The sequence below is a fragment of the Serratia montpellierensis genome, from assembly GCF_020858655.1.
Classification (GTDB): domain Bacteria; phylum Pseudomonadota; class Gammaproteobacteria; order Enterobacterales; family Enterobacteriaceae; genus Serratia; species Serratia montpellierensis.
Genome location: NZ_VOSN01000013.1, coordinates 887,710 through 944,983, shown reverse-complemented (window position 1 = coordinate 944,983; position 57,274 = coordinate 887,710). Strand labels below are relative to the sequence as shown.

Here is a 57,274-nt window from a genome sequence, read left to right as displayed (position 1 = left end):
TGCGATCCCGGACCGGTTGCTGGATGAGGTGCTGGCACAGCGCTAGTGCCACGGTTGAATAGCGTGAGTTCGTTGGAGGAGCTTGGGGATGCCGGGCAGAGGAAAATATGTGGCGATCATGGCGGGATTGTTTATTTCGCTCTGTGTGGTCGCCTTCGCATCACTGTTTGCCGGCCGCTATGCCTTGTCGGCCCATGATGTGGTGCAGATTTTATGGCGGGGGAACATGCCGGGGGAAAACCAGGCCCGCTATTCGGTGATTTTTAACCTGCGCGCGCCGCGGGTGGTGGCGGTGATGCTGGTGGGCGGCGGGTTGGCGGTCGCCGGCGCGACCTTTCAGGCGGTGCTGAAAAACGCGTTGGCCAGCCCGGACGTGCTGGGCACCTCTTCCGCCTCCGCCTTTGGCGCGGCGCTGGGCATTCTCTTGAGTTTGCCCTTTGCCCTGAGTTCCCTGCTGTCGTTTCTTTTCGGCGTGGTGAGTTTGTTGCTGGTGCTGGGCATTTGCCGCCTCAAACGCCGGCAGGATGCGCTCACCACGATTTTGTCCGGCATGATTATCGCGTCGCTGTTTATCGCGTTTGTCTCGGTCATAAAATATGTCGCCGATCCGCAGGATACCTTGCCGGCGATCGTCTTTTGGCTGATGGGCAGCTTCGCTTCGGTAGCGAAAGCGCAGGTTTATTGGCTTATCCCGCTGTTTGCGGCGTGTTACCTGACTATCTACCGGCTCAGGTGGAACATGAACATTCTCTCGCTGGGGGACGACGAGGCGCGCATCGCCGGGCTGAATCCGCCCCGGCTGAAGATCCTGTTGCTGATCGCCGCCTCCCTGCTGGTTTCCGCCTCGGTGAGCTTAGCCGGCGTGGTGGGGTGGGTCGGGCTGGTGATCCCGCATTTGGTGCGCAGCGTGTTGGGGTATAACCACGGCCGCCTGATCCCGGCTTCGGCGCTGAGCGGGGCGCTGTTTTTGCTGGCGATCGACAATATCGCCAGAGGTGCCACCTATGCTGAAATCCCGATCGGCATCCTGACCGCGCTGATCGGCGCGCCGCTTTTCGCTCTCCTTTTCATTATGAGCAGCAAACATGATCACAGTTAACCAGCTGACCCTGGGTTTCAAGGGGCGAGAACCCCTTCTCGACAACGTCAGTTTTCATCTGGCGCGGGGCGAGATCCTCAGCGTGCTCGGGCCGAACGGCGCCGGTAAAACCACGTTGCTGAGACACATCGCGGGCCTGTGCCGGCCCCTGTCTGGCGGGTGCAAGATCGGCCTGGTCGACAATCGGCCCGCCCGGTTGGCTTATGTGCCGCAGGCGAAAACGCCGCATTTCGCTTATGGGGTACTCGATTTTGTCACTTTCGGCTGTGCTCGCCAGGCGGGATGGTTCGCCAGGCCGCGGCGGCAAGATGTCGCCAGGGCGCAGGCGGTGTTGCATGCGCTGGAGATCGCGCCGCTGGCACAGAAAAATATCAACCAGATCAGCGGTGGAGAACTGCAGATGTGTTATTTCGCCAAGGCCCTGGCGGCGGATCCCGACGTCATGATCCTCGACGAACCGGAATCGAATCTGGATTTTTACAATCAGGCTAAAATGATCGAGATGCTTTGGCACCTCGCGAAAGAGCGGCAGATGACGATCGTGCTGAATACGCATTTTCTGCACTACGCCGATCGCATCTCTGACAAGTGCCTGCTGATGAACCAGCGGCAGTGCATGTTTGGCGATAAAAATGCACTGCTGCAAGAGGACATCCTGGAGCGTTATTTCCAGGTGCCGGTGAGAAAGTGCCGGTATGAATATGCCGGCGTCAGCGAAGAAACGTTCATTGTCGCGCTACGGCATCATGCTTGAGTGCCGACGTCGCGAGGGTGATTGAGGGATATCCCTCATTGCGGCCCCGCCGGCGGTTATTTAAGCTGAAAGGGCAATGTAACGGTGAATATGGAGATAATCATGACTGATTCAGTGTCCAACGATCGTAATCCCACCCCGGATGTGGCGGAAGACAACGCGTTCTTCCCATCGCCTTACTCCCTCAGCCAGTACACCTCGTCCAAAACCGACTTCACGGGCGCCAGCTACCCGAACGCCTATCGCGGCGGCAAGTGGAAGGTGCTGATGATCGCCTCGCAGGAGCGCTACCTGCTGATGCAAAACGGCAAGTTCTTCTCTACCGGCAACCACCCGGTCGAGATGCTGTTGCCGATGTATCACCTGGATCTGGCCGGTTTCGAGATCGACATCGCCACGCCGTCCGGCGATCCGGTGAAGCTGGAGATGTGGGCGTTCCCGCATGAAGATGAAGCAGTCAAGGCCACCTACGAGAAGTACCGCAGCCAGCTCAAGCAGCCGAAAAAGCTGACGGAAGTGGTGAAGGATCTGGATGGCGGCAACTACCTCGGCGTTTTCATTCCCGGCGGCCACGGCGTGCTCAATGATATCCCGTTCAGCGAAGAGGTGAAAAAGACCCTGCACTGGGCGCATGACAACGATCGCTATGTGATTTCGCTGTGCCACGGGCCGGCCGGTTTGCTGGCGGCGGGCATTAGCGAGAACAAAGAGGATTTCCTCTATCGCGGCTATGAGATGTGCGTGTTCCCGGACTCGCTCGATACCGGCGCCAACATCGACATCGGCTATATCCCCGGCCCGATGCCTTGGCTGGTGGGCGAACGCCTGCGCGAGCGGGGCGTTAAGATCGTCAACGCCGACATCACCGGCAAGGTGCATAAAGATCGGCGCTTGCTGACCGGCGACAGCCCGCTGGCTTCCAACAACCTCGGCAAACTGGCGGCAGAGACGCTGCTGGCCGACGTCGCCACGCGATGAGCGACGAGATCGCGCAGCGCGCTTTCCAGACGGCGCTGGCGATGGACCACGAGCGAACCCTGTCCGCCATTCAGGGGCGGGTTCGCGCCTTCGCCGCGCCGTTCGGTTTCGATCGCTTTGTGCTGTTTTCCGCTTCCGCCACGGCGGAGGCGGGGATCGAGCATATCTACTGGGTCGAGGGCGATTGGTTCGGCGACGGCGAGGCGGTCGATGCGTTGACCTACGTGCGGCACTGCCCGGTGACCCGGCACATGCTGCGGGCCAGCGAGCCGTTCTTCTGGACTAAAACCCGGGCGCAGCAGGGCGAGCGCTACCGGATTGTGCGCACGCCGCGCGGCGCCGGCCTGCACGGCGTGCAGATCCCGGTATTTGGCCCGGCCGGTTTGGAGGGGGCCGTCAGCCTGGGGGGCGAGCGCATCGATGCCTCGCCGCCGGTGCGGCTGGCGCTGTCGCTGGTGGGCACGGCGGCCTTTCTGGCGGCGCGGCGGTTGTTTGAACCGGCGGCTGGCGAGGGAGAGGGCCGGCTGTCGGCGCGCGAGCGCGAGGTGCTGAGCTGGACCGCCATCGGCCGGCGGCAGGCGGATATCGCTGCGATGCTCGGCCTGTCTGAACGCACGGTGGAAAACCACCTACGCCGCATTCGCCAACGCCTCGGCGCCGCCACCACCGCGCAGGCGATCAGCGTGGCGATCCGCCTGGGGGAGATCGCCCCCGAGAGCCATTAGCCCGCCGCCATTTGCCGCAGCAGCCACTCGCGCAGCGCAATGATATCGGGGCGCTGCGCAGTTTCTTCGGTGGCCACCAGATAGTAGTTGGCGCCGGGTAACGCCATCTCGAACGGCGCGGCCAGCACGTCGCGCTGCAACAAATCGCGCGCCAGCAGCCGGCTGGCGATCACCACCCCCTGGCCCGCCACCGCCGCCTGCAGCGCATGGGTTTCGTCGCTGAAGGTCAGCCCGGCTTCCACGTTCAACCCTTCCGGCCCGTAGCGCCGTCGCCAGTTTTCCCAGGTCGGCGCGTCGGCGGGAACCTGCCGATGTTCCACGTGAAACAGTGTTACCCGCTGCAAATCTTCGATGCGCTCCAGCGTCAGCGCCGGGCTGGCCACCACGATAAAACGATCCTCATGCAGCAAGGTGCAGTGCAGATCGCTTTCCGGCGTTTCGCGGTAGCGAATGGCGACGTCCACGGTGCGCTGGCTGAGATCGACGCGCTCGACGCTGGTGTGCAGGCGCAGATCGATGGTGGGAAACTCCGCCTTGAAATCCGCCAGGCGCGGTACCAGCCAGTGGGTGAGAAAATTGGAGGTGGTGGTGACGGTCAGCGCCGGCGGCTGCTGGGCGCGGGTGATTTGGGCGACGGACTGCTCCAGTGCGGCGAAGGCGCGCTGGGTGCCGGCATACAGGATCTCGCCGGTCTCGGTCAGGCTGACGCCCTGCGCGCTGCGCTCGCACACCCGGCATTCCAGCACCGATTCCAGCAGCTTGATCTGATGGCTGACCGCCGTTGCGCTGACGCCCAGCTCTTCGGCGGCCAGTTTGAAGCTGCGGCAGCCAGCCACGGCGTGGAAGGCGCGCAGCGCGCCCAGCGGCGGCAAACGGGGTTTTCTCATGGCTGAGTTATTCTCATCTAAGGCTGAAAACTATGAGTTTGTCTGACCGATTATACAAGAGATAGGCTACTGACATGTGAACAGGGAAATGAATTTATTTCATCATTTCCATCATGTCGGGAGTGAACGATGAGCCTTTATATCAACAACGGTGCCCTGGGCGCCATGGAACACACGGGAACGGCGGCGAGCGCCCTGGCGCTCAGCGTGCCGGTCGCGGCGGGCGCTTTGCTGCTGGGGGCGGAGAGCCTGCTGGGCATCGGCGCAACGCTGATGCTGCTAACGGCATTGGCGCTGGCGTTTCTCGGCGGCGCCGCGCTGGCCCGCCGGCAGCCGCTGCGGAACCGGCCTGCGCTGGCTATGCTCCGCTACGGTTTTTTGCTGGCGGCGGCGGGGTGGCTATTGACGCTGCTGATGCTGTTCGGCGGCCATGATTGGCCGGCCTTGCTGGCGGGCATTGCCCTCGGCGGTCTGGGCCAAGGCGTCGCCTACCGCACGGCAGTGGGAGAGAAAGCGGCGTTCGCCGTGGCGTGCAGGCTGACGACGGTGGTGACTAGCGTGGCCGTAGTGGTTGCCGTTTCGCTGGTGCAAACCTATGCCGCGCCGGGGATAAAGGGAGCCTGTTTCGCGCTGGCGCTGCTGGTCGATTTGGCGTTGCTGGGGGCGTTGATGGCGCGGATTGCGGAGCGGGACAGGGAGTGAGCCGTCGCGCTGAAGATAAACAGCCCGCCCGGGGGAACGGGCGGGCTTCGCTTAGGCGGCCGCCAGCTCTTGCGGCGTAACGGTTTGCAAGCCGACGAGCTGAATGGCCGGCTGCTCCAGCGTGATGCCGAAGTCGCCTTGATCCCAATTGTAGATATTGACGATGTGCTGATTGAGCGCGCTTTCGCCTTGCATGAATATCGACAGATCCTGCGTATGGGTTTGCGCGTTGTAGTTCAGCGAGAAGCTGCTGTTTGAGCCTTCGGCGCCGAAGGCCAGCAGGTGGTTATCGATAGACAGGGAAGAGGCCTGTAAAAAGCCCAGTTCGAAGCTGTCGTCGATGTAGATATTGTGGGTCTGCTTCACGGGAATATTCAGCAGGCTGTTGGGGAAGGGAACATCGTTGGACAGCATGCTCAGGTTTACGCCGAGATAATCCTGCGGCGCGCTCCCACCCGGCGCAGTGGTATAGCCGTGCTCGAAGCGAATCTCGCTGGAGCCTTTGCCCAGGTTAACCTCCAGGCCGTTGGCCGGCGTCAGCACCCGATCGTTAAAGGTGACGTTATCCTTAAAGTCCGTCAGCTTCACCGCCTCAATGTTGTACAGCCCGTCCTTAAAGCCGTACAGCCCGATGCCGTTTTTCTCGATCACTCCGCGCCCGCCGTAGCTGCCCTGGGCGTCAAACTTCAGGTTTACCCCGTGCGACAGGCTGGAATAATCGACCGTATCATGGCCGCTGCCGCCGTCGATGACCGTCCAGCCGTAGTTGCCGGCGTTGTTTTGCCAGCCGCGCGGCACGCTGATGGTGTCGTCGCCGCTGCCGGTGTTAACGGCGATATTGCCGAACGCCAGCGTGAAATCATCGTCATGCAGCGTACCGACGCGGTACAGATTCGGCGTGGACAGCACGTCGGCAATGTCGTTGAAAATCGCCGAGCCGATATCCAGCTTGCCGGGAATGAGGCTGCCGCCGCCGGTCACGCTGCTGCCGTAGGATTCGGTGTAGAAATCACGCGCCGCTTCGGCGGCGAGGCGGATGGTCTCGTGGCCAATGCCGAGGGTGGTCAAATAGGTGGGCACTTCGCCTGCCAGCAGCGTTTCAACCACGTAACTGAGGTTTTTCATCTGCATGGAGACCTGCGCCGCCGCAATCAAATCGTAGGTGCCGCTTTCGACCTTAAAAGGCGAGGTGTCGTTGGTGGCCACCCATTCGGTAAAGAACGAGGTGTCGCCTAAATAAGAGAACAGCGTGGTGCCGGCCCAGGGGGAATAGTTGGGGGCGCCGGTCGAGGAAGCATCGGTGAACACCTCGGACGCCGCCGCGCCGGCGTCAATCAGGCCGACCTCGTGAATGTCCGGCACTTTGGCGCTGGTGGGCGGGGCATCCGGCAGCGGCGCGTTGGGATCGCTGCTCAGATCGACGCCAAACAGCGTCTTGGCGAAGTTCTTGGCGATGTTGTCGGAGGCATTTTGAATGCGCGTTTCCCAGTCATCGGGAACATGCCCGGTGCGCAGCTCATACTGCAGCTTGGTTTGGTCGCGAATGTAATGGGCAAACGCCCCCTGATTCGAGTTCACGCCATAGGCGCCTTTGATCCAGGTATAGACCGCGATATCCACACCCTGAACAGGTTGGTTGGCATGGTTGGGATCGGTGAGCGCATTGACGGAGGCGGCATACACGGCCGGCCAGTCGCCGGCTTTGGCGGCCTCCCAAATCGCTTGCAGTTTTTCTCGGTCGGTAATGACGTAAGCCATATAAACACTCCTTGTTGCTGAGAGATTGCTGTGAAATTCAACATGATGAATGGAGGCGCGCGATGGAATAAACCGAAACCCGTACAGCCAGAAACGCGCATGCCGCGAGCCGCAGCGAACGATGGGCGGCAGGCGCCCATAGCGAAAGGATAGACGCAACTTACCGAGCGCGAACAATTCGCTTATCGATTGTTTTTGCAGGATTATTGCTGCAAATCGGCGGGTTCGCCCGCGTATTGGCGCCAGGGAGGGATTTCCGTCAGCTGGGTTAGGAATCTTCTTAGGTAAAAGAGTGAGTTTCGCTGGTAGGGGTTGGCCAAGCGTTGGCGTTATGGCGGTGATTGTGGTTGCCGCGTTGCGGATTCACACCGACGGCAACGCCGGGGGGCGCTGCTGGAGTGTGGAATGGGGTGGGGAAATGCTGGCGTGGGGACTCTGGCGGTCGGGTTTGTGCCAAGAGCAGACATTGCCAACGTTATGACCCGTTAGGATATCTTCGATTACATCAAAGAGCCCTATAGCCGAAACCTGCACCATAGCCATCTCTGTAGAATTCGTCCTAGGGGCTTTTAACAGACCTAGTTGTATGGATCGGAAGGAAATATTAAAGCTCAAGGCGTCAGTCCAACTATAGGGCCGAATCGTCTATCGGAGCGGGGTCAGTCCAGTGCTGTCCTGTTTGCTTACCACAAAAAAGAGTGCTGCTTGTACCTGCTAACTAATGGTATGAGGAGTGAGGGGGGCGGGTAGAACCAAAAGCGCTTACTACGTGTGGCGCTCTCCTGGAAGAGGAGACGTCGAAGTGATAACGCTAACAACAGTCTTACTGGTGATGCAGATAATGCTAGCTGGTCTGCAGATTATCGTTGCCATCAAGCAACTGACCGGACGCCTGTAAGGGATGAAGGAACTTGATTAAAGGCTGGGGGGTTACCTCCCCTGCCTTTTTTCGTTTCTGCGCAAGTTAGCTCTGTTATTATAATCCTTACTCACACTGTAAGGACATAGTTCAAATGACTGAATGGCTTAATGCACATTTTGGTGCAGACGCAGCTACTTATCTTGGCTTATTAGTCGGCGTACTGGCACTGTTTGGTATTGGGGGCGGTGTTACATATAGAATCAGACAGCAAAACAACATCAAACAGAAGGCAAAGAAAACCGAGGGTGATGTGAACCAGGCCGGACGGGATATTAATCAGACCACCAACGTTTACCACACATCCAATGAATCTGCTGAGGACCCTGTAAAAAAAAACAAGATGAACATGATCTGAAGATCATCGACCAGATTCTTGAATTGCTGCCTTATGAGGATACTACTCAATGGGTTGAGCAGAGCTACCTGAGCGGTATACGGCAAGATGTTTGCTTAAACATTGAAAAAGCTGAAAAATTTAGCGGTGAAAAGTATCGGTTATTCAATACTGAAGTGAATGGTGCGAAGGACGCTTTTTTGGACGCTATGACCGCATACGTAGATAGTACGCTACCGTTTATGAGTGTTGATTACCCGAACAGAAAGCCAGTGATGCTAAGCCTTCCCCATGACTGGAAGAGTAAGAGTGTTGAATCGGAGGCAAACTTCCGCTTTCATCAGCAAAATGTGCGTGAAACATCGGGGGTGATGATTGCGCGTTATGAGGATTTTGTCAGGACATTTAAGGCTCATGGATTCATAAGCGATAAACTGTAAAGGCGCAGTGGGTCAGCGAACACCGCAACGACAGAACCGCGTAAGCGGTAAAATCAGCTTGTTAACTGGCGAGTTTATAGCCGTCCCTCCGGGGGCGGCTTTTTTATGACTATAATGGACAGAATCACCTGAACGTCCAGGTGAGTTTTCCTGACAGCACGTCAAGGAATGTTCGCTTTGTGCCAGGAGCGGACGTCTAGTTCGCTGAACCACAAAAAGTCGTTTCTAGTTATATTACTGGCTCATTAGTATCTTTATGCGATAATATTTCATACAACCAAAATTATGATGAAGGGAGTTCAAATGGCAATTACGGTCTATTCTCGTACATTCAAAAAGGAATTGGACATGGTTCAATTGTTAAACCATTACTCATCAGATAACGCACTCAATTTCAGTGATTTCAAGGAATTTGTTGCCTTTGATGCAGAGTGCCCAATTTGCAATGTAAGCGGTGCGATTGTTGTTTCAGAAGGTTATTCGAAAAGAACAAATAAGATAGTCAGCCAATCTCATTTTTCGTTTAGAACAAAAGACGGAACTGATGCACACAAAGTATTTTGCGATCATTACAATGGTGATGATAAGAAAATAGATTCATCAAGGGATGGTTTTATAAAATTTTGCACCTCAGGTTCAGAGATTACAAGTATAATTCGCGAGCTTGTATGTAGAGGTATTGAACATGATGAGTTCAATCAGGAAGATATTCGAAACATGCGACAATGGTTTACAGAATTACGCCAGTCAGGCACTTTTTCTGTTAACTATAGCCCTCACATGATCAATCTAATAAGGGCCAGCATGTATTCCCGTAAGGGAGAAAGTAAATATATTGTAGATGAAGAGAGGAAAAATAAATCTTGGTTTGATATAAACGATGAAGTGTATCGTTCGTTAAGATTCAAATATCCATCATTGATGATCGACATGACCAATGAAAATAATTCTGTTTTCTATAATCTTGTGAATAGTACCACATTTACTAAACAAGCACATCGATTAGTAGCACGAGATCGAGGTTATCAGGTTTATGATAGAAGGTTGCTTAAAGAAAAATATGAAGCAACGATAAGGGTTGCGCAAAAAATAACCAGGCATCACGAATTTCTTTTTAGGAAAATCAGGGGTATATCCGCTGTTAAAAAAAACAACCCCCTTTTGGCTGTATCTGCCTTGCTTCTTTTTGTCTCGGACTGGAATGAAACAACTGCAATCAACAAATTCATCAAATTGTGTGGTGTAGGGAAATCTAAAAATAATGATGAGGGGAATGTAATTGGCTTAAATCCCTTTATTCATTACGATGTCTGGAATGTTATTCATCAACTTAAGGATTTAATGGTTACACTTCCAGACTTCTCAAATCTTGATGAAGAATTTGACAGAGAAAAATCCAGATTAATTGAACTTTATAAGCTCTAACATAAACTAGCAGGCTGCGTATACAGCCTGCTAATTTTCATAGTAAAGACTTCATGCTTCAGTCTCGAGTTGGAGCTATCCGGCACAGATCACCCAGGCAATTCAACCGAAATTTTTCATGGGGGGTAGAGAAGTTTTGTCTCGAAGATTTGCTTTACAGCATACTAATCATTGAACCTCTGTTGAACCATAAGAAACTGGCAAGCACAATCCGTTGCTTGGGCATTGAATTCGACGATGCGTCGGATAGCTCTGACTCGAACAAAACATAAGGTTTTTAGGGCTGCAACAGCACCTCTGTGTCGTAGGCGGAAGTTAACAAACATTAAAATCTCTAAATCTGTAGGGATCAGACTCCTTCTATAAAAGGATACTGTGCATATCCTTAGTTGTATATAGGTGTGTTTAGAGTATTAGGATGCTAGTTTTGAAAATTAATTTTTTAAACATATTGAATTTTTTAATAATTGGGAATAGTGTATAGCTTTGTCATGGCGGATTTTTTCTCTTCAAGTATTTATTTGAACACTACTTCTAGCTCCTGCAAGGTTACAATATCGTGTAATTTTTTTCACAAAGACATAGATTATAATTTTTACTTAAAGGAAATTCAATGTCAAAAAATCTCCCGGTTTTATTAAGCTCGCCATCAACAACTAATTTTCCTGCAACAGTTAATACTGAAATAGAATTCCTTTCGCAAGCTAGAAAGTTGTTAGATTCTGGCTTCCCTGATCATGCTCTTTTAGATATATGGAATGCATCCATTCATAATCTTAGGCGGCGAATTGAGGCTTATGGTTTAGACTTATTCCTTTCCGCAATAAAGGATGATAGTGGTCGTAAAAAATATGATAAAGATGGTGAAACAATAAACGAGAGATGGTCAGGTGTAGATGATTTAGTGCTAATAAGTGGAGCAACCAAATTAGGGGTTCTGCATAAGAAAGCTGGAAAATCACTAGAAATGATCAATTGGATGAGAAACCATGCCTCTCCAGCCCATGCAAGTGATAGTAAAGTAGAGTCTGAGGATGTGTTTGCTTTGGCTCTTATGCTCCAGAAGAATTTATTCGAATCTGATATGCCAGACCCTGGACATTCGCCATCTGGATTATTTGAACCCATAAAAAAATCTGAACTATCAATTGAGAGCATAGACTTACTTAAAGATCAAATAAGAGCATTTAAGCAAGCTGATATAAGAATAACATTTGGATTTTTATTGGATTTAATAACTAAGGGGGAAAATCCTGCTTATGTTAATGCTAGCAAGTTGTTTGAACAAACATGGGAAAGATCTAATGATGATCTTAAAAAAACAGCGGGGGAAAGATATCACTCATTTATGCTGGAGCCCGAATCGGATACAAGTGAGGATAAAGGAGCAAAAATAAGAATTTTAGAGACTTTAGTAAAAGTTAATGGTGTGAAATTTATACCTGATGCTGCTAGGGCAAGTTTATACAGACATGCGGTTAAACAGCTAGCTAAAGCTAAGGATACATCTTACGGCTGGAATGATGAAGAAAGAGCAGCCAAGGCACTTATACAATTTGGACCTCATGTTCCATCTATTGCTTTTGAAGATGTATATCAAGAAATACTTACTGTTTGGGTGGGTAATTACTGGGGAAGATCTGATGCACATTTAGTACTTCAACCATTTTTAGATGTGTTAAATAGTAATCAATTGATGGCTCTCTCACGGTTGTTCGTGGAGAATGAAAGAGCAAATTCAGAACTGGTGTCACCAAGGCCCAAAAGAAGAGCAATAGAATTACTTGAGATAATAAAAAATAATCTAACAATTCAAGCAAGCATTGATGAAATTGATAGGATCATTTCTGAAATTGATAAAATGTAATTTATTTGCAATTAAGCCATGCTTTTTAGGTGGCTTATTTTTTTAAATCTACTACTTATATTGATATTAGCAATGTAATTGCTAAAGTATTCCTAGCCCACTATTCATCTAAATATGGTTGTCGAAAGGCCCGCTTCTCGCTCATTGAGGTCCTTTATATTTGGGGCTTAGCCCTTCATCGTCATAGGAATCATAGGCATCTACCCACATCCTCACCAGTGTTCAGTGGATGTTAAAACGTGCAGATGTTAACTGATAACCTTCGTAGTAGTGAAGGTGAATGCCCCACATTTTGGTTTCGTAAAACCATAAAAAACTTGCCCACTAAAATAAAACATGCTAAGTGGTTGACATTGGTCTTAATTAGGTCTAAATTAAGACCACCTTCGGGTAACCCCATGCGGATGGGGTCACAATGTGATGATTAAACTAAAAGCGGCTTAAGTGCCGATGATTTGTTGACCACTTAGCGTCAGCACGGAGTTAAATGATACTCAAATGAAATGAGTTGCTTCGTTAAATAGAGGTTTATTAAGAGGAAAGACTATGAGAGTCGAAACCATTAGTTATCTGAAAAAGCACGCCGCGGTGCTTGATCTTGCAGAGCCATTATTGGTCACACAAAACGGTGTGCCCGCTTATGTTGTTGAGTCGTATGAAGAGCGCTTGAAAAGAGATAATGCAATCGCATTGCTGAAACTCTTAACTATCTCTGAAAAGGACAAAAGCGAGGGACGCACGTATAGTCGTGACCAGTTAATGGCAAGTCTTTAATACTTGCTATGACTGGAGGGCACATGCCTAAAAGCAACACAAAAAAAGGTGTTATTTACACCGAAACGTTCAAACTCACTGCTCGCAATCTTTTGAATTTTCTTTCGACCAGTGTTGAAGAGCCAAAAGAAGTACTTAATAAACAACTCGATGAGTTTGAAAAGAAAGTTGATGTTTTCCCTGAGAGCTGTCAGTTTTCACCTGACTTGCTTGAATTAGGCTGTGACCGTTATCGTGAATGTATTACCAGGGATGGTTATCGCATCCTTTACTCCTACGATACAGAACAGGAGGAACTAACTGCCCATGTCATTCTTGGCAAGCGACAGTCAGTCCTTCAGTGTCTTTTCGAGAGACTAATCGCTTTGTAAAAGCAGATGAATGAAGCCACTTTAGTGGCTTTAATTTTATCTGCGATTTTTTACCAGCCGATTGTTAACTTGAGTAGACCTTCTATCGGGTGATTCGTCATGCCGCTCCACATTGGTAGACGGCATTTCGCTCATAAGGGACAACCATACTCAAATCTCCCACATTGCAGGAGATTTGGGTATGAACACGTCACCGTGGAACAAAGACCGTATCATAGGCCAAAAAAGACCACTTCAGATATCTCATATCTGGGGGATCCGAATCCGGCTTGAACTGGAAGGTAAAACGCGCGATTTAGCTCTATTCAATATGGCCTTGGACAGTAAGCTACGAGGCTGTGATCTGGTCAAACTCAAAGTATCTGATGTTGCATATGGTAGCTCTGTTTCAAGCAGAGCTACGGTGTTGCAACAGAAAACCGGTAGCCCTGTGCAGTTTGAGATAACCAAAGGGACAAGAGAAGCTGTTGCTGCATTGATAAAGCTTGGCAATTTGCATAGTAAAGACTTCTTGTTTCGATCTAGGGTCGGAACTAACCAGCACATTTCAACCCGCCAATACAACCGAATCTTTCATGGGTGGATAGAAAAGCTTGGTCTCGAAGATTCACTTTACAGCACACATTCCATGAGAAGAACAAAACCTTACCTGATCTACAAGAAAACCAAGAATCTCAGGGTGATCCAACTTCTGTTGGGTCATAAGAAACTGGAAAGCACAGTCCGTTATCTGGGCATTGAAGTCGATGATGCGTTAGAGATCTCTGAATCGATTGAAGTCTAAGGTTGTCAGGGCTGCAACAGCAGCCCTGTGCCAAAAGCGGACTGTTCAGCAACATATTGCTGAAAGAATCTAACATGAATAGAGACAATCTAGGTTCGTTAACAGATTAACAAAGACCGGCAGAGACCTACCCGGTCCCGGCCAGCAAAGGTTAAATAGCTAATCTTCATCCTCTGGGTTAGGTTCGATAACGACAGAGAATTTCCCATCCTCACGTTCCTTGAAATCTCTGATGATGCGTACTGCTTGCAGATGCTGAAGAATTGATATCACGCGCTCCCTGTTTGCAACAGCAATTGTCGCTCGGGTTCGATTAAGGAATATATTTTTCAATTCATCTTCACCTAAATGATGACAAAGCCCGGCCAGTTGATGTTTATTGAGACCTGTCACAATAAATCGCGTAAACAGCATGCCCTTGAATTCTTCATTACTAGTGCTGTTAAACACCTGCAGCAGGACATCATTTGGGAAATTAAGGTCAGCGATATCAGACACAATGAAATAATCAATAAATAGCGACACCAGGTCCGCTCTTTCTTGCACAGTAAAGGGTGCGTAAGTCATGACTTTTGTGAACATGGCTTTAAAGAAGCGCGCATCTTTTTCTTTTCTTAGATAGAACTCGGGCTGCTCCAAAAATTCACTTTTATACTGACTAAACCAATAGACGAAGGCATCACTGATTTTCTCATCCAGATCCGCGTATTGAGCCGCAATTTTTTCATACACATCCGCGTCGAGAGGCAGTTTCAACATAGCTATCAATGTGCAGAAATTACGGGCGCTGAGGTGCTCATCAATTTCCCGCATGTTAATCTCAATCGGTGCAACCAGGTTCTGATAAGTCCACTCGTCTAGGTCATCATTACAGATAATTTTCATGTACAGCAGGTCATAGCGGTCGCCATCATAGACTTCTAGGGGGGACTGACCTAATGCAGCCACATGCTTTGTCACATACGCCGTCAGTATTGCCATGTTGCAGTCTTCACAGATATAGTCTATTAGCGCGCCCCATCCCGGCACGACGCGGTCATAACGGTAAAACAGGTCGTGATAGGAGATCGTTAGCTGGTCTTCGGTAAATTCTTCTTTAGCCGATATCCCGGACAGATCAGCAAACGAGAAGGTCATTTTTCTGACGATATCGCCTTTGGAACCATCGCTTAGGGAGGTGCGGGTCAGGACGTAGCGGATACATTCGGCATCCTCAGCAGAGGAGATAAACACATCCCTTACGAATGTATCGATGTTTTGACTGAAGTAATCAGAAACCGCATTGAGTTTATGCTCATAGGCGAGCGTCCAAGGTTTCCTTTCCGCCTCTTCAGGCGTTATGTTTTCAATAAGACACGAAACGGCAATGCCAACATTGTGCCGAGTTAACTGATAAAGACTGTTTTGTGCAATAAATTGCAGGCAATACCGCTCCGTTAGCGTCATTGGTTCGAACAGCTCGTCATAACATGCCTCCGCCTGTTGTACGTGACGCATGAACTCTTCCTGATTCTCCTCGGTGAGCTGAGAGATGATACGGCAGCCCAGCGAATGAATAAGCTGGCGGTATTGCGATTTATCTAGCGCATGTTCAGGCGATACGCAGGCTATCATACTTATAGCAATATCATTGGTGAATTTTTCACCAGGCTGGCCTGCGAGAACGGCAACCATTCTGTCAAGATAACCATTTTTTTGCAGTGCAGTAACGATTAACTTATCGAAGGTCTCGGGTTTGCCAAATCTGCTATAAAGCTCAGAAAAAACAGCAAGGATATGTTCATCAGACTTGCTGAATAGCGAAGTGATCATACCAGCCAGATGTTCATCCTCGTTATCAATCAGATGTGTCACCAGTTGATGATGAAGCGCTCCATCGGCATAAATACGGTTATGTTCAACCAGTTCGCTGGTGACTCTGTTCTCATCATCGATAAAATATTCACCGTTTGAGGTTGCGTAGCTCAGATCCTGACCAACGGCTTTCAGGAAGTCGTTATCATTTACGGTCATCGATCCTTCATGGAAAATAGAGCGGTAGGCCATGAAGTCTTGCATCACCAGACCATCAGACAGCAGCAGATACAAGGCGTCTAACCCGCCATTGCGCATATCGGTACGCAAAGCATGGAGCTGCTGCTCAGAGACGAAGTCATGACCCTCCATCGCCTCAAGATACCCCTGAGCAATATCTTCAAATTTTTCACGCCCGATGATTAGCGTGAGTTCTCGCAGCGAAAGGGCATTTTTTAATTTTATTGACTCTTTAAGTTTCTTTATTTTTATCTGCAGCTCACTAAAAGCCGAGTTTTTATCTTTACCCATTTTTGTTTTTCGTTTCAGGTATTCTTCTTTTAGTTGTTCTCTTAATGCCCTATCAAAAAGTGAGAGTGAATATCTCTGATGACTAACAAAGTAGCCTATATATAAATTTTCCTTTTGCGATAAAAATTCTAAAAAACCATTTTCATCATCAATTAAAGCCAAAGTTGTTAGGGGGTAAAAATTACTATATCCATTCCCCGTACCAAAATGAATGCCATCCCAGAGTATTTTTGGAATATATCGACAAACTATTTCCTCTCTAATGCCCCTATGATCATACATAGGTTCATGATTAAGATGTTCTATTTCGGACTGTAAAAGATCCAGTTTTGTTTCCAGAGAATCGAAATGATTACGGTGAAATTTGCGAGTGCGATAGTCGCGAATAAATGAATATAAAACCCCTGTTCTCTTATCGGTAAGAAAATAGTCTAAGGCGTAGATATTTTTATAAAAAACCAGCGACAACAGTTTGATTTTATCATTTCCGTTATCAACGATATTGCTGAATACATGGTATTCATTGACCAAATTTTGCAGGCTGCGCATATCATTTATATATGCCGAAATGTCTTTCAGATATTTATCATTATGCGTATCGAACGACATTTTCCTCTTTAATAGAGTAAACGCATTTCTGCTATCCATAAATGGAATAACGGGAAGAATGAAATCAAAGAATTTAGTTCTGGCATCAGCACCAAGGAACAGGTCGTCTCTTACCGCATAAACAAACCTGACTGGATTGCCATCAACAATATTGTTATTAACTATTTTGTTAATTTCACGCAACTTAACGAAAATCTCAGGCGTTCCTAGCCTGTCAAGATCTTCAAAGATAACCACTTTATATTCCAACTTGGTAAAAAAATACACAATCTCGTCAAGGCAGTTATTCAGTAAAGATGGCGTCTCTTGGTCGCTTGCTTCAACATCCCCGCTTAAAAGGGCGATCTTGCTCAACTTAAGTTTCTTATCAAAAATACCGATTCGTGATGCACTGGCAGTTATAAAGTATAGCGCCGTAAAAGCCAGCAAAACTAATATAATGCTTTTTATAATATAGTGTTCATTAAATACCTCGGCCCAGGTTAGTGGAAGGCTTAGAAACTCTGCAATTGTTTTAAAATAGATAATAAATGCGGCAGCCGCGATGGGCGCAATGACTTTAAGTAAGGCCCGATAGGTTCCTCTGACATAGTGGGGGCCTCTATCGATTATTCTGTCTATCCTTGAGTCGGGAAGTTTCTCTCTATTCTCTTTATAAAGAATTTGTTGCAGGATACTGAATTCAACCTCCTGATGAGTTGGGCTGACGGTTGTTTCATTTTCCGTCATATCGAATCCGGCAAGTGATACATTGATGTACTTATCATCGCAGTGATATTTCATAAATGATGAAATAACCGTACTTTTCCCTGCTCCGTAGCTACCTGTAATGGCAATGTTTCTCACATCTTTCTGCAACAAAGCGTATTTCAGGGCAATGAAATACTCTCGCATACTGGCATCATTGATAGTTTTCGGCGCTAAGGTGTCATAGCGGTCATCTAACTCTCCTTCCGTCAGACTCAGCCCCAGCTCTGCACGCTGTAGCTGATCTTTTGCCTGGCGCTTAACCAGCCATGCTTCCGTCTTCCTGCACAGACCTATTGCCCAGCTCAACACGCTCATTCAGCGACTCCATTTTGCCAATACCCGATTACGATAAGAGTAAATTCCAACTGTGTTTAGTGACGCCCAGAATAATCCTGATGGTTATATCGTAGCGTTTTAACACGATGAAAACATACTCTTTTTTGAGTTACTCGTGCGAATTCACATTTGGCATGTATGAGAAGGCATCACTGGGGATCATGACACGGCCTTAGCCACATACTTTCTGGCAAACATAGCAGGAACAGCTACAAGTTACCCTTTGCATCTTCGAGTTCAGATAAAGAACACACCGCTGTACCACACCTGATTTGGCTCCGTCATTGTGAACTGGTACCAAGTAACACAGCATAGTAACGCGCTCCTAAGTCGAAGCGCTTGTACATGTTGTTGGCAATATGCTGGAGCTTACCCACAATTTGCCACTGTCCGGTCCAGCATTAATGCTCCGCTACGGCTAGGCTGCAACTGTAAGTATCTTGGAAAACGAGCTATTCATTTTAAGAGAAATCAGCAAGCATAACTTCCGCTCTTCGCTCAAAGCAGACCTTCAACTCAGTTAGCCTGCCCACTCCGTGCCAGAAGTGGACGTTGGCATTTATCATAGCGGCTAAATATAAAAGTCAGTTACTCAATGGCAACTGCTGACTTTAGGGGCTATCAACGGGGAGCAGTTCATACTGATTCTATGCCGCCTCTGGCTGCTCACATAGCGCGCCTCCCTTCGCATGACCGGCTTCTCAGGTTCTCTCTCGTGCCAGAAGATAAGACATTATCATCCTCGTCGCTTCTCTCTTTATCACTGGCGACATGAGTTCATTCCGGCGAGAGGCGGAATGAACGATGCCCTCCAACGCATCTGCGAGAATGCGGGCCGCGACTAAGTGGTCCGTTTCAGTATCGTCTGGCGGGGCCGCCGCACGGATGAGGTCTTCATAGCGACGATGATACTCACGCTCAAAAGCGTCATAGAATTCCCTCGGCGCGAGCGGAACCTCATCGATCAGAACACGATGCAGATCTTGGTTAGTCGCATGAAGCGTGACAACCGCATCAATCAATCGGCCAATATGTTCCTCGAGCGGAACCCTTTCGCCTTGTGTCTTGATATCAGGAAGCACTTTCAGAATTTCATCGAGATGCCGTTTCCGAATAGCCTCGGCAATTGCCAGATTATTTGGGAAATACTGATACAGCGATCCGATGCTGACGCCGGCAGTGTGCGCCACCTCGTTAGTCGTGAAGTTTGCCCAACCTCTCTGCGCCAAAACGCGAGCACCTGCCTCGACGATACTCTCCACCGTGTTCTGGGAACGCTGCTGTTTAGGGCGTTTCCGCATCGCGCGGTGTTCTGTAGGAATGCGAGTAGCCATAAACAACCTCCATTATTAATATGAGCAAGTGCTCATATTTTGGATTTTACCAGAAAGAGCGAAATGAGTCTTATGGAGCGACCATTATGTCTGCAGGTTTATCAAACAACCGCGAAGTTAAACTTATCCGCCATGTGCAGGGAGAAATTCACCCCGAAGATTTCGCCATCATGGAAACGACCATTCCTGCGCCCGGACCGTATGAAGCCGTAGTCCGCAACCGTTGGTTCCGTGTATCCATCTCGACACGGTTGATGGCGCAGGAGGATGCAAAGGCCGCCGAAGGCATTCCGTTCCCGCCTCTCAACCCCGGAGACACCCTGGCGGACGGCGCGATCGGAGAAGTGGTCCAGACCGGATCGGGCTGCAGCCTTCCTGTAGGTAGCCTTGTCATGCATCCGTTCGGTTGGCGGGAATATGCTGTGATCCACGAACACGACGGCAAGCTCATCGATTGCCGCGAACCTGACCCAGCGGCTTATCTCGGCCATGGCTGGACGGCCTATGCCGCGTTGACCCGAGGCGTTCAGGTGAAGAAAGGTGACACCGTGTTCGTTTCCAGCGGCGCGGGGGCCATTGGCTCGATGGCTGGACAGATCGCACGGCTCCTCGGCGCGACACGCGTGATCGGTAGCACGAGCAGAGCCAGCAAGGCCCGCTGGATGCAAGAGGAACTGGGCTATGATGCCGTCGTCACTCGAGACGGCGGCCCCATGAACGAGCAACTGGCGAAAGCCGCACCTGAAGGCATTGATGTCATCGTAGACATGGTGGGGGGTGAACAGCTCGCGGCGGCGATTAAGTTGGCAAGGGATGGTGCCCGTGGCGTTCTGCTCGGTGCGCTCACCGCTGAGCTGAACGCAGAAAAGGCGTCTTTGCAGGCTCCGGTTACATTGGACAGCTTTCAAATCATCTTCAAAGGTATGACATTACGCGGCTTCAGCGCGGATCATTCGCCCGATGCGTTTGGATTCTGGTTACGCGATCTGAAGACATGGGAGCGTGACGGACGCATTCATCTTACGTCCACGACCTTCAAGGGAATTGAAAGTTCGATATCTGCATTGCAGGAAGCCTGTGCCGGTCGCCTCAAAGGCGTGGTCCTGATCGAGCTATAGAACGGACGTCGTCATCTGGCATAGCCGTTCGGATGACTTACCCGCCATTCCTAAGCCTTATCGGTTAAATCGTCGTGTGATGGCGCAATGGCGTCTACGGAAAGTTCGCGTCACGCAGGCTGAAAACCACATTTTTCTCACATTGGAGTCAATATGACTAACACATATCATCGCGTGGGCAACGGACCCCACCCCGTTCTCGTTCTTCACGGTTGGTTCGGTGACGCGCACTCGTTCGAAGAGATTGAACCCTGGTTGAATGTCCACGCGTTCAACTATGTGTTCATGGATTATCGTGGCTACGGGGGCATGCAGGAAACGCGCGGCGCATATACGATCGATGAGATTGCCTCCGATGCGCTGGCGCTTATTGACGTTCTCGGCTTTCACGACTTCAGCCTGATAGGCCATTCGATGGGGGGGATGGTGATTGAGCGGATTGCAACGCGCGCGCCCAATCGAGTGCGGGCACTCGTTGCCGTTGCACCCGTTCCTTGCGGCGGCATTTCGTACGATGCTACGACGCGCCGCCTGCTTGAAGATGCTGCTGAGCAACTGGACAATCGAAAAGCCATCATAGACCGCAGTACTGGCGGACGGTTGCCCTTATCCTGGGTCGAATGGAAAGCAGCGTATTCGGTATCGCATTCCTCTCAGGAAGCATTTTCTGCGTATTTTCATGCATGGGCCGATACCGATTTCAGCGATGAGATTGTCGGATCGCATCCGATAAAGGTGCTTGTGGGTGAGCACGATCCAACATTCAATGCCGGGTTAATGGCCAAAACCTATCTTCAACGCTATCCCCATGCAACGGTTGAGATTCTGGAAAACGCCGGCCACTATCCGATGAACGAGACACCGCTCGCGCTTGTCAGGGCTATCGAATCCTTCCTTGCCGAAACAGCCACTGTCGGGCATATCCCCTCGTCCGCTCGGTGACGAGGGTAAGAGGCACAGAGGGCCTTAACTTGTCGGCATCTTTCATTCCAGCGGTGACTGGAATCGTTCGCGTTCTTATGCGCCAGAAGCGGGCACTCCATACCTCAAGGTAGAGTGTGCCATACCGAATAAGCCTCAGTGCGATGAAACAAATACCGAGGCAGGCTGCGCGGGCGGAATGGCGAAGTGACGCTGCATGCGTTTTATCTCCTCTGCCGGTGGCAGGCCAAACAGACGCTTGAATTCGCGGTTAAATTGCGATGGGCTTTCATAGCCAACGGCGTAACTCGCGGCGGCGGCGGTGATTTGTTGGCGCACCATCAGCATCCGTGCCTGGTGCAGGCGTACCGATTTCACATACTGCATCGGCGGCATCTGCGTTATCGCCTTGAAATGGCTATGAAAGGTCGGCACGCTCATGCCGGCCCTCATCGCCAGCTGCGTCAGCGTTAACGGCTCCGCGTAAGCGGCATGGATGTGCTGCAACGCTTTACCGATTTTGCCAAACTGGCCCTGCAAGGCCAGCGCGGCACGCATTGCGTTGCCCTGTGCGCCTGTCAGCACGCGAAAATAAAGCTCACGCACCCGCGCCGGGCCGAGGATTGCCGCCTCAAGCGGGTTAGCCAGGACGTCAAGTAAGCGAAGTACGGCCATTTTTACCGCGCCGTCCATGGGGCTCGACATCATGCTTTGCGGCGCGACGGGAGGATGCGGGGCGCCATGCTGTTCAATCTGCAGCATCAGTTCCGCGGCAAGCTGAAAATCCAGATGCATATAAATCGCCAGCAGCGGATGTGCTGCCGACGCGTCGGTTTCCATCACAAATGGCACCGGCACCGAAACCGCCAGGTAGTGCTGCTCATCATATAAATAGGTCTGTTGACCGAAATAGCCGCGTTTGCTGCCCTGGCAGACGATCACGATCCCCGGATCGTAAAGCACCGGCGTTCTGGCAAGCGGGCGATCGGAACGCAAAATTCGCACATCAGGTAGGGCAGTGAGGTTGTATCCCTCTTGCACCGCAAGTCTATTCATCAGGGCAATCATGTCGGACATCCCACCACCTCATAAAATCAGGCAAGAAAAAGAGAAAATACGGCCTAAAAATACGGCAGGGAAGAGAATACCATGCAACCTTCATGGTTCATGGGAGTTCTTTTTATGGCATCTGCAAAAACGATTTTAATTACCGGCGTCAGCAGTGGCTTTGGTCAGGCGCTGGCGCGGGAAGCCCTCGCCGTAGGGCATCGGGTTGTAGGGACGGTGCGCAACAGCGAAGCACTGCAGGCTTTCGCCGCGCTCGATACGCAGCGGGCTTTTGGCTATCTGCTTGATGTCACGGACGATGAACGTATTGATGAGGTGGTTGGAGAGATAGAGTCCGCCGTCGGTCCGATAGATGTGCTGGTGAACAATGCCGGTTACGGCCATGAAGGCATTCTGGAAGAATCCCCGCTTGCAGAGCTGCGCCGCCAGTTTGACGTCAATGTGTTTGGCGCGGTGGCGATGATCAAAGCCGTGCTACCGGGCATGCGCCAGCGCCGTCGCGGCCACATTATCAATATCACCTCAATGGGCAGTTTCATTACCTTGCCCGGTATCAGCTATTACTGCGGCAGCAAATTTGCACTGGAAGGAATATCAGAAACGTTAAGTAAAGAGCTTGCCCCGTTCAACCTATACGTGACCGCCGTGGCGCCCGGCTCGTTTCGAACGGACTGGGCCGGGCGTTCAATGGTGCGCAGCCCTCGCCGTCTCCCTGACTATGACGCGTTATTTGAACCTGTTCGTCAGGCGCGACAGGAAAAAAGCGGCAAGCAACTCGGCGATCCGGTTAAGGCGGCTCACGCCATGCTGGCATTGATCGAGAGCGGGAACCCACCTACGCATCTGTTGTTAGGCAGTGACGCATTAAGTTTGGTGCGGCAAAAGCTCGAGGCGTTAGGTCAGGAAATTGAACAATGGGAGAAGCTCACCCGTTCAACGGATGGCTGAACGGTTTGGGGTAGGGAGAGTGCAGGGGATCATCGATGATGACCTTCCAACAGCAAAAAGCCCGCTCAGGTTTCCCTGAGCGGGCTTCTCTAAATATGGCTCCTCTGACTGGACTCGAACCAGTGACATACGGATTAACAGTCCGCCGTTCTACCGACTGAACTACAGAGGAATCGTTTGAACGGGGCGAATAATAGCGAGGCGCCGTCGGCATGTCAAAGGCGGATTACACATTCTGTGACTGTTTGCTTACAGAATGCGCAACCCGTTGAGTTTTTTGGCAGATTTAGCCCTCGGGCGCCCGCTGCAGGCGCAGCTGATAGCGGTAAACGCCGGCGGTGAGCAGGTAATCCCGGTGCACGCTCGGGCTCCAGGAATCGTCGCCGCCCACCCCCATGTGGAAGCCGTCCAGATGCAGCCAGGTGCCTGTTTCCGGCTGCAGCAGGTGCTGGTGGCTGCAGGCCATCAGCTGTTGCAGGCCGTAGCGGCTGAGCGAGAAGTGGAAGCGGCCGTCGATGCGCCAGCCGCCGTAGCGCAGGCTGCGGGTGTCGCAGCGCAGGCCGTTCTCGCCGGGGAAAATATACGGCGTGTGCAGTTCCGCCAGCGGCAGGCGCCAGCGCCCTTGCTGCGCGGCCAGGCGGCGATCGGGGTAGTTCTCGTGCGGGCCCAGGCCCAGCCATTCCGCCTGCGGCTGCACCGTCGCCAATTGGCAGTGCAGGCCGATGCGCGCCGGCGGCGGCAGGGCGTCGGCCACCTCGACCTCCACGCTCACGTTCACCGCGCCCAGCGCATCGAACAGCCACTGTTTGCGGCTGAGCAGTAAAATCTGCTCGTCTACGCCGAACTGGTGTTCGCTCACCACCCGCACGCCGTTTTGCAGCGCATCGGCCTGCAGCCGCGTGCAGCGCTCCTCCAGCCGGTACAGGCCCGCCAGCTTCCAGCGTTCGACCCAGGCGTTGGGATCGATATGGTCCGCTTCGCTGACGCCGATGTCGTTATCGATCGGCGCGCGCGCAAAGCCGTCGCGCAGCGGCGTCAGCAGCTGCGGCTGCTCATTCTGCCACCACTGCGTCAGGTGGCCGCTGCTACGCTCGAAGCGCCAGCGCTGGTCGCCGTGGGTGAGCGTCAGCCCCTGATCGTCTTCAGTCAGCGTGGGCGGCACGCCCTGCGCCGGCGGCGGTGCGGGATGCAGCGCGCGCGGCACCCGCCACTGATCCCAGGCGCAGCGGTGGTGCGCTTCGGACCAGTCGGTGGCCTGCGGTTGCACCACCTCCACGTTCAGCCACAGCTCGCCGGGCTGATGCAGCATCGGCAGGCGATCGAGCAGGGTGAAGCTAGCGCTGCCCTGCGGCGGCAGCGCCAGATCGAAGCTGCCGCTGGCGCGCTCCACGCCGTCCAGCTCCAGCCGCCAGTTGAGCTGCTCGTTGTCGGTATGGCGGAACAGGTAATCGCTGGTGACGGTCAGCGTCAGCGAGGCGGCGTCGAAGGCGAAGCGGAACAGCTGCTGCGCCCGCTGCGCTTCGAACAGCGCCGGGTGAGGGGTGCGATCCGCGAACACCAGCCCGTTCAGGCAGAATTGGCGATCGTTGGGGGTGTCGCCGAAGTCGCCGCCGTAGGCCCAGAACTCTTCGCCGCGCTCGTCGCGTTTGATCAACGCCTGATCGACCCAGTCCCAGACAAAGCCGCCCTGCAGGCGCGGATAGTGGTGGAATGCGCGCCAGTAGCGCTCGAAACCGCCGAAACTGTTGCCCATCGCATGGGCGTATTCGCACAGGATCAGCGGGCGCTGTTCCTCCGGCAGGCCGATCCACTTGCCGAGCGCCCATTTGGGCACCGCCGGGAACGGCTGATCCTGATCCACTCTGGCATACATCGGGCAGATGATGTCGGTAGCGGCGGTGTCAGCGCCGCCGCCTTCATATTGCACCGGGCGGGTCGGATCCTGGCTTTTCACCCAGCGGTACAGCGCATCGTGGTTCACGCCGTGGCCGGACTCGTTGCCCAGCGACCAGATAATGATGCAGGGGTGGTTGCGATCGCGCTGCACCATGCGGGTGACGCGCTCGCTCATCGCCGGCAGCCACAGCGGATCGTCAGCCAGGCGGTTCATCGGCTGCATGCCGTGGGTCTCGATATTGGCTTCGTCCACCACGTACAACCCGTAACGGTCGCACAGCCGGTACCACAGCGGGTGATTGGGGTAATGCGAGCAGCGCACCGCGTTGAAGTTGTGCTGTTTCATCAACAGGATGTCGTGGCGCATCGTCGCCTCGTCCATCACCTGGCCGTGGCGCGGGTGATGCTCGTGGCGGTTAACGCCGCGGATCAGCAGCGGCTGCCCGTTGAGCTTCAGCAGCCCGCCGCTGATCTCCACCTGGCGGAAGCCGACGTCATAGGCCTCCACCTCGATAATCTCCCCCTCGGGCGAGAGCAGGGCGACGGTGGCGCGATACAGCGTGGGCGTTTCGGCGCTCCACAGCGCCGGGCGTTCCACCGGCAGGCGAAGCGTGACGCGATCGTCATAGGCGCCGCGCTCGTCCACGATCTCGCTGCCGAGCGGCTGGGTGCGTTCGGCCACCCGCGCGCCGTCGCGCCACAGCTGAACCTGCACCTGCAGCGGGCCGGGCCGGCTGGCGCGCGCCGTCACCACCAGTTCGCCGCGGGTAAAGCGGTCATGCAGCGGCGTGGTGATGCGCACATCGCTCAGGTGCGCGGCGGGTTTGTGCAGCAGGCTGACGTCGCGGAAGATGCCGCTCATGCGCCACATGTCCTGATCTTCCAGATAGCTGCCGTCGCACCAGCGTAGCACCATCACCGCCAGCCGGTTTTCTCCCGGCTGCAGCCACGGGCTGAGATCGAACTCCGCCGGTAGGCGGCTGTCCTGCGAATAGCCGACCCAGTGGCCGTTGCACCATAAATAGAACGCCGAGTTGACGCCGTCGAAGATGACGCGCGTCTGGCCGGCGGCCAGCCAGGCCGGATCGACGCTGAAGGTGCGTGAATAGCAGCCGGTGGGGTTGTCTGCCGGCACGCGCGGCGGATCGACCGGGAACGGGTAGCGCACGTTGGTGTAAATCGGCGCATCGTAGCCGGCGAGCTGCCAGTTGCCCGGCACCGCCAGCGGGGCGGCGTCCGGCAGATCCTGCTGCAGCCAGCCTTCCGGTGCCGCCTCTGGGCGCGGGAAATAGCTGAAGCGCCACTCGCCGTTCAGCGACCGGCGGCTGGCGCTGGGGGCATCGTCGCGCGCGTCTTCCACCGTGCGCCAGCTGGCGAACGGCGGGTGAGCGTCCAGTCGGCGGTAGTGGGTGCAGGCCGGGTTTTGCCAGTCACGGCGGGCGAGGATCTCGGTCAGGGAAGCAAGGGGCGCAGCGGGCATCGGCGATCGTCCAGTCGGCTAGGTGATGCTCACCAAGATGCTGACCGGCGCATAAAAAGTAAAGCGGTTACACGCAACCTTGCAAGGGCGATCAAATAACCGTTAATGCGGTTCGCCGGCGCGGTAGATCCGCTGTGGGCGGCCGACCTTGCCGTAAATGATCTCGGCGCGCAGCTGCTGCGCGGCGGTGCAAAACTCCAGGTAACGGCGCGCGGTGGTACGGCTGAGCCCCATTTTTTGCGCAACGCTTTCAGCGGTGTGGCGCGCGGCGGGTTCGGCAAACAGTGCGCGGACCTTGCCCAGCGTCAGCTCGTCGATGCCGGCGGGCAGCGCCGCCTGCTGTTCGCCGCGGGCGTAGGTGTTGAACATCTCGTCGATGCGGCGCTGGTTGAGGCGCGCTTTGTCCTTCAGCGCTTCGCGGCGCTGGCTGAAGCGCTGCAGGGTCTGGCTCAGCCGGTCATAGGCCAGCGGTTTGATCAGATAGTCGAACACGCCGTAACGCAACGCCTCGGCCACGGTGGCCATGTCGCTGGCGGCGGTGATGAACACGATGCCGCCGCGATACCCGCTCAGCGTCAGTTCGCGCAGCAGGGTGATGCCCTGGCCGTCGGGCAGAAAGTTGTCCAGCAGGATCAGGTCCGGCTTGAAGCGCTCGGTCATGGCGCGTGCCTGCGCCAGGGTGCCGGCCAGCCAAATCTGGCGGCAGCCGCCGTTCTGGCGGATAAACTCCGCGTGCATTTCCGCCAGCGGCGTTTCGTCTTCAACGATCAGGATGTTCAGCCATTCCATAATGAAACCTACTATTGCAATCAAGATGCTAAATGAATGTAAGTAAATTGCGGCGCCAAATAAAGATTATCTCAATAATAAACACCATAAGATTAATTAAGCAAATAAAGAACATTAAATAACTTATTAACCGGGATCGGTTTGTGAAATAGGTCAATAATCGGCGTTTTTTTTCTGTTTACCATTGATTTATCGAACGCGAGATGGCGTTTATCTCCATGGTTTTTAAGGTTTTAATTATTCTTGTTGATGTTAATTAAAATGCTTTTTTGTATTTAATTTGTTGTTTGTCAGTTAACCCAGAGAGCGTGTTATGTTAGGCGATGCCGTATTTAATCGGGTAAAGCGATCGGATCATAAAGCGATTTCGGAAATAAGCGCCTTCTTGCGCAGTAACGATCTGAATATCGACACCACGGTTGAAATATTTATTACCGTTACCCAGCACGACAAATTGGTCGCCTGCGGCGGCATCGCCGACAATATTATCAAATGCGTCGCCATCAGTCCGCTGATGCGCGGCGAAGGGTTGGCGCTGGCGCTGGCGACCGAGCTGGTGAACCTGGCCTACGAGCGCCATCACACCCAGCTGTTTATTTACACCAAGGTGCAGAACGAGCCGCTGTTCCGCCAGTGCGGTTTCTACCCGATCGCCACCGTGCCGGGCATCGTGGTGCTGATGGAAAACAGCCCGTGCCGCCTGAAGCGCTACGCCGCCCAGCTGGCGAGCCAGCGCCGGCCGGGCGAGACCATCGGCAGTATCGTGATGAACGCCAACCCCTTCACCCGCGGGCATCAGTATCTGGTGCGTCAGGCGGCCAAACGCTGCGACTGGCTGCACCTGTTTCTGGTGAAGGAAAACACCTCGCGCTTCAGCTATGAAGACCGGCGCCGGCTGGTGCTGGCCGGCACCGCCGATATTCCCAACCTCACGGTACACGAAGGCTCGCAGTACGTGATCTCGCGCGCCACCTTCCCCTGTTACTTCATCAAGGATCAGGGCGTGGCCGACGACTGTTACACCGAAATCGATCTGAAGATCTTCCGCCAGTATCTGGCGCCCGCGCTGGGCATTACCCACCGCTTCGTCGGCAACGAGCCGTTCTGCGCGGTGACCGCGAAATACAACCGCGACATGCGTTACTGGCTGGAAACGCCGGCGCTGCCCAGCCCGCCGATCGCGCTGGTGGAAATCGAGCGTTTGCAATATCAGGGCACGGCGATCTCCGCCTCCTGGGTGCGCAAGCTGCTGGCGGCGGGGGACTTCCACGCCGCCGCGCCGCTGGTACCGCCGGACACCCTGTACTACCTGCAGGATCTGCAAACGCAGCGCCGGGCCAAGGCGGCCCCGCATCCTTTTGAGTCCGCACAATCAGGTGAATGATGAAAATTATCCGAGAAGCAATGGCCGGCACGCTGGAATCCAGCGATGTCATGGTGCGCATCGCGCCCGCCGAGGGGCCGCAGCACGATCTGTTGATCGCCAGCAGCGTGGAAAAACAGTTCGGCGCGGCGATCCGCCACACCCTGCTGGAGGTGCTGCAGCGCTATGAGGTGGAGCCGGTGCAGGTGATCGTCGACGACAAGGGGGCGCTGGACTGCGTGCTGCGCGCCCGGCTGGAAACCGCGCTGATCCGCGCCTGCGAGGGCGGCCAGCTGCCGTGGGAGGCGAAAGATGAAAACGCTGAATAAAACCCGGCTGCGCCGCAGCATGCTGTTCGTCCCCGGCGCCAACGCGGCGATGGTCAGCAACGCCTTTATCTACCAGGCCGATGCGCTGATGTTCGATCTGGAAGATTCGGTGATCCTGCGTGAAAAAGACGCGGCGCGCCGGCTGGTGTACCACGCGCTGCAGCACCCGCTGTACCAGGAGGTGGAAACCATCGTGCGCGTCAATGCGCTCGACTCCGCCTACGGCCTGGCGGACCTGCAGGCGGTGGTACGCGGCGGCGCGGACATCGTGCGCCTGCCGAAGACCGACAGCGCGCAGGACGTTGTCGACATGGAACGCGAGATTGCCGCCATCGAAGCGGCCTGCGGCCGGCCGGTCGGTAGCACCGGGCTGCTGGCAGCGATCGAATCGGCGCAGGGCATCACCCACGCGGTGGCGATCGCGCACGCTTCGCCGCGTCTTATCGGCATCGCGCTGGGGGCGGAAGACTACGTGCGCAACCTGCGCACCGAGCGCTCGCCGGAGGGCATCGAGCTGCTGTTCGCCCGCTGCTCGCTGCTGCAGGCGGCGCGCGCCGCCGGCATTCAGGCGTTCGACACCGTCTATTCCGACGCCAACAACGAAGCCGGCTTCCTGCAGGAAGCGGCGCTGATCAAACAGCTCGGCTTCGACGGCAAATCGCTGATTAACCCGCGCCAGATTGAGCTGCTGCACAACCTGTACGCGCCGACCGCCAAAGAGGTGGCGCACGCGCAGCGGGTGGTGGACGCCGCCGAAGCGGCGGAGCGGGAAGGGCGCGGCGTGGTGTCGCTCAACGGAAAAATGGTCGACAGCCCGGTGATTGAACGCGCCCGGCTGGTGCTGGAGCGCGCCGCGCTGTCCGGCTTACGGGAAGAACCGGCGCAGCACGGGGAGGAAGCATGATGAACCGCCAACAACGATTGATGACCTTCGCTAACCCGGCGGATCTGCCGGGCTATCAGGACGTGTCCAAAGCCAATCTGCAGGCGCGCAAACCGCGCGATCTCAAGCTGTGCGATTCCTTGCAGGAAGCGGTGCGCCGCAGCGGGCTGCAGGACGGCATGACCATCTCCTTCCACCATGCGTTTCGCGGCGGCGATTTGACCCTCAATCAGGTGATGGAGACGCTGGCGGCGATGGGGTTCCGCAACCTGACGCTGGCCTCCAGCTCGCTGACCGACTGCCATGCGCCGCTGGTTGAGCATATCCGCCACGGCGTGGTGAGCCGCATTTACACCTCCGGGCTGCGCGGCCCGCTGGCGGACGCCGTTTCGCGCGGCCTGCTGGCGGAGCCGGTGCAAATTCACTCGCACGGTGGCCGGGTCAATCTGATCGAATCCGGCGAGCTGAAGATAGACGTGGCCTTCCTCGGCGTGCCGGCCTGCGATGAGTTCGGCAACGCCAACGGCTACAGCGGTGACGCCTGCTGCGGCTCGCTCGGCTATGCGCGGGTGGACGCCGAGGCGGCGGGCACCGTGGTGCTGCTGACCGAGCAACTGGTGCCGTATCCGCATCATCCCGCAAGCCTGGCGCAGGATCGGGTGGACCTGATCGTGCAGCTGGAGCGGGTGGGCGACGCCGATAAGATCGGCGCTGACGCCACGCGCATGACCTCGAACCCGCGCGAGTTGCTGATCGCCCGCCGCGCCGCCGAGGTGATCGCCGGTTCCGGCTACTTCACCGAAGGCTTCTCGCTGCAAACCGGCACCGGCGGCGCCTCGCTGGCGGTGACACGGTTCCTGGAGGACAAGATGCGCGCCCGCGGCATTCGCGCCGCGTTCGCCCTCGGCGGCATCACCTCGACCATGGTGGATCTGCACGAGAAAGGGCTGATCGGCAAGCTGCTGGACGTGCAGAGCTTCGATCGGGCGGCGGCGACTTCGCTGGCGCGCAACCCGCGCCATATCGAAATCAGCGCCAACCAGTACGCCAACTTCAGTTCCAAGGGCGCGTCGGTCGATCGGCTCGACGTGGTGGTGCTGAGCGCGCTGGAAATCGACACCGGCTTCAACGTTAACGTGCTGACCGGCTCCGACGGCGTGCTGCGCGGCGCGTCCGGTGGCCACTGCGACACCGCCGCCGCCGCGCGGCTGGCGATCATCGTTGCGCCGTTGGTGCGCGGGCGCATCCCGACGCTGGTGGAGCAGGTGACCACCTGCGTCACGCCGGGCTCCAGCATCGACATTCTGGTGACCGACCACGGCATCGCCGTCAACCCGGCGCGGCCGGAGCTGGCGCAGCGCCTGCGGGAGGCTGGCCTCGAGGTGGTGAGCATCGACTGGCTGCGCGCCCGTGCGCTGCAGCTGACCGGCGAACCGCAGCCGATCGCCTTTACCGACAAGGTGGTGGCGGTGGTGCGCTACCGCGACGGCTCGGTGATCGACGTGGTGCATCAGGTGGCGGAGTAAACGATGGCCGCCGTCGATCCCCAACTGGCCGCCGAACGTGCGGTCAGCCTGCCGGAGCTGCTCACCAGCCGCGAATGCCGCCAGGCGCGCCAGCAGGCGTGGCTGGCGCAGCACGAGTGCACGCTGCTGGTGCTGACGCTGGTGGTGCCCGGTCCGGTGAAGGACAGCGCGTTGACGCGCGGCATCTTCAACCTGGGGTGGGCGGCGCTGCTGCGGCTGTGCGCCGAACAGGGTTGGCCCAGCCCGCAGGCCGAGGCGCTGGCGCTCGCCACCGGCTGCGAAGGGTTTGTGGCGCTGCGCGCCGATGCCCAGCGGGTGAAAGACTGCGCCATGCAGCTGGAGGTGAGCCGCCCGATCGGCCGGCTGTGGGATATCGACGTGCTGGATACGCGGGGGCGCATTTTGTCGCGCCGCGACATCGGCCTGCCGGAACGGCGCTGCCTGCTGTGCGGCCAACCGGCCAAGATCTGCGCCCGCCAGCGGCGGCACAGCAGCGAGCAGCTGCTGCATGAAATGGAAAGGATGTTCAACGATGCGATCTCTGCCGATTAATCTGCCTGCCCGCCGCACCGAGCCGGCCTGCGACTTCGCCCGCGCCGCTTTCCGCGCGCTGCTGGTGGAGGTCAACCTCACGCCCAAACCGGGGCTGGTGGATCGCCATAATACCGGCGCCCACCGCGACATGGATCTCGGGCACTTCTACCGCAGCGCCCGTGCCATCGGCGTGTGGCTGCCGCGCTTTATCCAACGCGGGCGCGAAGACGCCGTTTTGCCGGCAGAGCAGCAGCTGGCGCGGCTGCGGCCGCTTGGCCTGGCCTGCGAAAACCAGATGTTTCGCGCCACCGGCGGCATTAACACCCACAAGGGCAGCGTGTTCTCGCTCGGGTTGCTGTGCACCGCCTTCGGCCGCCTGCAGCAGCAGGGCCGCGCCATCGGCGCCGAAGCGCTGTGCGCCGAGGTGGCGGCGATGTGCCGGGGGCTGGTGGAGCGCGAGCTGCGGCGCAATAACGCCGGGCAGACCGCCGGCCAGCGGCTGTTCGCCGCGCACGGGCTGAGCGGCGCACGCGGCGAGGCGGAGGCCGGTTTCCGGCTGGTCATTGACGGCGCGCTGCCGCTGTATCGGCAACGGCTGGCCGCCGATGGCGACGAACAGCGGGCGCTGCTGGACAGCCTGCTGTGGCTGATGGCCCACAACGACGACACCAACGTCGCCTCGCGCGGCGGCCTGCACGGGCTGCGCTGGCTGCGGCGCCGGGCGGCCTGGCTGCTGGCGCAGGGCGGCTCGGCCGGGGAGGTGGGCCTGGCGCGCCTGCAACGCTTCGATGCCGACTGCATCGCCCGTAACCTCAGCCCCGGCGGCAGCGCCGACCTGTTGATAGTGACCTGGCTGCTGGCGCAGCTGGGTGCCCAAGAATAATAACCAAGCCTTCAGGAGAGTCCCAATGTCCCAAACCCAGGAAAAGATCTGGAAAGCGATAGCGCCGCTGGCGGTGCTCGCGATCCTGTTATTGATACCGGTGCCCGACGGCATGCCGCCGCAGGCCTGGCACTACTTCGCCATCTTCGTGGCGATGATCGTCGGCATGATTCTGGAGCCGATCCCGGCCACCGCCATCAGCTTTATCGCGGTGACCGTCAGCGTGCTCAGCGCCAACTGGGTGCTGTTCGGCGCGCAGGAGCTGGCGGAACCGGGCTTCAAGGCCGGTAAAGAGGCGCTGAAATGGGGGCTGGCGGGCTTCTCCAGCACCACCGTCTGGCTGGTGTTCGGCGCCTTTATCTTCGCGCTGGGCTACGAGGCCACCGGGCTGGGGCGGCGCATCGCGCTGTTCCTGGTGAAGTTCATGGGCAAGCGCACGCTGACGCTGGGCTATGCGGTGGTGATCATCGATATCCTGCTGGCGCCGTTCACGCCGTCCAACACCGCGCGCACCGGCGGCACGGTGTTCCCGGTGGTGAAAAACCTGCCGCCGCTGTTCGATTCTTTCCCTAACGACCCCTCTTCACGCCGCATCGGCGGTTACCTGATGTGGATGATGGTGGTCGGCACCAGCATCAGCTCCTCGATGTTCGTCACCGGCGCCGCGCCGAACGTGCTGGGCATCGAGTTCGTCGGCAAGATCGCCGGGGTGCACATCAGCTGGATGCAGTGGTTCCTGGCGTTCCTGCCGGTCGGCCTGCTGCTGCTGATCATCGCGCCGCTGATCTCCTACTACCTGTACAAACCGGGCGTGACCCACAGCAGCGAAGTGGCCGCCTGGGCGGATACCGCGCTGGGGGAAATGGGCAAGCTGACGCGCAAGGAATACACCCTGATCGGCCTGGTGCTGCTCAGCCTGTGCCTGTGGGTGTTCGGCGGCAAAATGCTGGACGCTACCGCAGTGTGTCTGCTGGCGGTGTCGCTGATGCTGGCGCTGCACGTGGTGTCGTGGAAAGAGATCACCAAATACTCCAGCGCCTGGAACACGCTGGTTAACCTGGCGACGCTGGTGGTGATGGCCAACGGCCTGACGCGTTCCGGCTTTATCGACTGGTTCGCCCAGACCATGAGCACCCACCTGGACGGCTTCTCGCCGAACATGACGGTGGTGGCGCTGGTGCTGGTGTTCTACTTCGCCCACTACCTGTTCGCCAGCCTGTCGGCGCACACCGCCACCATGCTGCCGGTGATCCTGGCGGTCGGTAAAGGGCTGCCGGGCGTGCCGATGGAGCAGTTGTCGATGCTGCTGGTGCTGTCGATCGGTATCATGGGCGTGCTGACGCCGTACGCCACCGGGCCGGGGGTGATCATCTACGGCTGTGGCTACGTGAAGTCGAAAGACTACTGGCGCCTGGGCGGCATTCTCGGCGTGGTGTACATCGCCGCGCTGCTGCTGATCGGCTGGCCGATCATGAGCCTGTGGTACTGAGTTGAAGCCACGCGGCCACCGCCCGGTGGCCGCGGTTACGATCCTTTCCCGTGAACCCTGTCACACACTTGTCACACTAACCCCGCCATCATACGCAGGCAAACGCTAACACCTTAAAAATAATCATTTTCCGGGAGCCTCTGCGGATGAGAAAAAAAACGTTATTGCTGTGCCTGCCTTTGTTATTCACCGGGAACGCGCTGGCGGACGCCGGCGGTTATCAGCTGGAGCAGGTGCTGGTGATGAGCCGCCATAACCTGCGTGCGCCGCTGGCCAACAACGGCAGCGTGCTGGCGCAGTCCACGCCGAAGGCCTGGCCGGCCTGGGAAACGCCGGGCGGCCAGCTGACCACCAAGGGCGGGGTGCTGGAAGTGTATATGGGGCACTATTTCAACGCCTGGCTGAAGCAGACGGACCTGTTGCCGCAAGAGGGCTGCCCGACCGCCGGCAGCGTGTACGTCTATGCCAACAGCCTGCAGCGCACGGTGGCCACCGCGCAGTTCTTCAGCAACGGCGCGTTCCCTGGCTGCGACGTCAACGTGCATCATCAGGACAAGATGGGCGAGATGGATCCGACCTTCAACCCGATCATCACCGACACCGGCGAAGCCTTCAACCAGCAGGCGCTGGCGGCGATGAACGCCGCGCTGGGATCGCTGAAGCTGGACGCGGCTTACCAACAGCTGGCGAAGATCATCGATTACAAGGATTCCGCCGCCTGCAAGACCGACAAACACTGCGACCTGACCAAAGAAGCCAGCGTGATGAGCGCGGTGCCGGGCAAAGAGCCGGGCGTCTCCGGCCCGCTGCGGGTGGGTAACTCGCTGGTGGACGCCTTTATGCTGCAGTATTACGAAGGTTTCCCGATGAAAGAGGTGGCCTGGGGCAAAATCGCCACCCCGCACCAGTGGCAGCAGCTGGCGCAGCTGAAAGACGGCTATCAGGACTCGCTGTTCACCTCGCCGGTGGTGGCGCAGAACGTCGCCAAACCGCTGTTGACCTACATCAACAACGCGCTGCTCGGCGAGCGCAAACCGGACGCGCCGAAGCTGACGGTGCTGGTCGGCCACGATTCCAATATTGCCTCGCTGCTGTCGGCCATGCAGTTCCAGCCGTATCAGCTGCCGCAGCAATACGAGAAAACGCCGATCGGCGGCAAACTGGTGTTCCAGCGCTGGCGCGACGCGCAGAACGACCGTGAATTGCTGAAGATCGAGTACGTCTATCAGTCCACCGAACAGCTGCGCAAGGCGACGCCGCTGACGTTGCAAACCCCGCCGCAGCGGGTGACGCTGGCGCTGAAAGGCTGTCCGATCGACAAAGACGGTTTCTGCGCCTGGAGCGATTTCGAAAAGACCATGAAAGGCATCTTGTAATGCCCGCCCTCTCTCCCGCGCGCGGGGGAGAGGCCTCTCCCCATCCCGGCTAACGCGCCGCCGTGCCGGTCTTAACGCCATTTATTTTGCCCAGGGTCATTGTTGCAGGCCGTTTCGGGGGCTAACATCATCAGCCTGCCTGCTTATCATGGATATCGCCGTTGCCCACTTTTATCCGCAATATCGAATTTTTCACGCCCGACGGCTATCCGGGCCAGGTGGCGCGCTGCCAGTTTGCGCTGGCGGAGTATCGCGACGAGAATTTTCCCGAGGCGGGCTTTGCGCTGCCGGAGCATCTGGCGCGCGCGGTGCCGAAGCGTCGCGCGGAGTATCTGGCCGGGCGTGTTCTGGCGCGGCAGCTGTTGGAGCCGCTCGGTTTTGCCGATTTCACCCTGGCGCGTGGCGAAGATCGCGCGCCGCAGTGGCCGCCGGGCATCGCCGGGGCGCTGAGCCATAATTCGGATACCGCGCTGTGCGCCGTGCACCGCGAGAGCGGGCTGGGCGGCGTTGGGCTGGATGTGGAAACGCTGCTCTCCGACGTGCGGGCGGAGGAGCTGTGGGGGGCGATCGTTTCCCCGGCGGAGCGCGAGACGTTGCTGCGCGAGGCGCTGCCGTTCAATGAACTGCTGACGCTGACGTTTTCCGCCAAAGAGAGCCTGTTCAAGGCGCTTTATCCGCAGGTGCGCTGTTACTTCGATTTTCTCGATGCGCGCATGGTCGCCGTGGATACGCAGCGGCAGACGTTTGTATTAGCGCTGCTTAAGACCTTGACGCCAAATTGCTCCGCCGGCCGCCGGTTTAACGGGCGTTTTTGGCGTGAAGGTGACGACGTCACGACTTTTATTTTCTGTTAAAACACAATAATAACAGTGTGTTATTTCTTGCTGCGTCGTAACGCGGATTTGCCGCAGCGGGCGGAAAGATTCATTCATCGGAGATTGACCCACGATGGGGATCCGGTGTAATTTATCCTCCTTTTATAGCTAATGATAATTATTCGCATAAACATTATCATTGGTAAGGCGCAACAAAGGAGTGGTCTAGTGGCGACACTGACGACAGAAAACCAAACCTTCCCCGGGTTTGTGTACGCCGAACAATCGACCTTTTTGTACCGGTCCGAATTCCGTTCCCTCTCCGCCAGCGGCGTGTTCGAGCGTATCGAGACGCCGGCGTTCGGCGGCGAGCAGGAAGACAGCGCGCTGGCGCAGCATATCCGCCAGGCGCTGGCGCGCGCCAAAGCCGCCGGCCAGGAGACGCCGGTGGTGGTGGGTGCCATTCCGTTCGATACGCGCCGGCCTTCCAGCCTGTACGTGCCTGAAAACTGCCAGTTTGTCGCCAACGACAGCTTTACCCGCGCCGCGCGCCCGATGCTGCAACAGCCGCATCGCCTGGCCGCCTGCACCAGCATTCCGGACGAGCCGCGCTTCAAGCATGCGGTGGCGGAAGCGGTCAGCCGCTTTAAACAGGGCAAACTGGACAAGGCGGTGCTGTCGCGCATCCTCGACATCGAGCTGGAGCAGCCGGTGGCGGGCCACCAGATCCTCAATAACCTGATGGTGCAGAACCCGACCGGTTACCACTTTTCCCTGCCGCTGGCCGATGGCGGCGTGCTGATCGGCGCCAGCCCGGAGCTGCTGATCCGCAAGCAGGGCGGCGAGATCCACACCAACCCGCTGGCGGGTTCGGCACGCCGTCAGGACGATCCGCAGCAGGATCGCCTCGGCAGCGAACGCCTGATGCGCTCGACCAAAGACAAATACGAACACAAGCTGGTGATCGACGACATTCGCCGCCACCTGGCGCCGCTGTGCGCCAGCCTGAGCGTGCCCAGCGGCCCGTCGCTGCTCAGCACCGGCACTATGTGGCATTTGTCCACCCGCATTCGCGGCGAGCTGCTGAACCCGAATCTCAACGTGATGCAGCTGGCCTGCCTGCTGCATCCGACGCCGGCGCTGTGCGGCTTCCCGACCGAGAGTGCCCGCCAGCTGATCGCCGATCTGGAACCGCACGATCGCGGCCTGTTCAGCGGTATCGTCGGTTGGTGCGACGCCAACGGCGACGGCGAGTGGGCGATCGTCATCCGCAGCGGCCTGCTGCGCGGCAACCGGGTGCAGCTGTTCGCCGGCGCGGGTATCGTCGCCGCCTCGACGCCGCAGTCCGAGTGGATGGAAACCGCCGCCAAACTGGGTACCATGCTCAACGCTTTCGGCCTGAACAGCGGCGCGCTGTAGGGCCTCTTTGCGGCGCAGTGCGCGCCGCATCCTATCCTTTTCGCAGGAGATAACGATGAACAACAACATGACCCGGCTGTGCGCCCGGATGGCGGTGTGCGCATGAGCATTCAGATGGATTTCACCGGCAAACGCGTGTGGGTGACCGGCGCGGCGCGCGGCATCGGCGAGCAGATCGCCCGGCATTTTTTGACGCAGGGCGCCGAGGTGGTGGGGTTTGATCGCGAGTTCGCCAATCCGGATCTGCCTTACCCTTGCGTGACGCTGGACATCAGCCGGCCGGAGCAGGTGGAGGCGGTGTGCCGCCAACAGCTGGCGGAGAACCCGCGACTGGACGTGTTGGTCAACGCCGCCGGCATTCTGCGCATGGGCAATACCGAAGATCTGAGCGTGGATGACTGGCATCAGTGCATCAACGTCAACGCCTCGGGGGCGTTTTACCTGTTCCGCGCCGTGCTGCCGCACTTCAAGGCGCAGCGCAGCGGGGCGATCGTCAGCATCGGCTCCAACGCCGCGCATGTACCGCGCGCGCAGATGGCGGCCTACTGCGCCTCCAAGGCGGCGCTGACCAGCCTGAACCACTGCGTGGGGCTGGAAATGGCGCCGTTCGGCGTGCGCTGCAATCTGGTGTCGCCGGGCTCGACCGACACGCCGATGCAGCGCGGCATGTGGCAGACCGACGATGCGCAGCAACGCACCATCGCCGGCTTCCCCGAGATGTTCAAGCTGGGGATCCCGCTGGGCAAAATCGCCCGTCCGGACGAGATCGCCAACGCGGTGTTGTTCCTGGCCTCCGACCTGGCCAGCCACATCACCATGCAGGACATCGTGATCGACGGCGGCGCGACGCTGGCCGCCTGAGTCAGACCCGCTGGCGGCGCAGCAGGTGCTGCGCGCCTTCCGCCGCCAGCAGCAGCACCGCCAGCCAGATCGCCAGATAGGTTGGCCATTCGCTTTGGCTGATGCTCTCGCCGAGCAGCAGCGCGACGATCACCAGCAGCACCGGCTCCACATAGCTCAGCAGGCCGAACAGGCTGAACGGCAGCAGGCGGCTGGCGAGGATGTAACACACCAGCGCCACGGCGCTGATGACGCCGAGCAGCGGAATGCGCCAATACAGCTCGGCATTGATCGACAGCGCCGCCGCGCCGCCGTCGCCGAAGGCGAACCAGGCCGCCGCCGGCAGCATCAGCGCCAGCTCGCACCACAGCCCGCCGAGATTGTCGGTGCCGAAACGCCGCCGCAAAATAAAGTAGAGCGGATAGCCCAGCGCCACCACCAGCGTCGGCCACGAGACGCCGCCCGCCTGATACAGCTCATTGCCTACCCCCACCATGGCGCACGCCACCGCCAGCGTTTGCAGCAGCGACAGCCGATCGCGGTAGATCAAACGGCCCGCCAGCACCATGGTCAGCGGCAGCAGAAAATAGCCGAGCGATACGTCGAGCGCCTTGCCGTGCAGTGGCGCCCACAGGAACAGCCACAGCTGCACCCCCAGCAGCGCCGAGGTGAGCAGGAGGCCCAGCAGGCGCTGCGGCCGTTGGCCGATCCAGGCCAGCGTGTCGCCCACTTTGCGCCAATCGCCGGACAGCGCCATGAACAGCGTCAGGAACGGCAGCGTCAGCAGCGTGCGCCAGCCGTAGACCTGCTCGCCGTTCAGCGGGGTGAGGGTAGAGGTGAAGTAATACATCGCGCCGAACAAGATGGAGGCGACGACCGAAAGAGTAATGCCCTTAATCACACGCATTCCTGGTGAGTGATTGATTTTATGGCGGCTACTGTAGAGAAATTTGCCGCCAACGACAATGGCGTTGCCGGGTGCTGGACAATCGGCGGCGGCGGGTTACAATGACCACTGTGTATTCATACAGGTTATGGCGATGACAATCGATCTTTTTGAAGACGCGCTGCCGCCGCCGTGGCGCGAAGAGATCGCCCCCGGCGCGGTGGTGATGCACGGTTTTGCGCGCGATCACGGGCCGGAGCTGCTGGCGGCGGTGCAGGGCGTCGTGGCCCAGGTGCCGTGGCAGCATTTGACCACGCCCGGTGGGCACGTGATGTCGGTGGCGATGAGCTGGTGCGGCAACGGCTGGACCAGCGACAGCCGCGGCTACCGTTACTCGGAACGCGACGCGCGCAGCGGCAAACGCTGGCCGCCGATCCCGCCTATCCTGATGGCGCTGGCGGACGAAGCCGCGCAGCAGGCGGGCTTCGGCCCCTTCGTGCCGGACTCTTGCCTGATGAACCGTTACGATCCGGGCAGCAAGCTGTCGCTGCATCAGGATAAAGACGAACACGACTTCGGTGCGCCGATCGTCTCGGTGTCGCTCGGGCTGCCGGCGGTATTTCAGTTCGGCGGGCTGCAACGCAGCGACCGGGCGCGGCGCATCCCATTGGCGCACGGCGACGTGGTGGTGTGGGGCGGCCCATCGCGGCTCTGTTTTCACGGCATCCTGCCGGTCAAAGAAGGCTACCACTCGCTGGTGGGGCCGCACCGCATCAACATCACGCTACGCAAGGCGCTTTAGCTGCGGCTCCTGCGCCAGGCAGGCGACGAGATAGTCGATAAACACCCGCAGTTTGGGCGGCAGATACTGGTTAGGCGCGTAAAGTAACCACAGGCCACCGTGATAGCTGCTGAGGAAATCCCATTCCGGCAACACCTGCACGATCTCGCCGTCGTCGAGCGCCTGGCGGGCGGTAAAATACGGCAGGCTGCCGATGCCGATATGCTGTTTCACCGCGTCCAGCCGCACGCCGGTGTGGTTGGCGGCGTAGCGGCCGCGCACGTTGACCGTCACCGTTTTGCCGCTGCGGCGGAACTTCCATTGCGCGTCGCTCGGCGTTTCTCCCAGATAGATGCAGCTGTGCGCCGCCAGATCGTGCGGGTGCTGCGGTGTGCCGTGCTGCGCCAGGTAGTGCGGCGTGGCGCACAGCAGATGGTCTATTCTCATCAACTGGCGGCCGATCAACCCGGGCGACGGGCGATCGGTAATGCGCAGCGCCAGATCGACCCGATCGTCGATCAAATCCATGTAGCGATCTTCCAGCCGCAGCCTCACGTCCACCTTCGGGTAGCGGCGCAGGAACTCCGGCATGTGCGGATGCAGCACGAAGCGGCCCACCGCCTTGGGCACGCTGACGCTGACCAGCCCTTCGGGCTCCGCGGCGCGGCGCCCGCCGATCGCCATGACCGCGTCGGCCGCCGCCAGCAGGGTGCGGCAGTGCGCAAACGCCTCTTCGCCGCTTTCGCTCAGCCGCAGTTTGCGGGTGGTGCGGTGCAGCAGCTGCAGCGCCAGCGCCTGTTCGAGCTTCGCCACGCTGCGGCTGACGGCAGAAGGCGAAGCGCCCAGCTTGCGGGCGGCGGCGGAAAAGCTGCCGCTCTCTACCACCTGAACGAACACGGCCATTTCGGGCAGCAGCGCGTAAGAAAGATTTGTGCTCATGACGCAAAGGTCCATTGTGATGGCGGCGGATTATGCTCCGATTATGACATGAATATAATGGCTCTTCGAACCGAGGAGAAAATGATGACCGAACGACGTTATTACTACAGCGACGATTTACAGGGCCAGGCACAGGTGCTGAGCTGCGCGCCGGCCGAGGCGGGCGCTTACGCCGTGGAGCTGGACGCCACGCTGTTTCATCCACAGGGCGGCGGCCAGCCGTCCGACGTAGGGGTGTTAGGCGGCGTCGCCGTGCTGCGGGTGCAACAGCAGGGGGATTCCGTGGTGCATTTTACCGCCGCGCCGCTGCCGATCGGGCCGGTCACGATGCAAATCGATGAAGCGCAGCGTCGGCTGCATGCCCGCTGGCACTCCGGCGGGCATCTGATCGGCTGGCTGGGCGAAACCCGGGGGTGGCGGCCGGTCAAGGCGCATCATTGGCCGGGGGAAGGGCGCGTCACTTTCGCGCCGGGACCGGATGCGCAGACGATAGAAGCGGACTTTTTGCAGGCGGAGCTGGCGCGCTTGATAGCCGCCGATTTACCGCGCCGCCAGCAGGCGGTGGACGGTATGCGCCAGGTCGGTTTCGGCGAGCTGCCCGCTTACGGCTGCGGCGGCACCCATGTGGCCACGCTGGGCGAGGTGGGCGCGATCGTTATCACCGGCCTAAAAATGAAGAAAGGGCAGCTGAGCGTGCAGTATGAGCTGGGTTGAATAAGGGGGAGCGGCTTAACGCCCGGCCTGTCGCAGCTGGGTGCAGAATGCGCATTGGCATCCCGCTACCGGCACTGCCGCGCAGCTGCCGATGTTCACCGGCTGGGCGTCCATGGCGTGAAAGCCGTAAAACAGATTTTCGATGTTTTGTTCCGCCGCGCGCGCCTGTTCCGGGCGCGGTTCGGGCACTTTCGACTGAAACGCCGCGGCCTTGCCGGCCAACAGGCTGAGAAACAGCAGCGACAGCTGGATTTTCATCGTCGTCTTCCTTACGTTAACTCATGATACATTATAACAGAATGAGTGCGCTGCCAAGCGTCACCTAGAAAGCTTATCGGGTGATGAAAAGGAAGGCGCAGGATCGTGACTGGGGCTCTCCCCATCTTCATCTCCTTGACGCGACGGCGGCCATGGGCGGCCGCCGTCAACATTACCGCATGCCGCCCTCTGACCGGTTTGAAAGGCCAGGGGGCTAAGCTTGGTGGTCAAGGGAGCGCAAACGCCATGACGTAATCGCCGGTTTCTGATGAATGCGCCGCGCCGCCGACCACAATGACGATGTATTGCTTGCCGGTTTTAGGTGAAACGTAACTCATCGGCGTCGCGCTTGCGCCGACCGGCAGCGCATATTTCCAGACCTCCTTGCCGGTGCTGCTGTTGTAGGCTCGCAGATAGTAGTCCTGGAAGCCGGCGAAGAAGACCAGGCCGCCGGACGTCGTCATGGTGCCCGCGTAGGTGGGCATGCCAACCGGCATCGGCAGGTGCGATCTGATGCCCAACGGCCCCATTTTTTCGGCGGTGCCGGCAGGGATCTGCCAGGCTATTTTTTTGTTTTTGTAATCGACGGCGGTGATCGTGCCGTAAGGTGGTTGGTTGCAAGGCACGTCGAGCGGCGACATCCACATCAACGTGATCATGCCGTATGGCGTGCCGATCATGGGCGAAGGCCCATGGCCATCAATCACCGTTTGCGGATACCGTTTCGCGACGCGCTCATAGTTGTCTCGTGCCACTAACCAGAAGACATTCGGGATCCGCACATCGTTCATGTAAGCCATATGGTTCACGGGATCAATCGATAGGCTCCCCCAGTTGAGGCCGCCTAAATTGCCGGGCTGTTCGAGCGTGGGGCGCGTACCGATCGGCGTCATGTCGCCTTGATAGTTCAGCTTTTTGAACAGGATCCGGCATGCCATTTGGTCAAACAGGGTGGTTCCCCACATTTTGGCTTCGGTCAGGCGCTCGGCGCCGATGGTCGGCATGCCGACGGAAAATGGTTGGGTGGGCGAGAGCTTTTCTTCCACCGCTGCGCCCTGGGTCGGTACGGCTTTTTCTTCAACCTGCGCCAGCGGTTTGCCTGTCTCACGGTTCAGGTAAAAAATTTGCCCGCGTTTGGTGGCGAGCAAGAGGGCGGGCACCGGGTTGTGTTGCTCATCGAAACCGTCCACCAGGGCGGGTTGGGAGGCAAGGTCATAATCCCAGATGTCGTGGTGCGTGGTTTGGAACTTCCAGCGTTCGCGGCCGGTTTCAATATCAATGGCGACCAGGGAAGAGTTGTAGTCGTCCGAGTTTTTAGGGCGATTCATGCCGTAATAGTCGGGCGTGGCATTGCCCAGCGGCGCATACAGCAGGCCTAATTGGTCATCATAGGCGGCGGTAGTCCACATATTAGGCGTGCCGCGGGTATAGGTGCTTCCGGCCGGCGGGGCTTTGGTGATGCCCGGGTTGCCTAAATCCCACGCCCAGTCCAGCTCGCCGGTTTTGGCGTCAAAGGCCCTGATAACGCCAGAGGGTTCACCGGTCATCACATTATCGATGACCCAACCGCCGACGATAATTTTCCCTCTGGCAATAATGGGCGCTGAGGTTTGGAAGTAATAACCTGGTTTGACCTCCCCCATATGCTGGCCAAGGTTTACCTCGCCGTTTTGACCGAACGCGGGGCATTTCTGGCCCGTTTTGGCATCCAGCGCAATGATGCGGGCATCGATCGTGGTGTGAATGATCGCTTTTTCGCACAGAGAGCCTGGTGCGACATCATCATTCTTGTAGTAACCCAGACCGCGGCAGCGTTGCCAAACGGGGGAAGTGGAATGCGAGTCAAATGCCCAGCGCGCTTTGCCCGTATCGGCATCGAGGGCGGTGATAAGACCGTTGGGGGTGCAGTTATACACCAAATCATCAATCGCGAGCGGGGTGTTTTGATCCACGCCCGGCCTGAAATCGCCGGTTCGATAAACCCAGGCGAGTTTCAGGTCTTTGATGGTTGAGCGGTTCACCTGATTGAACGGCGCGTAGCGCGTTCCTTCCGTCGTGCGGCCATAGGCGCTCCAATCGGCAGGGGCATTATCGCTTTTGCTCTCGATAAAGGTTGCGTTGCCAGAAGGTGTAATTTCGCCATGGGGAAAGAAGGCGCCGATAAAGAAAACCACAAACGCCAAGGATAATACCGTACCTGCAATGTAAGCCCTTTTTATACTCTTGGCGCTGTGCAGGTATGCGGGGAGTAAAAACGCGGCAATGATAGCGAGGCCAGCGGGAACCAGCAGGCGGGGGAACAATGCCCAGTAGTTAAGTCCTGATTCCCAAAGCGCCCACAGTGCCGTCATGAGAAACAATAGGCCGGTTAAGTAATAAGCACATTTGCTGCGCTTGAGCACCAGTAGCGCGGCAGCGATATAGCCTATCCCGGCAAGGGCATAGTAAAACGATCCTCCGAGGGCGATAAGCCAAATGCCGCCCACGGCTAACGCCACGCCAGAAAAAACCAGCAAGCAGAAGAACGTGATGACTGAGGCTCTCTTGCCAAACGATGTTTTAATCATATGTTTTCCTTTGACTTTTAAATCCGATGAGGATCGCTGTCCATCGTTACCCAAGCGCGAAATTGTCGGCCTGAAAGGCATGCCTTTCTCCGCCTTGAGACTTGCCATTCTTTAACGCTTTAAGGGCATGGGGTTGCCGTTTTAATTTCCATTTCATAGGGTGGGGGGCGGGATCGGTTACCCAATCAAGATAAAAGCCTTGTATTGAGTAATGACAGAGCGTGCGTGATATAAGATATTCATCACCGCTTCATTAAATATTGGGTTGTAACAGTCTCTTCTCGTTATAGTTTTAGCATGAAAAAGAATCTAAATACTCTCTTTCGGTGATGTGTGCGATTAATGAGGGCGCCGCTCCAGGCTAATTATTTAGAGTGATAACATGATTCGGAGTTATTTTTTAAATAACAGGGTTTCACACCCCTTGGGGTCAGGGTTAACGTCATTCTTTATCAAGTCGGTGTCGATAAAAACGGCGAAAAAAATGGTTCAACGCCATTCTTTCTCCATCGACATAGACTATATACCCTTTTCCGCGATCGCCGACGGTGACCTTTTCCACATTAACGTCTGGGTAATGTTTTTTTAAGTTTTTTGACCATACTTGAATGCTCATGGTTCCATTTTCCTGACAGATTTCATTCACGTTTAAGGCATGTTGATAGCACCCGTAGAAATAAATCTCATGGAAATAAAATATCGTCACTATCTGGGGATGTCTACCGGAGGGCGGGTGGGATAAAGAGAAAATCGGCAGGTATGACCAGATAAGGGGGTTTAAATAAACCAAATAAAAACAAATAGTTAAAAGAATAATCGCACAAAAAGCAAATTATCATAACTCATTGATATGTAAGGTATTGGTACGTTAATCATATTGATGCGGCCGATCAGTGGCTAAGCGACTCTCCTCTCGGCGGCTCTGCCGACGCCACCCGGACTCGATTTCTCTGGAATCATTATGGGGTTTTCCAATTGGATAAATCTCAAAGTAGATGTTTTATGGGTGAGTGGATAATGAGTGACTTTGATCGCTGAGCTATCATGGATGCTTATTGATTAATAGAAGTTATTTCCTTCTTCAATAAATAGTAATGCCGATGTGTGCATGGCTCTCATTCTGGTGCTTACGCCTCATTTCTCTCTCTTCTTGATCGGGAACACGATAGGGATGTAGGTTTTCATCTCTACTCTGTTGTCACCTTTTGGCGTGACTATTTCGATGAGAAAGCGGTCGACCATACCCACTTTATTGATAGGGAAGGATTTGGTGTAAATGCTTTGTGTGAATTTTTGTGCCTCATCGCTTGCGCCATCAAAACTGAATTCTGCAAACAGTTGCATGTCTTTTTTTCCCTGCGCATCATCGGCCAGCGAGGCAAGAACAGTGCTAATGTCAGCGTCTTCAGAAACATAGATTGTCTTTAAATATATGCTAACGTGGTTCTCTTTCTTGACGCTGGCTTTAAAATTGAAAAAATTAATTATGCCGCCTTCTGTTTTTTGCATGCCACCAATTGCCGCCAACCGTAGCGCCGAGGCAGCAGGGTGGAAGTGATAGATCTCGGCATCAACACAATCACCTGATTCGTCAAAAAATTTTGGCAGGCGTACATAGCGATGTTCGGGTATGCCATCGAGAAACAGTAAGGGGATGGAAGAGGACACGTCCCACGATTTACTCTTGCGATACTGCATCGGCGACGTTCTGAACTGCTTGCGAAATGCTCGACCAAATGATTGGTATGACTGGAATTTTAGCTCTTTGACGATATGGGAAATGGAGAGGCTCGTCGCTTTCAACATAAATGCGGCGCGAGTGAGTTTTCTGCCTCTCACATAGCTGCCGAAAGTCATTCCTGTTTCATCTTTAAATGCTTTCTGGATATGCCCACGCGAATATCCGCTTTTTTCTGAAAGCATCTCAATAGTGAGCTTCTCATTGAACCCACTTTCCTCGACCCAGGCGAGCAGCTCCTCAATGACTTTTGTTATAAACATGCAGGAGCTCCCTTTTAGTTATCTGCCTAATGGTTGCGTCAGGTAAAATAACGCACTATCGATAGTCAACGATAATGACCTGATTGATCCGATCTTTTAGGCAATATCCTGAGTATAGAACGCGCGCCATATTAACGTGGTGAATTAAAAAAAATGTATTCAAAAGTGTCATTTGAAAAATAACAGCGCCAGGCGCGCGGCCGTAACATGATGTGATGATCTTCTTTGTGTTTAATTTATTGATTTTTATTTGATTTGTTGAAATTTTCAACAGGGGATGCAAAGCGGGGAGGTGCGCAATTTTTACTCATTGATAGATAAAAACTTTATATGCCTTCCAATTTATTGACAGTAACATCTTTTCGAATCGAAATAATTAACTATTCTATGTTTAAGGGTGGATGGTTAAGGTGCAAATACACGGATGATTGCACAATAAAAGAATGGCTAATCCAAATGGTGTATCCAGGCTAATGACATTCAGGGAGGCGTATGGGGACTTCATTTTCGCAAAAAATAGAGAGCTATTTACCCTCTGACCGGAGGCTTTATTTTTGAGGACAAATAAACGCTGAGAGTGTTTCTGTTCGCCAGTGCTTTATCAGCGTTTTTCCACACGGCTTTTCTGTGAGTCTCATCTTGTGCGAGAGGTGAATCGACACCCTTTACCCTGAAAAGGGGTTTGTACAGTTTGGTGCTTTAATGGGTATGTGAATGCTATTTTCAATATAAAGCAAGTTGAACGGCTTTTTATATGAAGAGAGAAGTGCATTCAATAATAAAGATAGCAAGATGACAGGCTTTACTATGGATTGTTCTAACGAGTTCAGACGCAATATTTTAGATGAGATAATCTGTATCATTGAAAAGGCTATTGATACCCAAAGTAATGTTTCAATAAGAGCGTTATCCATCAAGTCAGGGTATTCCATCGGACATTTACAGCGGATGTTCTATCTGTATCAAGGGATGAAGATAGGGACCTATATCAGAAAGCGAAGGCTGAGTCGTTCGACGTTGCTGTTGAAACGTACGGATATGAAGATTTATGAAATTGCTTTACTGTCTGGATTCAGTTCTCAGCAATCATTTAGCCGTGCTTTTTCAAATCAATTTGGCTGCCCTCCGAGAACATTTAGAACCCTGAGCCATTGGCCTTTTTTAAATTATCAACCGATTATTGGCTTCGACAAAGCGCCTTTTCCCAGCAGCATGGTATACCTGAATTTGCATGAGTATTATGAGAAAAAAAGGCGGGTGCAACTGCTTTCCCCGGTAATGAGTCGGGGACAAATAAAGATAATCGCTAAGAGTCCACTGAGTTGTGGACTGTACAATTCATCGGCAAAATACATGGCGATCAGGCGCAATGAAGAAAAGATGGATGAAAGCGAGTTTATCCTGTCAGTTTATGAAGGGATTTTGGCTTCACAGGATATTGCCATTGTTGAAAATGTGATGTTTAAAATCCATGATCCTGCTCCAGGAGAAAAGGAAGACATCAGCATGTGGTATTTTATTCCGATTAAATAACCCTTTCTCATTGGCCTTATCAGAGGTGAAAGCACGCCTGTGGCTTTTCTATGTGATTGATAAATATTTAGTTTAACGACAACCGCAGGCTCTCTTTCATAAGCGAATGGAAGGAACCCGGTTCGTCGGCTGGCAAGAAAGAAAAAAAACCGACCGCGAGGGCCGGTAAGCATGGGGTATTCAATAGGTATGACAGAACTACATTTGGAATAATAACGCATGTTTGCTTTTCTTCTTTACCGAAAAGTGTTTTCTACCATCACGTATAGGTAAAAATGCGGATGCCTTATCTTGCGATAAGGCGGTGGGGGCATGTCACATGGTGGCGCCATCAAGTAAAAGATTCAGCGTACGACATCCGGAGGCTGACACGGTATAAAACCGGGTATTTTTCGCCGTTGTTGATACAGATGATGAAATTAAAAAAAAAGCCGGCTTGGGCGCCGGCGAATGAAACATCAATAATCTCTCTGGGACGCACGCCTATGCACAGAAGAATAAAGGCATGCAGTGGGTATATAACCCTAACGGTTCCAAAGCTTCTTACCAAAAAGTGATATTTTGGGTGGCGTGCGCGGGGGATAAAAAAGCCGATCGTGAAGATCGGCGAATGCGAAAATAACAGGGTAACGTTAATTGAAAGTGCACATAAAATGATAGCGAGTTAATCCTAGCACTGACGGCGGCTGTATATTTTACCTAAAAATGTGTTCGCGGAGATCTCCCTGGTCGGATATCGCCTTTTGCTTCAGGCTGGCAGTCAACGGCTATTCTGCTCGTGCCAAAATCCGGCAGGCGTTACCGGGTCATCATGGCGTGAATGCCATGCTTTGCCGACGAAACGGCGGGAAACGCAGTGAGCTTTTCTTTTTTATGATACTTACGCGCTGCAACATTTTTTCACCTGATTAACGTTTGGACATATCTCTTGGTGATATGTTGACGAATAATTCAAATTACAAAAATTGCCTCACTAAACGAATATTTAGATACTCGCTGTACGGCCTGGCCAGTGCTGACATGTTTTTAAATTCTGAGCATACAGAAAGATGCCTCGGTAGGTATCGCCACGCACTCTGGACAGGACACCGCCACCATGGGCTCTTTTTTTAAGCAGGTCTATCGCTATTCCCACGCGCGCCCTTATCGGCATAACGAAAATCTCTGGCCCTACGTGAAAATTGCGCGCGGCGAAGGCGGTGAAATCGCCGCCTTATGGTACAAGCACCGGCCGGTGCCGATCGTCCCGCTGAGTGAACTGCGCAACAGCTGCCGGGGTGAGGTGCTGTTGACGGCCTCCGGCCCGTCGGTGAAGACGCTGCGCTTCGAAAATATTCCCGCCATGCCCGCCATCGGGGTTAACGGCACCTATTTTCTTCACCATCAGGTTAATTTTCGCTTCTATGTCATCGTGGACATGGGCTTTATCGATAGCCGGCCCGAGATTGTGCACGATGTCATTCAACGACCTGACCTGACGCTGTTCACCACCGTGCATGGCGTGGCGCGGATCCTTGACCGATTTGGCCAGGCGGCGGTCGGCTGCCGTTTGGCGATCGTCGAAGACGCGTCCTGCAAGATTTACCGCCCCCGGATTGACAGCGGCGCGCTGTGGGATCATTACTGCCGGGAAAACGGCGTGGTCTTTGCCGCCATGTGCCGCACGCTCGGCTTCAGCCAGGATATCCGCTGCGGCATTTTCGATGCCGGTACCGTGGTCTACTGGGCGCTGCAAATCATCGCCTATCTCGGCTTCAAGCAGCTGTTTATCGCCGGGCTGGACATGAACAACTTCCACCAGCCGCGTTTTTACGAGACCGAGCAGGATCGCTTGCCCACGTTCCTGGCGGACAAGGTGGAGTCGCTGGTGATCCCCGCTTTTCGACACGCCGGCGCGATCATGAAAAAGCAGCAGATCGCGATAAAAAACTTCTCCCTGCACAGCGCTATCGGCAGCGATATCTTCGAGAAGGTGGACGGCAATGTTTACTTTCAGCAAGCCTGAGCGGTGTTATCGCTTCGGCAGCGCGCTGTTTTTAGCCTTCGCGTTTTTCAGCGCGATCTTTTGCGGGCAGACCCGCGTCAACAACCTGTTTCATCTGGCGGCGCTGCTGTGGCTGGCCGCCGTGTTCACCTGGCCGCCGCTGCGGCGGCAGTTGCTGAGCAACCGCAAGGCGCTGTGGGGCGCCGGATTGGCACTGATATTTTTGCTTTATTATTCCCTCAGCGCACTGTGGGGCGAGACGCCTGGCGATCTGCCGTCGGCCCTGACCCACAGCGCCTATATCCTGCTCTATCTCGCCTGGCTGGTGACGCTGCTCGACGGTGAGCGGCGTCACCAGCTGCAGTGGGCGATGCTGAGCGGTATGACGGCGCTGTGCCTGTATCTGACGCTGGTCGACACCCCATCGATTTATCATCTGCGGGAGACCACCGCCCGCAACCCGGGGCCGAGCAACGTGGTCGATCTGGCCGGTTACGCCGCCCTCGCCATTTTGTTGAGCCTGATGATTTTCCGCGATACCGGGCAAAAAGTGGCGCTGTGCTTTATCCCGCCGCTGCTGGCGTTCATGGTGCTGACGCAAAGCCGCGGCCCGCTGATCGCGCTGGCGCTTGCGGTGGTGGTGGCGATGCCTTATCGACAGCGACCGAGACGGTGGCTGTGGATCTTGCTCCCAGCCGTGCTGACTGTGTTTTTCGCCGTCGTTTACAGCGCAGTCGGCGAGATGTTGCTCACCCGCTTTGGCGAGCTGTATCAACAGAGCTTTGTTCGCATCAGCATCTGGCAGCATAGCCTGGCGTTGATTGAGCAGGCACCTTTCTTCGGCTACGGTTTTGATAAGCAGCTTAACTTTCTCAATTACACCGGCGAGCTGAACCACACTACGCACAGCCTGTACCTTGGCGCGTTGCTGAAGGGCGGTTGCGTGGGTTTCCTGCTGTTGCTCGCGCTGCTGGGATACGGGGCGTGGCTCGCCCTGGCGCACTGGCGCGCAGGGCGGCGTTGGGAAGCGGCCATGTTTCTGTTTATGCTGGTGTTCTACAGTTCGCAGGGCATGTTTGTGATCGCCAATCCGGCGGAGTTTTGGTACCTGTTTTGGCTGCCGCTGGCGATGCTGCTGTCGCAGCCTAAGCGGTTGCCGATCAGGGGTGTACGGGCGGTAACGCCGCCAGGGTCTTCTCCAGCACCTGTTCCGCCGCGATGAGGCTGAGCGGTTGGCGGCGCTGGGCCGTATCCAGCGCGGCGCTGTCAACCGGCACATGCATCACCTGATGCCGCTCGCTGTCCTGATAGGGGCCGGTATGCCGCGGGTTAGCGGTGACGAACAGGCTGACGGTGGCGGTTTTCAACGCCACGGCAAGGTGGAGCGGGCCGGTATCGCCGGTCACCAGCACCTGTAGATTGGCGATGGTCGCCAGCAGTTGCGGTAACGTGGTCGCGCCGATATGGCTTACCACCCGCTGTTGCTGTTCCTCACTCAAACCCGCCATAAATTCCCGCTCGAGGCTGCGCTCCGCCTTGCTGCCAATCAACTCGATCTGGCAGTCGGGGGAGTGCGCCAGCAGCCGTTGCGCCAGTTGAACAAAGCGTTCGACCGGCCAACGACGCAGCGTTTCGGAGGCGCCCATCTGAAAGCCGATCGGGATCTTGCCCGTCGGTTTCGCCAGTGCGGGAAAAGCGACCGGGATGAACATATCAGGATTGTCGGTACGGCATCCCAATTGCCCCACCATATCCAGCTTGCGCTGAATCAAATGGCCGCCGGTGCTGCGGCTGACGCCGGTCAGCCAGCGCTCCATGCCGCTCGGTTTGTTGCCATAAATGTCTTTGAACAGGTATTGGCAGCCGGCGGTGATGGCGACCAGCACGTCATAAGGCGCCTTCGAGTGCAGGATGACCGCCAGCTGCGGCCGGTTTTTTCGCAGGCGCCGGATAACGCCCAACATGTCTTTAGCCTTGTGATCCCAGTAAATTACGTCATGAAAGCAGGGGCTGCCTTCGACCAGCTGCCGGTTTTTGTGGCTGGAGACCAACGTGATTTGCGCGCCGGGATAGCGCTCACACAGTGCGCGGATGGCGGGCGTATTGAACATCAGATCGCCGAGGGCGCTGGTGGAGAAAATCACGATGCGTTCAAAGGATTGCTGCGGATCGAAGCTCGCTGCGGGCAGGAAATTGCCCGCGATGCGGGTATAGAGACGCAAACCGGCGTTGGCCGCCGCTATTTTCCACTGTTTAGACATTGCCGTTCGCTTCCGCTTGAGTTCGGTGGCCACCGTCTGGCGCCGCGTCGTATCATACAAGCGCGGCCACGGCGGGCCAATGGCCCGCAACAGATTGCGACAGATGCTAACGTTATGCTTGCAATTGCCTACGGGCGCCGCGCTTACTCCTCCCAGACCTGCGTGCTGCGCGGGCTGTCCATCTGATAATCCGAATAGGGGCGAGTGAAGAACTCGCGCCCCAGCGCGCGGGCGGCCTGCAGCGGATTGCGCGGATCGCGGGCGATCTCGCCGCGCTGGTTGCCGGCGCCGTGCACCACGCCGACGAAGGCGGAATGGGTGTAGCGGCTGAACTCCTGGAGCTGATGCACGATGCCCAGCGCCGCGCCGGGGTAGGTTTCTTCCGACGCCACCGCCAGCCCGATGCGCTTGCCGCTCATGCGCTGGTGCACCTGTTCCGCCTGAGGGTAGGCGTTGGAATAGAAGCTGAACGAGCGATCGAAAAAGGCCTTGGTTTGCGCCGACATGCCGTACCAGTAAATTGGCGTGCAAAATACCGCGCCGTCGGCCGGCAGCAAGTGCTCCAGGAACAGCTCGGCGTAGCGATCGCCCGGCGGCGGCGTATGGCGTTCATCGCTCAGAAAACCGCTCAGGTAATCATCGAGAAAGTGCAGGCTGGCGGACGTGCCGGCTTCGGCGGCGCCCGCCAGGATCGCCTGCGCCAGCGTGGCGCTGTTGCCGTCGCGGCGCGGGCTGCCGACCAGCACCACCAGACGTTTGGATTGATGAGTTGTATTCATGTCATGTTCCTTGGTGTGAAGTGGATTCAGTCCTACTCTAGAAACAAGCACCGGCAGGCGACAAATGACGGCTTTTCTGCCAGGATGAACTCAACTCATCTCAAGAGGTTTCGCCATGTTCGCCACGCTGCCCGTCAACGCACTGCGCACCTTTGAATCCGCCGCTCGCCTGCGCAGTTTCAAGCTGGCGGCGGCCGAACTGGCGGTGACGCCGACGGCGATTTCGCACCAGATCAAAGCGCTGGAGCAACAGTTGGGGTTTGCGCTGTTCGAGCGGGTGCCGCGCGGCGTGCGGCTGACACCGAAGGGAGAAACGCTGTTCGCCGGGGTGCACGGCGCGCTGCTGGACGTCGCCGCCACGCTCGAGGGTCTGCGGCCACAGCCCAGCACCGGATCGCTGTGCGTCTCGGTCACGCACTCTTTCGCGGCGCTGTGGCTGGTGCCGCGCCTGGGGCGTTTCTACCAGGCGTACCCGCACTATCTGGTGCGCCTGGAGGCCTGCGCCGAGGTGATCGATCTGCAGCAGGACGCCAGCGTGGACGTGGCGGTGCGCTACAGCCGCGCGCATTATCCCGCGTTGCATCAGACGGCGCGCCTGGAGGAAAGCTTTGGCGTTTACGCCGCGCCGGGGCTGGCCGCCGCTCCGCCGGAAAATCCGGTTCTGATCACCGTCAAGTGGGGGGATTCGGCGCTGTACGACAGTGGCTGGCATGACTGGTGCCGAGCCGCGGGCGTAGACTGGTGGCAGCGTCATGCGGCGATGCGCAGCTATCATGAGGAGCATTACGCCCTGCAGGCGGCGGTGGCCGGGCAGGGGCTGGTGCTCGCCAGTTCGGTGATGGTGTCCGATATGGTGGACAACGGTCTGTTGGTGGCGTATCGGCCGGAGGTGCGCGTACCGGGCGCCGCGTACAGCGTGCTGTGCGCGCCGGGGCGCGAACGGCATCCGCCGGTCAGGGCATTCCTCGCCTGGCTGCAGCAGGAACTGCCGCAGGGCAATGGCACGAAATAAAAGTTTTATCGTCCTAAGCTGTGGGAATATCAGCGAACTTTTGTTTTTACTTCACTGCGAGAACCTATCATGAGCCAGCCAAGAACCTCCGATTACCCGATTGATGCGCAATTTATCGAACGCTGGTCGCCGCGCGCGATGGCCAACGACGCCATCGACGATCAAACGCTGCTGAGCTTTTTTGAAGCGGCGCGCTGGTCGCCATCGGCCTACAACATTCAGCCGTGGCGCTTTGTCTACAGCAAGCACGGTTCCGACAGCTGGGAGAACTACCTGGAATTCCTGATCGACTTCAACCGCGGCTGGGCGCAGCACGCCTCGGCGCTGGTGGTGATCGTCTCCAAAACCACCAGCCTGAACGGCGAGCGGCTGGTGGACAACCCGACCCACGCGTTCGACACCGGCGCTGCCTGGGCCAGCCTGGCGCATCAGGCGCACCTGAAAGGCTGGTTGACCCACTGCATGAGTGGCATTCACCACGACAAGATCAAAGCGGCGCTGCAGCTGCCGGACGACTATGCGGTGCACGCCATGGTGGCGATCGGCAAGCCGGGCGACAAAGCCCGCCTGCCGGATTTCCTGCAGGAAAAAGAGGCGCCGTCGGGCCGCCTGCCGCTGGGCAAGACCGTCAGCGAAGGGCTGAATTTCACGCTGTGATTGCCCGCTTTCCCTCAGGCCCGCTTGGCGGGCCTTTTTTATGCGGCGAGTAAAACTTAGGGAGTATGTTCTCGTTCGTTCATTCGCTGTATATTTTGTTATATAGCGATTGCGTGATGAGGAGGAAACCGTGGGGGATCATTTTGGCAAAGGGCTGTTGGCGGGGTTAAAGGCGGAGAACCTGAAGCCGGAGGCGGAGCTGTCGCGCTTTTGCTCCGACTACAAGCGTGGCTTTGTGCTCGGCTATGCGCACCATTTGGCGCAGCGCTGCGGCGACGAGAACCGGGCGGCGTTCGAGGCCGGGCAGCTGAGCCGCGCCTATGGCCTTGGCAGTGAGCCGATGAGCGAGTTCTTTTCCGGCGGCGATAGCCGGCTGGCGGAGAAGTTTTTCCGCGCCGGCTATAACCGACCGGCGCAGGGCTAGCGCGGGCGGGGCGTCAGGCGGCGCTCAGCACCGCCACCATATACACGCACGGTTGGTCGCTCTGGTTTTCAAAGCGGCAGTCCGCCGGTGGGCCGAGCTCCAGACAGTCTCCCTCGGCCATCTCATGGCGCGCCTCACCCTCAAGAAAGACCAGCTCACCGGATAACACCCAGATCAGCTGGCGCTTGAAGGCATACACCGAAGCCGGCATCGGGATCGTCGCGCCGGCCGGCAGTTCGATACGCACCAGATCGAGCGGCAGATCGGTGCGCGGCGAAACGTGGCGCCGCACGTAGCCGCTCTCCGGATCGACCCAGACCGGTTGATCTTCCCGGCGCAGCAGCCGGCCTTCCTGCGTTTCCGCCCGGGCGATCAGCTTGGACATGCTGAGACCGAACGCTCCCGCCAGCCTGCCCAGCAGCATCGCCGTCGGGCTGCTCTCGCCGCGCTCGATTTTGTGCACCATCGCCCGTGAAACGCCCGCCCGTTCGGCCAGATCGGACAGCGACCAGTGGCGCGCCTCGCGTTCAATGCGAATGCGTGCGCCGATCAGCTGATTTAGATTGTCTAATTTAATATTCATATCGTAGTATTATAGTGGACAATTGGCCGGGGTAAACCATGATTATACGAAATGCGACGCTCAACGATAGCGCGGCGATTGCCGCTATCTATAACGACGCGGTGTTGAACAGCACCGCCATCTGGAATGAACAAACCGTGGATGCGGCCAATCGCGCGGCGTGGATCGGCGAACGGCAGGCGGCGGGCTACCCGGTGCTGGTGGCGGTGAACGGCGTGGACGAGGCGATCGGCTACGCGTCGTTCGGCGACTGGCGCGCCTGGGACGGCTATCGCCATACCGTAGAACACTCGGTGTATGTCCATCAGGCGCATCGCGGCGCCGGGATTGGCAAGGCGCTGTTGATCGCCTTGATTGCACGGGCGCGGGAGATCGGCAAGCATGTGATGGTGGCCGGCATCGAATCCGGCAATCAGGCCTCCATTCAGCTGCACCTGGCGCTCGGGTTCCGCGAGGTGGGGCGCATGGAGCAGGTGGGCGCCAAATTTGGCCAATGGCTGGATCTGACTTTCCTCCAGCTGACGCTCGACGAGCAGGCGGCGCCGCCGGCGCGCTGATCCCGGGAGACAGGGCGATGAATATGCTATTGCTGCTGATCGCGGCGGGAATGGGGCTGGTGGTGCAGAATCTGCTGATGGTGCGCATTACCGAAAGCGTCTCGACCATCCTTATCACGCTGGTGATCAACTCCAGCGTCGGTTTGCTGCTGCTGGTGGGGTTGCTGCTGGCCAAAAACGGCCTCGGCGCGGTGGCGGAAGTGACCGGCGCCGCCAGGTGGTGGATGCTGTTGCCGGGGCTGCTGGGATCGCTGTTCGTGTTCGCCGGTATCCTTGGCTACCAAAAACTGGGGGCGGCGGCCACCATCTCGATCCTGATCGCCAGCCAGCTGTGCATGGGGCTGCTGGTGGACGTCTACCGCGCCGGTCCGGCGGCGCTGCGCGAGAATCTGCCGGCGCTGTTCGGCGCCCTGCTGCTGGTGGCGGGCGCCTATCTGGTGGCGAAAAGGAGTTTTTGACGGCGGCTGACATGCAAAAAGCCCGCTCG

The 57,274-nt window shown here is 56.4% G+C and carries 53 protein-coding genes and 1 tRNA gene (1 of these 54 cut by a window edge); 37 read left to right on the top strand and 17 right to left on the bottom strand.

Going from position 1 to position 57,274, the window contains the following annotated elements; all coding sequences use genetic code 11:
* The 5 genes from FUU19_RS16245 to FUU19_RS16225 all read left to right on the top strand — a co-directional run.
* On the top strand, positions 1-46 hold the final stretch of the coding sequence (locus FUU19_RS16245) for an ABC transporter substrate-binding protein (RefSeq protein WP_230490731.1). 1,031 nt of this gene lie to the left of the window's left edge; the window shows 46 of its 1,077 coding nt (coding positions 1,032-1,077); the start codon falls outside the window, past its left edge; its stop codon occupies positions 44-46.
* A gap of 42 nt (positions 47-88) precedes the next feature.
* Positions 89-1,099, top strand: coding sequence for a FecCD family ABC transporter permease (locus FUU19_RS16240; protein WP_230490732.1), 1,011 nt, complete (start codon positions 89-91; stop codon positions 1,097-1,099).
* The gene (locus FUU19_RS16235; protein WP_230507210.1) at positions 1,086-1,853 is read left to right on the top strand and encodes an ABC transporter ATP-binding protein; all 768 of its coding nucleotides are present in this window, start codon (positions 1,086-1,088) and stop codon (positions 1,851-1,853) included. Before FUU19_RS16240 ends, FUU19_RS16235 begins: the two co-directional genes overlap by 14 nt.
* A 102-nt stretch (positions 1,854-1,955) precedes the next feature.
* Positions 1,956-2,831, top strand: a complete 876-nt coding sequence (gene hchA, locus FUU19_RS16230; RefSeq protein ID WP_230490734.1) for a glyoxalase III HchA — start codon at positions 1,956-1,958, stop codon at positions 2,829-2,831.
* Complete coding sequence (locus tag FUU19_RS16225; RefSeq protein WP_230490735.1) at positions 2,828-3,556, top strand: PA1136 family autoinducer-binding transcriptional regulator; 729 nt, start codon at positions 2,828-2,830, stop codon at positions 3,554-3,556. The genes hchA and FUU19_RS16225 overlap by 4 nt, the downstream gene beginning before the upstream one ends.
* Here the strand turns inward: FUU19_RS16225 and FUU19_RS16220 are convergent.
* On the bottom strand, positions 3,553-4,443 hold the full coding sequence (locus FUU19_RS16220) for a LysR substrate-binding domain-containing protein (RefSeq protein ID WP_230490736.1): 891 nt from the start codon (positions 4,441-4,443) through the stop codon (positions 3,553-3,555). The genes FUU19_RS16225 and FUU19_RS16220 overlap by 4 nt on opposite strands.
* A gap of 129 nt (positions 4,444-4,572) precedes the next feature.
* Here FUU19_RS16220 and FUU19_RS16215 point away from each other — a divergent pair, with 129 nt between their 5' ends.
* Positions 4,573-5,145, top strand: a complete 573-nt coding sequence (locus FUU19_RS16215; protein WP_230490737.1) for a hypothetical protein — start codon at positions 4,573-4,575, stop codon at positions 5,143-5,145.
* A gap of 51 nt (positions 5,146-5,196) precedes the next feature.
* Here FUU19_RS16215 and FUU19_RS16210 read toward each other — a convergent pair whose 3' ends face one another.
* Positions 5,197-6,903 carry a hemolysin gene (locus FUU19_RS16210; RefSeq protein WP_230490738.1) on the bottom strand — a complete coding sequence of 569 codons (1,707 nt, stop codon included), beginning with the start codon at positions 6,901-6,903 and terminating at the stop codon, positions 5,197-5,199.
* Between the two features lie 1,013 nt (positions 6,904-7,916).
* Between FUU19_RS16210 and FUU19_RS16205 the strand changes: the two genes are divergently transcribed.
* The 7 genes from FUU19_RS16205 to FUU19_RS16175 all read left to right on the top strand — a co-directional run bounded on the left by FUU19_RS16205 (position 7,917) and on the right by FUU19_RS16175 (position 13,820).
* Positions 7,917-8,180 (top strand): hypothetical protein, encoded by a 264-nt coding sequence (locus FUU19_RS16205; RefSeq protein ID WP_230490739.1) that lies wholly within the window; start codon positions 7,917-7,919, stop codon positions 8,178-8,180.
* A gap of 23 nt (positions 8,181-8,203) precedes the next feature.
* On the top strand, positions 8,204-8,599 hold the full coding sequence (locus FUU19_RS16200; RefSeq protein WP_230490740.1) for a hypothetical protein: 396 nt from the start codon (positions 8,204-8,206) through the stop codon (positions 8,597-8,599).
* 303 nt (positions 8,600-8,902) lie between these two features.
* Positions 8,903-10,024: a hypothetical protein gene (locus FUU19_RS16195; RefSeq protein WP_226882924.1), complete on the top strand. Its 1,122-nt coding sequence runs from the start codon at positions 8,903-8,905 to the stop codon at positions 10,022-10,024.
* Between the two features lie 613 nt (positions 10,025-10,637).
* Positions 10,638-11,891 (top strand): hypothetical protein, encoded by a 1,254-nt coding sequence (locus FUU19_RS16190; protein ID WP_084833138.1) that lies wholly within the window; start codon positions 10,638-10,640, stop codon positions 11,889-11,891.
* 546 nt (positions 11,892-12,437) lie between these two features.
* Entirely contained in the window at positions 12,438-12,665 is a 228-nt protein-coding gene (locus FUU19_RS16185) for a type II toxin-antitoxin system Phd/YefM family antitoxin (RefSeq protein WP_004114519.1), read from the top strand.
* A gap of 23 nt (positions 12,666-12,688) precedes the next feature.
* Positions 12,689-13,036, top strand: a complete 348-nt coding sequence (locus FUU19_RS16180; protein ID WP_004114521.1) for a hypothetical protein — start codon at positions 12,689-12,691, stop codon at positions 13,034-13,036.
* 181 nt (positions 13,037-13,217) lie between these two features.
* The gene (locus FUU19_RS16175) at positions 13,218-13,820 is read left to right on the top strand and encodes a site-specific integrase (protein WP_118891880.1); all 603 of its coding nucleotides are present in this window, start codon (positions 13,218-13,220) and stop codon (positions 13,818-13,820) included.
* A gap of 159 nt (positions 13,821-13,979) precedes the next feature.
* On the opposite strand, the gene FUU19_RS16170 is transcribed toward FUU19_RS16175, so the two are convergent.
* Positions 13,980-17,819, bottom strand: a complete 3,840-nt coding sequence (locus FUU19_RS16170) for a YobI family P-loop NTPase (RefSeq protein WP_230490741.1) — start codon at positions 17,817-17,819, stop codon at positions 13,980-13,982.
* Positions 17,820-18,541: 722 nt separating this feature from the next.
* Entirely contained in the window at positions 18,542-19,174 is a 633-nt protein-coding gene (locus tag FUU19_RS16165; RefSeq protein WP_230490742.1) for a TetR/AcrR family transcriptional regulator, read from the bottom strand.
* 86 nt (positions 19,175-19,260) lie between these two features.
* Between FUU19_RS16165 and FUU19_RS16160 the strand changes: the two genes are divergently transcribed.
* Both FUU19_RS16160 and FUU19_RS16155 read left to right on the top strand, forming a co-directional pair.
* Positions 19,261-20,292, top strand: coding sequence for an MDR family NADP-dependent oxidoreductase (locus FUU19_RS16160; protein WP_197833430.1), 1,032 nt, complete (start codon positions 19,261-19,263; stop codon positions 20,290-20,292).
* Between the two features lie 153 nt (positions 20,293-20,445).
* Positions 20,446-21,234 (top strand): alpha/beta fold hydrolase, encoded by a 789-nt coding sequence (locus FUU19_RS16155; protein WP_197833432.1) that lies wholly within the window; start codon positions 20,446-20,448, stop codon positions 21,232-21,234.
* A 135-nt stretch (positions 21,235-21,369) separates the two neighbouring features.
* Here FUU19_RS16155 and FUU19_RS16150 read toward each other — a convergent pair whose 3' ends face one another.
* Entirely contained in the window at positions 21,370-22,290 is a 921-nt protein-coding gene (locus tag FUU19_RS16150; protein WP_197773880.1) for an AraC family transcriptional regulator, read from the bottom strand.
* Between the two features lie 105 nt (positions 22,291-22,395).
* Between FUU19_RS16150 and FUU19_RS16145 the strand changes: the two genes are divergently transcribed.
* Positions 22,396-23,229 carry an oxidoreductase gene (locus FUU19_RS16145; RefSeq protein WP_060451774.1) on the top strand — a complete coding sequence of 278 codons (834 nt, stop codon included), beginning with the start codon at positions 22,396-22,398 and terminating at the stop codon, positions 23,227-23,229.
* A 96-nt stretch (positions 23,230-23,325) separates the two neighbouring features.
* Here FUU19_RS16145 and FUU19_RS16140 read toward each other — a convergent pair.
* The 3 genes from FUU19_RS16140 to dpiA form a co-directional block, all read right to left on the bottom strand.
* Positions 23,326-23,401: transfer RNA gene (locus tag FUU19_RS16140), tRNA-Asn, on the bottom strand.
* Between the two features lie 114 nt (positions 23,402-23,515).
* Positions 23,516-26,605, bottom strand: a complete 3,090-nt coding sequence (locus FUU19_RS16135) for a beta-galactosidase (protein ID WP_230490743.1) — start codon at positions 26,603-26,605, stop codon at positions 23,516-23,518.
* 102 nt (positions 26,606-26,707) lie between these two features.
* On the bottom strand, positions 26,708-27,394 hold the full coding sequence (dpiA, locus tag FUU19_RS16130) for a two-component response regulator DpiA (RefSeq protein WP_021505854.1): 687 nt from the start codon (positions 27,392-27,394) through the stop codon (positions 26,708-26,710).
* 313 nt (positions 27,395-27,707) lie between these two features.
* Between dpiA and citC the strand changes: the two genes are divergently transcribed.
* From citC to dhbA, 11 genes are all read left to right on the top strand, one after another.
* Positions 27,708-28,778, top strand: coding sequence for a [citrate (pro-3S)-lyase] ligase (gene citC, locus FUU19_RS16125; RefSeq protein WP_028127715.1), 1,071 nt, complete (start codon positions 27,708-27,710; stop codon positions 28,776-28,778).
* Positions 28,778-29,086 (top strand): citrate lyase acyl carrier protein, encoded by a 309-nt coding sequence (gene citD, locus FUU19_RS16120; RefSeq protein WP_230490744.1) that lies wholly within the window; start codon positions 28,778-28,780, stop codon positions 29,084-29,086. The genes citC and citD overlap by 1 nt, the downstream gene beginning before the upstream one ends.
* A complete protein-coding gene (gene citE / locus FUU19_RS16115; RefSeq protein WP_033651847.1) occupies positions 29,070-29,990 on the top strand; it encodes a citrate (pro-3S)-lyase subunit beta in 921 nt (306 codons plus the stop codon). The genes citD and citE overlap by 17 nt, the downstream gene beginning before the upstream one ends.
* Complete coding sequence (gene citF / locus FUU19_RS16110; RefSeq protein ID WP_230490933.1) at positions 29,990-31,495, top strand: citrate lyase subunit alpha; 1,506 nt, start codon at positions 29,990-29,992, stop codon at positions 31,493-31,495. The genes citE and citF overlap by 1 nt, the downstream gene beginning before the upstream one ends.
* 3 nt (positions 31,496-31,498) lie before the next feature.
* The gene (citX, locus tag FUU19_RS16105) at positions 31,499-32,047 is read left to right on the top strand and encodes a citrate lyase holo-[acyl-carrier protein] synthase (protein ID WP_025303457.1); all 549 of its coding nucleotides are present in this window, start codon (positions 31,499-31,501) and stop codon (positions 32,045-32,047) included.
* Positions 32,028-32,912: a triphosphoribosyl-dephospho-CoA synthase CitG gene (citG, locus tag FUU19_RS16100; protein WP_173890125.1), complete on the top strand. Its 885-nt coding sequence runs from the start codon at positions 32,028-32,030 to the stop codon at positions 32,910-32,912. The genes citX and citG overlap by 20 nt, the downstream gene beginning before the upstream one ends.
* 25 nt (positions 32,913-32,937) lie before the next feature.
* Complete coding sequence (locus tag FUU19_RS16095; protein ID WP_004940821.1) at positions 32,938-34,401, top strand: anion permease; 1,464 nt, start codon at positions 32,938-32,940, stop codon at positions 34,399-34,401.
* 146 nt (positions 34,402-34,547) lie between these two features.
* Complete coding sequence (agp, locus tag FUU19_RS16090; RefSeq protein ID WP_230490745.1) at positions 34,548-35,777, top strand: bifunctional glucose-1-phosphatase/inositol phosphatase; 1,230 nt, start codon at positions 34,548-34,550, stop codon at positions 35,775-35,777.
* A gap of 161 nt (positions 35,778-35,938) precedes the next feature.
* Positions 35,939-36,631: a 4'-phosphopantetheinyl transferase family protein gene (locus FUU19_RS16085; protein WP_230490746.1), complete on the top strand. Its 693-nt coding sequence runs from the start codon at positions 35,939-35,941 to the stop codon at positions 36,629-36,631.
* A gap of 189 nt (positions 36,632-36,820) precedes the next feature.
* The gene (locus tag FUU19_RS16080) at positions 36,821-38,011 is read left to right on the top strand and encodes an isochorismate synthase (RefSeq protein ID WP_230490747.1); all 1,191 of its coding nucleotides are present in this window, start codon (positions 36,821-36,823) and stop codon (positions 38,009-38,011) included.
* 102 nt (positions 38,012-38,113) lie between these two features.
* A complete protein-coding gene (gene dhbA / locus FUU19_RS16075; RefSeq protein WP_039565253.1) occupies positions 38,114-38,872 on the top strand; it encodes a 2,3-dihydro-2,3-dihydroxybenzoate dehydrogenase in 759 nt (252 codons plus the stop codon).
* 1 nt (position 38,873) lies between these two features.
* Here the strand turns inward: dhbA and rarD are convergent, their stop codons facing one another.
* A complete protein-coding gene (rarD, locus tag FUU19_RS16070) occupies positions 38,874-39,752 on the bottom strand; it encodes an EamA family transporter RarD (RefSeq protein ID WP_141967841.1) in 879 nt (292 codons plus the stop codon).
* 139 nt (positions 39,753-39,891) lie between these two features.
* Between rarD and alkB the strand changes: the two genes are divergently transcribed.
* A complete protein-coding gene (gene alkB / locus FUU19_RS16065; protein ID WP_202669789.1) occupies positions 39,892-40,539 on the top strand; it encodes a DNA oxidative demethylase AlkB in 648 nt (215 codons plus the stop codon).
* Here alkB and FUU19_RS16060 read toward each other — a convergent pair.
* A complete protein-coding gene (locus FUU19_RS16060; RefSeq protein WP_230490748.1) occupies positions 40,522-41,457 on the bottom strand; it encodes a LysR family transcriptional regulator in 936 nt (311 codons plus the stop codon). The genes alkB and FUU19_RS16060 overlap by 18 nt on opposite strands.
* 84 nt (positions 41,458-41,541) lie before the next feature.
* Between FUU19_RS16060 and FUU19_RS16055 the strand changes: the two genes are divergently transcribed.
* Positions 41,542-42,171: an alanyl-tRNA editing protein gene (locus tag FUU19_RS16055; RefSeq protein WP_230490749.1), complete on the top strand. Its 630-nt coding sequence runs from the start codon at positions 41,542-41,544 to the stop codon at positions 42,169-42,171.
* A gap of 15 nt (positions 42,172-42,186) precedes the next feature.
* Here the strand turns inward: FUU19_RS16055 and FUU19_RS16050 are convergent, their stop codons facing one another.
* The 4 genes from FUU19_RS16050 to FUU19_RS16035 all read right to left on the bottom strand — a co-directional run bounded on the left by FUU19_RS16050 (position 42,187) and on the right by FUU19_RS16035 (position 46,997).
* Positions 42,187-42,429 (bottom strand): hypothetical protein, encoded by a 243-nt coding sequence (locus tag FUU19_RS16050; protein ID WP_025303447.1) that lies wholly within the window; start codon positions 42,427-42,429, stop codon positions 42,187-42,189.
* Between the two features lie 227 nt (positions 42,430-42,656).
* Positions 42,657-44,996: a membrane-bound PQQ-dependent dehydrogenase, glucose/quinate/shikimate family gene (locus tag FUU19_RS16045; protein WP_230490750.1), complete on the bottom strand. Its 2,340-nt coding sequence runs from the start codon at positions 44,994-44,996 to the stop codon at positions 42,657-42,659.
* A gap of 442 nt (positions 44,997-45,438) precedes the next feature.
* Entirely contained in the window at positions 45,439-45,612 is a 174-nt protein-coding gene (locus FUU19_RS16040) for a hypothetical protein (RefSeq protein ID WP_185742278.1), read from the bottom strand.
* Between the two features lie 518 nt (positions 45,613-46,130).
* On the bottom strand, positions 46,131-46,997 hold the full coding sequence (locus tag FUU19_RS16035) for a helix-turn-helix domain-containing protein (RefSeq protein ID WP_230490751.1): 867 nt from the start codon (positions 46,995-46,997) through the stop codon (positions 46,131-46,133).
* Positions 46,998-47,789: 792 nt separating this feature from the next.
* Between FUU19_RS16035 and FUU19_RS16030 the strand changes: the two genes are divergently transcribed.
* The 3 genes from FUU19_RS16030 (at position 47,790) to FUU19_RS16020 (ending at position 51,736) form a co-directional block, all read left to right on the top strand.
* Positions 47,790-48,530 (top strand): helix-turn-helix domain-containing protein, encoded by a 741-nt coding sequence (locus tag FUU19_RS16030; RefSeq protein ID WP_230490752.1) that lies wholly within the window; start codon positions 47,790-47,792, stop codon positions 48,528-48,530.
* 1,096 nt (positions 48,531-49,626) lie between these two features.
* Positions 49,627-50,535 (top strand): sugar glycosyltransferase, encoded by a 909-nt coding sequence (locus tag FUU19_RS16025; protein WP_230490753.1) that lies wholly within the window; start codon positions 49,627-49,629, stop codon positions 50,533-50,535.
* Entirely contained in the window at positions 50,513-51,736 is a 1,224-nt protein-coding gene (locus FUU19_RS16020) for an O-antigen ligase family protein (RefSeq protein ID WP_230490754.1), read from the top strand. The genes FUU19_RS16025 and FUU19_RS16020 overlap by 23 nt, the downstream gene beginning before the upstream one ends.
* Here the strand turns inward: FUU19_RS16020 and FUU19_RS16015 are convergent.
* Both FUU19_RS16015 and FUU19_RS16010 read right to left on the bottom strand, forming a co-directional pair.
* Entirely contained in the window at positions 51,675-52,775 is a 1,101-nt protein-coding gene (locus FUU19_RS16015) for a glycosyltransferase family 9 protein (protein ID WP_230490755.1), read from the bottom strand. The genes FUU19_RS16020 and FUU19_RS16015 overlap by 62 nt on opposite strands.
* 143 nt (positions 52,776-52,918) lie before the next feature.
* Positions 52,919-53,554: a flavodoxin family protein gene (locus tag FUU19_RS16010; RefSeq protein ID WP_230490756.1), complete on the bottom strand. Its 636-nt coding sequence runs from the start codon at positions 53,552-53,554 to the stop codon at positions 52,919-52,921.
* A 115-nt stretch (positions 53,555-53,669) separates the two neighbouring features.
* Between FUU19_RS16010 and FUU19_RS16005 the strand changes: the two genes are divergently transcribed.
* From FUU19_RS16005 to FUU19_RS15995, 3 genes are all read left to right on the top strand, one after another.
* Entirely contained in the window at positions 53,670-54,566 is an 897-nt protein-coding gene (locus FUU19_RS16005) for a LysR substrate-binding domain-containing protein (protein WP_230507208.1), read from the top strand.
* 69 nt (positions 54,567-54,635) lie between these two features.
* Positions 54,636-55,223 (top strand): nitroreductase family protein, encoded by a 588-nt coding sequence (locus FUU19_RS16000; protein WP_230490758.1) that lies wholly within the window; start codon positions 54,636-54,638, stop codon positions 55,221-55,223.
* A gap of 130 nt (positions 55,224-55,353) precedes the next feature.
* On the top strand, positions 55,354-55,647 hold the full coding sequence (locus FUU19_RS15995; protein WP_025303414.1) for a DUF2623 family protein: 294 nt from the start codon (positions 55,354-55,356) through the stop codon (positions 55,645-55,647).
* 13 nt (positions 55,648-55,660) lie between these two features.
* Here FUU19_RS15995 and FUU19_RS15990 read toward each other — a convergent pair whose 3' ends face one another.
* Positions 55,661-56,230: a helix-turn-helix domain-containing protein gene (locus FUU19_RS15990; protein ID WP_141967859.1), complete on the bottom strand. Its 570-nt coding sequence runs from the start codon at positions 56,228-56,230 to the stop codon at positions 55,661-55,663.
* 38 nt (positions 56,231-56,268) lie between these two features.
* Between FUU19_RS15990 and FUU19_RS15985 the strand changes: the two genes are divergently transcribed.
* On the top strand, positions 56,269-56,787 hold the full coding sequence (locus FUU19_RS15985; RefSeq protein ID WP_197833460.1) for a GNAT family N-acetyltransferase: 519 nt from the start codon (positions 56,269-56,271) through the stop codon (positions 56,785-56,787).
* A gap of 17 nt (positions 56,788-56,804) precedes the next feature.
* Positions 56,805-57,245, top strand: coding sequence for a DMT family transporter (locus tag FUU19_RS15980; protein WP_047025382.1), 441 nt, complete (start codon positions 56,805-56,807; stop codon positions 57,243-57,245).
* The last annotated feature ends 29 nt before the right edge of the window (positions 57,246-57,274 follow it).

Coding starts and splice junctions, on each gene's coding strand:
- citF (WP_230490933.1), top strand. CDS start 29,990: ATGAACCGCCAACAACGATTGATGACCTTCGCTAACCCGGCGGATCTG.
- FUU19_RS16170 (WP_230490741.1), bottom strand. CDS start 17,819: ATGAGCGTGTTGAGCTGGGCAATAGGTCTGTGCAGGAAGACGGAAGCA.
- FUU19_RS16035 (WP_230490751.1), bottom strand. CDS start 46,997: ATGTTTATAACAAAAGTCATTGAGGAGCTGCTCGCCTGGGTCGAGGAA.
- FUU19_RS16225 (WP_230490735.1), top strand. CDS start 2,828: ATGAGCGACGAGATCGCGCAGCGCGCTTTCCAGACGGCGCTGGCGATG.
- FUU19_RS16040 (WP_185742278.1), bottom strand. CDS start 45,612: ATGAGCATTCAAGTATGGTCAAAAAACTTAAAAAAACATTACCCAGAC.
- alkB (WP_202669789.1), top strand. CDS start 39,892: ATGACAATCGATCTTTTTGAAGACGCGCTGCCGCCGCCGTGGCGCGAA.
- FUU19_RS16180 (WP_004114521.1), top strand. CDS start 12,689: ATGCCTAAAAGCAACACAAAAAAAGGTGTTATTTACACCGAAACGTTC.
- FUU19_RS16045 (WP_230490750.1), bottom strand. CDS start 44,996: ATGATTAAAACATCGTTTGGCAAGAGAGCCTCAGTCATCACGTTCTTC.
- FUU19_RS16215 (WP_230490737.1), top strand. CDS start 4,573: ATGAGCCTTTATATCAACAACGGTGCCCTGGGCGCCATGGAACACACG.
- FUU19_RS16030 (WP_230490752.1), top strand. CDS start 47,790: ATGACAGGCTTTACTATGGATTGTTCTAACGAGTTCAGACGCAATATT.
- citX (WP_025303457.1), top strand. CDS start 31,499: ATGGCCGCCGTCGATCCCCAACTGGCCGCCGAACGTGCGGTCAGCCTG.
- FUU19_RS16210 (WP_230490738.1), bottom strand. CDS start 6,903: ATGGCTTACGTCATTACCGACCGAGAAAAACTGCAAGCGATTTGGGAG.
- FUU19_RS16145 (WP_060451774.1), top strand. CDS start 22,396: ATGGCATCTGCAAAAACGATTTTAATTACCGGCGTCAGCAGTGGCTTT.
- FUU19_RS16155 (WP_197833432.1), top strand. CDS start 20,446: ATGACTAACACATATCATCGCGTGGGCAACGGACCCCACCCCGTTCTC.
- FUU19_RS15985 (WP_197833460.1), top strand. CDS start 56,269: ATGATTATACGAAATGCGACGCTCAACGATAGCGCGGCGATTGCCGCT.
- FUU19_RS16190 (WP_084833138.1), top strand. CDS start 10,638: ATGTCAAAAAATCTCCCGGTTTTATTAAGCTCGCCATCAACAACTAAT.
- FUU19_RS16195 (WP_226882924.1), top strand. CDS start 8,903: ATGGCAATTACGGTCTATTCTCGTACATTCAAAAAGGAATTGGACATG.
- FUU19_RS16235 (WP_230507210.1), top strand. CDS start 1,086: ATGATCACAGTTAACCAGCTGACCCTGGGTTTCAAGGGGCGAGAACCC.
- FUU19_RS16150 (WP_197773880.1), bottom strand. CDS start 22,290: ATGTCCGACATGATTGCCCTGATGAATAGACTTGCGGTGCAAGAGGGA.
- FUU19_RS16015 (WP_230490755.1), bottom strand. CDS start 52,775: ATGTCTAAACAGTGGAAAATAGCGGCGGCCAACGCCGGTTTGCGTCTC.
- FUU19_RS16050 (WP_025303447.1), bottom strand. CDS start 42,429: ATGAAAATCCAGCTGTCGCTGCTGTTTCTCAGCCTGTTGGCCGGCAAG.
- FUU19_RS16240 (WP_230490732.1), top strand. CDS start 89: ATGCCGGGCAGAGGAAAATATGTGGCGATCATGGCGGGATTGTTTATT.
- FUU19_RS16010 (WP_230490756.1), bottom strand. CDS start 53,554: ATGAATACAACTCATCAATCCAAACGTCTGGTGGTGCTGGTCGGCAGC.
- citE (WP_033651847.1), top strand. CDS start 29,070: ATGAAAACGCTGAATAAAACCCGGCTGCGCCGCAGCATGCTGTTCGTC.
- FUU19_RS15990 (WP_141967859.1), bottom strand. CDS start 56,230: ATGAATATTAAATTAGACAATCTAAATCAGCTGATCGGCGCACGCATT.
- FUU19_RS15980 (WP_047025382.1), top strand. CDS start 56,805: ATGAATATGCTATTGCTGCTGATCGCGGCGGGAATGGGGCTGGTGGTG.
- FUU19_RS16220 (WP_230490736.1), bottom strand. CDS start 4,443: ATGAGAAAACCCCGTTTGCCGCCGCTGGGCGCGCTGCGCGCCTTCCAC.
- dpiA (WP_021505854.1), bottom strand. CDS start 27,394: ATGGAATGGCTGAACATCCTGATCGTTGAAGACGAAACGCCGCTGGCG.
- citD (WP_230490744.1), top strand. CDS start 28,778: ATGAAAATTATCCGAGAAGCAATGGCCGGCACGCTGGAATCCAGCGAT.
- FUU19_RS16060 (WP_230490748.1), bottom strand. CDS start 41,457: ATGAGCACAAATCTTTCTTACGCGCTGCTGCCCGAAATGGCCGTGTTC.
- FUU19_RS16000 (WP_230490758.1), top strand. CDS start 54,636: ATGAGCCAGCCAAGAACCTCCGATTACCCGATTGATGCGCAATTTATC.
- citC (WP_028127715.1), top strand. CDS start 27,708: ATGTTAGGCGATGCCGTATTTAATCGGGTAAAGCGATCGGATCATAAA.
- FUU19_RS16160 (WP_197833430.1), top strand. CDS start 19,261: ATGTCTGCAGGTTTATCAAACAACCGCGAAGTTAAACTTATCCGCCAT.
- FUU19_RS16095 (WP_004940821.1), top strand. CDS start 32,938: ATGTCCCAAACCCAGGAAAAGATCTGGAAAGCGATAGCGCCGCTGGCG.
- FUU19_RS16020 (WP_230490754.1), top strand. CDS start 50,513: ATGTTTACTTTCAGCAAGCCTGAGCGGTGTTATCGCTTCGGCAGCGCG.
- dhbA (WP_039565253.1), top strand. CDS start 38,114: ATGAGCATTCAGATGGATTTCACCGGCAAACGCGTGTGGGTGACCGGC.
- hchA (WP_230490734.1), top strand. CDS start 1,956: ATGACTGATTCAGTGTCCAACGATCGTAATCCCACCCCGGATGTGGCG.
- FUU19_RS16165 (WP_230490742.1), bottom strand. CDS start 19,174: ATGGCTACTCGCATTCCTACAGAACACCGCGCGATGCGGAAACGCCCT.
- FUU19_RS16175 (WP_118891880.1), top strand. CDS start 13,218: ATGAACACGTCACCGTGGAACAAAGACCGTATCATAGGCCAAAAAAGA.
- FUU19_RS16005 (WP_230507208.1), top strand. CDS start 53,670: ATGTTCGCCACGCTGCCCGTCAACGCACTGCGCACCTTTGAATCCGCC.
- FUU19_RS16025 (WP_230490753.1), top strand. CDS start 49,627: ATGGGCTCTTTTTTTAAGCAGGTCTATCGCTATTCCCACGCGCGCCCT.
- FUU19_RS16135 (WP_230490743.1), bottom strand. CDS start 26,605: ATGCCCGCTGCGCCCCTTGCTTCCCTGACCGAGATCCTCGCCCGCCGT.
- agp (WP_230490745.1), top strand. CDS start 34,548: ATGAGAAAAAAAACGTTATTGCTGTGCCTGCCTTTGTTATTCACCGGG.
- citG (WP_173890125.1), top strand. CDS start 32,028: ATGCGATCTCTGCCGATTAATCTGCCTGCCCGCCGCACCGAGCCGGCC.
- FUU19_RS16205 (WP_230490739.1), top strand. CDS start 7,917: ATGACTGAATGGCTTAATGCACATTTTGGTGCAGACGCAGCTACTTAT.
- FUU19_RS16185 (WP_004114519.1), top strand. CDS start 12,438: ATGAGAGTCGAAACCATTAGTTATCTGAAAAAGCACGCCGCGGTGCTT.
- FUU19_RS16055 (WP_230490749.1), top strand. CDS start 41,542: ATGACCGAACGACGTTATTACTACAGCGACGATTTACAGGGCCAGGCA.